Annotated in this window: 58 protein-coding genes and 1 pseudogene (1 of these 59 running past the window's edge); 16 read left to right on the top strand and 43 right to left on the bottom strand. The window is 27.0% G+C overall.

Annotated features, from left to right (window positions below; translation table 11 throughout):
- The 38 genes from B0175_RS03430 to B0175_RS03610 all read right to left on the bottom strand — a co-directional run.
- On the bottom strand, window positions 1-263 hold a 263-nt coding region (locus tag B0175_RS03430; RefSeq protein WP_146175178.1), incomplete at its 3' end, for a pyridoxal-phosphate dependent enzyme.
- 61 nt (window positions 264-324) lie between these two features.
- The gene (gene cysE, locus B0175_RS03435; RefSeq protein WP_228156058.1) at window positions 325-1,062 is read right to left on the bottom strand and encodes a serine O-acetyltransferase; all 738 of its coding nucleotides are present in this window, start codon (window positions 1,060-1,062) and stop codon (window positions 325-327) included.
- Window positions 1,049-2,299 carry an EAL domain-containing protein gene (locus B0175_RS03440; protein ID WP_108527291.1) on the bottom strand — a complete coding sequence of 417 codons (1,251 nt, stop codon included), beginning with the start codon at window positions 2,297-2,299 and terminating at the stop codon, window positions 1,049-1,051. The genes cysE and B0175_RS03440 overlap by 14 nt, the downstream gene beginning before the upstream one ends.
- An 11-nt stretch (window positions 2,300-2,310) precedes the next feature.
- The gene (locus B0175_RS03445) at window positions 2,311-3,762 is read right to left on the bottom strand and encodes a family 2A encapsulin nanocompartment cargo protein cysteine desulfurase (protein ID WP_108527292.1); all 1,452 of its coding nucleotides are present in this window, start codon (window positions 3,760-3,762) and stop codon (window positions 2,311-2,313) included.
- Window positions 3,746-4,690 carry a family 2A encapsulin nanocompartment shell protein gene (locus B0175_RS03450; RefSeq protein ID WP_108527293.1) on the bottom strand — a complete coding sequence of 315 codons (945 nt, stop codon included), beginning with the start codon at window positions 4,688-4,690 and terminating at the stop codon, window positions 3,746-3,748. Before B0175_RS03450 ends, B0175_RS03445 begins: the two co-directional genes overlap by 17 nt.
- 19 nt (window positions 4,691-4,709) lie before the next feature.
- The gene (moeB, locus tag B0175_RS03455; RefSeq protein WP_108527294.1) at window positions 4,710-5,870 is read right to left on the bottom strand and encodes a molybdopterin-synthase adenylyltransferase MoeB; all 1,161 of its coding nucleotides are present in this window, start codon (window positions 5,868-5,870) and stop codon (window positions 4,710-4,712) included.
- Window positions 5,870-6,145 carry a MoaD/ThiS family protein gene (locus B0175_RS03460; protein WP_108527295.1) on the bottom strand — a complete coding sequence of 92 codons (276 nt, stop codon included), beginning with the start codon at window positions 6,143-6,145 and terminating at the stop codon, window positions 5,870-5,872. Before B0175_RS03460 ends, moeB begins: the two co-directional genes overlap by 1 nt.
- Window positions 6,146-6,147: 2 nt before the next feature.
- Window positions 6,148-6,570: a Mov34/MPN/PAD-1 family protein gene (locus B0175_RS03465; RefSeq protein ID WP_210004259.1), complete on the bottom strand. Its 423-nt coding sequence runs from the start codon at window positions 6,568-6,570 to the stop codon at window positions 6,148-6,150.
- A complete protein-coding gene (locus tag B0175_RS03470; protein ID WP_108527297.1) occupies window positions 6,567-7,478 on the bottom strand; it encodes a PLP-dependent cysteine synthase family protein in 912 nt (303 codons plus the stop codon). Before B0175_RS03470 ends, B0175_RS03465 begins: the two co-directional genes overlap by 4 nt.
- A 21-nt stretch (window positions 7,479-7,499) precedes the next feature.
- Window positions 7,500-8,579, bottom strand: a complete 1,080-nt coding sequence (locus B0175_RS03475) for a sulfate ABC transporter substrate-binding protein (protein WP_108527298.1) — start codon at window positions 8,577-8,579, stop codon at window positions 7,500-7,502.
- Window positions 8,580-8,946: 367 nt separating this feature from the next.
- Window positions 8,947-9,687: an amino acid ABC transporter ATP-binding protein gene (locus B0175_RS11235; RefSeq protein ID WP_210004262.1), complete on the bottom strand. Its 741-nt coding sequence runs from the start codon at window positions 9,685-9,687 to the stop codon at window positions 8,947-8,949.
- A 6-nt stretch (window positions 9,688-9,693) separates the two neighbouring features.
- Window positions 9,694-10,371 (bottom strand): amino acid ABC transporter permease, encoded by a 678-nt coding sequence (locus B0175_RS11240; RefSeq protein WP_228156059.1) that lies wholly within the window; start codon window positions 10,369-10,371, stop codon window positions 9,694-9,696.
- Entirely contained in the window at window positions 10,352-11,011 is a 660-nt protein-coding gene (locus B0175_RS03485) for an amino acid ABC transporter permease (protein WP_108527299.1), read from the bottom strand. The genes B0175_RS11240 and B0175_RS03485 overlap by 20 nt, the downstream gene beginning before the upstream one ends.
- Before the next feature lie 5 nt (window positions 11,012-11,016).
- Window positions 11,017-11,853 carry a cysteine ABC transporter substrate-binding protein gene (locus B0175_RS03490; RefSeq protein ID WP_108527470.1) on the bottom strand — a complete coding sequence of 279 codons (837 nt, stop codon included), beginning with the start codon at window positions 11,851-11,853 and terminating at the stop codon, window positions 11,017-11,019.
- 190 nt (window positions 11,854-12,043) lie between these two features.
- Entirely contained in the window at window positions 12,044-13,261 is a 1,218-nt protein-coding gene (locus B0175_RS03495) for a threonine synthase (protein WP_108527300.1), read from the bottom strand.
- Window positions 13,262-13,273: 12 nt separating this feature from the next.
- Window positions 13,274-14,098, bottom strand: a complete 825-nt coding sequence (locus B0175_RS03500) for an ABC transporter permease (protein WP_108527301.1) — start codon at window positions 14,096-14,098, stop codon at window positions 13,274-13,276.
- 13 nt (window positions 14,099-14,111) lie between these two features.
- Window positions 14,112-14,873 (bottom strand): ABC transporter ATP-binding protein, encoded by a 762-nt coding sequence (locus tag B0175_RS03505; RefSeq protein WP_108527302.1) that lies wholly within the window; start codon window positions 14,871-14,873, stop codon window positions 14,112-14,114.
- The gene (locus tag B0175_RS03510; RefSeq protein ID WP_108527303.1) at window positions 14,857-15,834 is read right to left on the bottom strand and encodes an ABC transporter substrate-binding protein; all 978 of its coding nucleotides are present in this window, start codon (window positions 15,832-15,834) and stop codon (window positions 14,857-14,859) included. Before B0175_RS03510 ends, B0175_RS03505 begins: the two co-directional genes overlap by 17 nt.
- 28 nt (window positions 15,835-15,862) lie before the next feature.
- Window positions 15,863-16,969, bottom strand: a complete 1,107-nt coding sequence (gene ssuD, locus B0175_RS03515; RefSeq protein ID WP_108527304.1) for an FMNH2-dependent alkanesulfonate monooxygenase — start codon at window positions 16,967-16,969, stop codon at window positions 15,863-15,865.
- A 10-nt stretch (window positions 16,970-16,979) separates the two neighbouring features.
- Window positions 16,980-18,137, bottom strand: coding sequence for an FMNH2-dependent alkanesulfonate monooxygenase (gene ssuD, locus B0175_RS03520; RefSeq protein WP_108527305.1), 1,158 nt, complete (start codon window positions 18,135-18,137; stop codon window positions 16,980-16,982).
- Between the two features lie 2 nt (window positions 18,138-18,139).
- Window positions 18,140-19,090 carry a sulfonate ABC transporter substrate-binding protein gene (locus B0175_RS03525; protein ID WP_108527306.1) on the bottom strand — a complete coding sequence of 317 codons (951 nt, stop codon included), beginning with the start codon at window positions 19,088-19,090 and terminating at the stop codon, window positions 18,140-18,142.
- A gap of 44 nt (window positions 19,091-19,134) precedes the next feature.
- Complete coding sequence (locus tag B0175_RS03530) at window positions 19,135-19,992, bottom strand: amidohydrolase family protein (RefSeq protein ID WP_108527307.1); 858 nt, start codon at window positions 19,990-19,992, stop codon at window positions 19,135-19,137.
- A gap of 17 nt (window positions 19,993-20,009) precedes the next feature.
- Window positions 20,010-20,747, bottom strand: coding sequence for an ATP-binding cassette domain-containing protein (locus B0175_RS03535; RefSeq protein WP_108527308.1), 738 nt, complete (start codon window positions 20,745-20,747; stop codon window positions 20,010-20,012).
- A complete protein-coding gene (locus tag B0175_RS03540) occupies window positions 20,744-21,529 on the bottom strand; it encodes an ABC transporter permease subunit (protein ID WP_108527309.1) in 786 nt (261 codons plus the stop codon). Before B0175_RS03540 ends, B0175_RS03535 begins: the two co-directional genes overlap by 4 nt.
- Window positions 21,513-22,667, bottom strand: coding sequence for an FMNH2-dependent alkanesulfonate monooxygenase (gene ssuD, locus B0175_RS03545; RefSeq protein WP_108527310.1), 1,155 nt, complete (start codon window positions 22,665-22,667; stop codon window positions 21,513-21,515). The genes B0175_RS03540 and ssuD (B0175_RS03545) overlap by 17 nt, the downstream gene beginning before the upstream one ends.
- Before the next feature lie 12 nt (window positions 22,668-22,679).
- Window positions 22,680-23,624, bottom strand: a complete 945-nt coding sequence (locus tag B0175_RS03550; RefSeq protein ID WP_108527311.1) for a sulfonate ABC transporter substrate-binding protein — start codon at window positions 23,622-23,624, stop codon at window positions 22,680-22,682.
- Window positions 23,625-23,881: 257 nt separating this feature from the next.
- Window positions 23,882-24,340 carry an RrF2 family transcriptional regulator gene (locus tag B0175_RS03555; RefSeq protein ID WP_108527312.1) on the bottom strand — a complete coding sequence of 153 codons (459 nt, stop codon included), beginning with the start codon at window positions 24,338-24,340 and terminating at the stop codon, window positions 23,882-23,884.
- A gap of 91 nt (window positions 24,341-24,431) precedes the next feature.
- Complete coding sequence (locus B0175_RS03560; protein ID WP_108527313.1) at window positions 24,432-25,364, bottom strand: M14 family metallopeptidase; 933 nt, start codon at window positions 25,362-25,364, stop codon at window positions 24,432-24,434.
- The gene (locus B0175_RS03565) at window positions 25,351-26,310 is read right to left on the bottom strand and encodes a M14 family metallopeptidase (protein ID WP_108527314.1); all 960 of its coding nucleotides are present in this window, start codon (window positions 26,308-26,310) and stop codon (window positions 25,351-25,353) included. Before B0175_RS03565 ends, B0175_RS03560 begins: the two co-directional genes overlap by 14 nt.
- Entirely contained in the window at window positions 26,307-26,975 is a 669-nt protein-coding gene (locus B0175_RS03570; RefSeq protein WP_108527315.1) for an alpha-E domain-containing protein, read from the bottom strand. The genes B0175_RS03565 and B0175_RS03570 overlap by 4 nt, the downstream gene beginning before the upstream one ends.
- Window position 26,976: 1 nt before the next feature.
- Window positions 26,977-28,341: a circularly permuted type 2 ATP-grasp protein gene (locus B0175_RS03575; protein ID WP_108527316.1), complete on the bottom strand. Its 1,365-nt coding sequence runs from the start codon at window positions 28,339-28,341 to the stop codon at window positions 26,977-26,979.
- A gap of 225 nt (window positions 28,342-28,566) precedes the next feature.
- Window positions 28,567-30,381, bottom strand: a complete 1,815-nt coding sequence (gene typA / locus B0175_RS03580; RefSeq protein WP_004510009.1) for a translational GTPase TypA — start codon at window positions 30,379-30,381, stop codon at window positions 28,567-28,569.
- Window positions 30,382-30,489: 108 nt separating this feature from the next.
- Window positions 30,490-30,975 carry a hypothetical protein gene (locus tag B0175_RS03585; RefSeq protein ID WP_108527317.1) on the bottom strand — a complete coding sequence of 162 codons (486 nt, stop codon included), beginning with the start codon at window positions 30,973-30,975 and terminating at the stop codon, window positions 30,490-30,492.
- A 10-nt stretch (window positions 30,976-30,985) separates the two neighbouring features.
- Window positions 30,986-31,291, bottom strand: coding sequence for a hypothetical protein (locus tag B0175_RS03590; RefSeq protein ID WP_108527318.1), 306 nt, complete (start codon window positions 31,289-31,291; stop codon window positions 30,986-30,988).
- Window positions 31,288-32,874 (bottom strand): PepSY-associated TM helix domain-containing protein, encoded by a 1,587-nt coding sequence (locus B0175_RS03595; protein ID WP_108527319.1) that lies wholly within the window; start codon window positions 32,872-32,874, stop codon window positions 31,288-31,290. Before B0175_RS03595 ends, B0175_RS03590 begins: the two co-directional genes overlap by 4 nt.
- Window positions 32,875-32,922: 48 nt before the next feature.
- Entirely contained in the window at window positions 32,923-35,250 is a 2,328-nt protein-coding gene (locus B0175_RS03600) for a TonB-dependent siderophore receptor (RefSeq protein ID WP_108527320.1), read from the bottom strand.
- A gap of 107 nt (window positions 35,251-35,357) precedes the next feature.
- Window positions 35,358-36,305: a FecR family protein gene (locus B0175_RS03605; protein WP_108527321.1), complete on the bottom strand. Its 948-nt coding sequence runs from the start codon at window positions 36,303-36,305 to the stop codon at window positions 35,358-35,360.
- Complete coding sequence (locus tag B0175_RS03610; protein ID WP_108527322.1) at window positions 36,295-36,774, bottom strand: RNA polymerase sigma factor; 480 nt, start codon at window positions 36,772-36,774, stop codon at window positions 36,295-36,297. The genes B0175_RS03605 and B0175_RS03610 overlap by 11 nt, the downstream gene beginning before the upstream one ends.
- Before the next feature lie 165 nt (window positions 36,775-36,939).
- On the opposite strand from B0175_RS03610, the gene B0175_RS03615 reads away from it, so the two are divergent.
- From B0175_RS03615 to B0175_RS03660, 10 genes are all read left to right on the top strand, one after another.
- Window positions 36,940-40,308: a PAS domain S-box protein gene (locus B0175_RS03615; RefSeq protein ID WP_108527323.1), complete on the top strand. Its 3,369-nt coding sequence runs from the start codon at window positions 36,940-36,942 to the stop codon at window positions 40,306-40,308.
- 98 nt (window positions 40,309-40,406) lie between these two features.
- Complete coding sequence (locus tag B0175_RS03620; protein ID WP_108527324.1) at window positions 40,407-42,017, top strand: phosphoethanolamine transferase; 1,611 nt, start codon at window positions 40,407-40,409, stop codon at window positions 42,015-42,017.
- Window positions 41,995-42,708: a phosphatase PAP2 family protein gene (locus B0175_RS03625; protein WP_108527325.1), complete on the top strand. Its 714-nt coding sequence runs from the start codon at window positions 41,995-41,997 to the stop codon at window positions 42,706-42,708. Before B0175_RS03620 ends, B0175_RS03625 begins: the two co-directional genes overlap by 23 nt.
- Before the next feature lie 94 nt (window positions 42,709-42,802).
- Window positions 42,803-43,204, top strand: a complete 402-nt coding sequence (locus B0175_RS03630; RefSeq protein WP_108527326.1) for a DUF1924 domain-containing protein — start codon at window positions 42,803-42,805, stop codon at window positions 43,202-43,204.
- Window positions 43,205-43,214: 10 nt separating this feature from the next.
- Complete coding sequence (locus B0175_RS03635; RefSeq protein WP_108527327.1) at window positions 43,215-43,721, top strand: diheme cytochrome c; 507 nt, start codon at window positions 43,215-43,217, stop codon at window positions 43,719-43,721.
- 9 nt (window positions 43,722-43,730) lie between these two features.
- Window positions 43,731-44,504: a cytochrome b/b6 domain-containing protein gene (locus B0175_RS03640; protein WP_108527328.1), complete on the top strand. Its 774-nt coding sequence runs from the start codon at window positions 43,731-43,733 to the stop codon at window positions 44,502-44,504.
- A gap of 19 nt (window positions 44,505-44,523) precedes the next feature.
- Window positions 44,524-44,814 carry a cytochrome C gene (locus B0175_RS03645; RefSeq protein WP_265735062.1) on the top strand — a complete coding sequence of 97 codons (291 nt, stop codon included), beginning with the start codon at window positions 44,524-44,526 and terminating at the stop codon, window positions 44,812-44,814.
- Window positions 44,811-45,191, top strand: coding sequence for a hypothetical protein (locus B0175_RS03650; RefSeq protein WP_004510025.1), 381 nt, complete (start codon window positions 44,811-44,813; stop codon window positions 45,189-45,191). Before B0175_RS03645 ends, B0175_RS03650 begins: the two co-directional genes overlap by 4 nt.
- Entirely contained in the window at window positions 45,184-45,849 is a 666-nt protein-coding gene (locus tag B0175_RS03655) for a response regulator transcription factor (protein ID WP_020848719.1), read from the top strand. Before B0175_RS03650 ends, B0175_RS03655 begins: the two co-directional genes overlap by 8 nt.
- Before the next feature lies 1 nt (window position 45,850).
- Entirely contained in the window at window positions 45,851-47,041 is a 1,191-nt protein-coding gene (locus B0175_RS03660; protein WP_108527329.1) for an ArsS family sensor histidine kinase, read from the top strand.
- Here the strand turns inward: B0175_RS03660 and B0175_RS03665 are convergent.
- The 3 genes and pseudogenes from B0175_RS03665 to B0175_RS11310 form a co-directional block, all read right to left on the bottom strand.
- Complete coding sequence (locus B0175_RS03665; RefSeq protein WP_108527330.1) at window positions 47,036-47,785, bottom strand: class I SAM-dependent methyltransferase; 750 nt, start codon at window positions 47,783-47,785, stop codon at window positions 47,036-47,038. The genes B0175_RS03660 and B0175_RS03665 overlap by 6 nt on opposite strands.
- A 63-nt stretch (window positions 47,786-47,848) precedes the next feature.
- Window positions 47,849-48,700: a helix-turn-helix transcriptional regulator gene (locus B0175_RS03670; protein WP_108527331.1), complete on the bottom strand. Its 852-nt coding sequence runs from the start codon at window positions 48,698-48,700 to the stop codon at window positions 47,849-47,851.
- Window positions 48,701-48,711: 11 nt separating this feature from the next.
- Window positions 48,712-49,356, bottom strand: a pseudogene (locus B0175_RS11310) (HD-GYP domain-containing protein); the annotation flags it as partial.
- An 816-nt stretch (window positions 49,357-50,172) separates the two neighbouring features.
- Between B0175_RS11310 and B0175_RS03680 the strand changes: the two are divergent.
- The 3 genes from B0175_RS03680 to B0175_RS03690 are packed head-to-tail and all read left to right on the top strand — an operon-like array spanning window position 50,173 to window position 52,122.
- Window positions 50,173-50,994, top strand: a complete 822-nt coding sequence (locus B0175_RS03680; protein ID WP_046994299.1) for an FAD-dependent thymidylate synthase — start codon at window positions 50,173-50,175, stop codon at window positions 50,992-50,994.
- The gene (locus tag B0175_RS03685) at window positions 50,991-51,608 is read left to right on the top strand and encodes a trimeric intracellular cation channel family protein (RefSeq protein ID WP_108527333.1); all 618 of its coding nucleotides are present in this window, start codon (window positions 50,991-50,993) and stop codon (window positions 51,606-51,608) included. Before B0175_RS03680 ends, B0175_RS03685 begins: the two co-directional genes overlap by 4 nt.
- Before the next feature lie 58 nt (window positions 51,609-51,666).
- Window positions 51,667-52,122 carry a hypothetical protein gene (locus B0175_RS03690; protein WP_108527334.1) on the top strand — a complete coding sequence of 152 codons (456 nt, stop codon included), beginning with the start codon at window positions 51,667-51,669 and terminating at the stop codon, window positions 52,120-52,122.
- A 15-nt stretch (window positions 52,123-52,137) separates the two neighbouring features.
- On the opposite strand, the gene purN is transcribed toward B0175_RS03690, so the two are convergent.
- Both purN and ruvC read right to left on the bottom strand, forming a co-directional pair.
- Window positions 52,138-52,716 carry a phosphoribosylglycinamide formyltransferase gene (gene purN / locus B0175_RS03695; RefSeq protein WP_108527335.1) on the bottom strand — a complete coding sequence of 193 codons (579 nt, stop codon included), beginning with the start codon at window positions 52,714-52,716 and terminating at the stop codon, window positions 52,138-52,140.
- 47 nt (window positions 52,717-52,763) lie between these two features.
- Window positions 52,764-53,228 carry a crossover junction endodeoxyribonuclease RuvC gene (gene ruvC / locus B0175_RS03700; protein ID WP_004510037.1) on the bottom strand — a complete coding sequence of 155 codons (465 nt, stop codon included), beginning with the start codon at window positions 53,226-53,228 and terminating at the stop codon, window positions 52,764-52,766.
- A 229-nt stretch (window positions 53,229-53,457) separates the two neighbouring features.
- On the opposite strand from ruvC, the gene dnaA reads away from it, so the two are divergent.
- From dnaA to gyrB, 3 genes are all read left to right on the top strand, one after another.
- On the top strand, window positions 53,458-54,774 hold the full coding sequence (gene dnaA / locus B0175_RS03705; protein WP_108527336.1) for a chromosomal replication initiator protein DnaA: 1,317 nt from the start codon (window positions 53,458-53,460) through the stop codon (window positions 54,772-54,774).
- Window positions 54,775-54,931: 157 nt separating this feature from the next.
- The gene (dnaN, locus tag B0175_RS03710) at window positions 54,932-56,002 is read left to right on the top strand and encodes a DNA polymerase III subunit beta (RefSeq protein ID WP_108527337.1); all 1,071 of its coding nucleotides are present in this window, start codon (window positions 54,932-54,934) and stop codon (window positions 56,000-56,002) included.
- Window positions 56,003-56,023: 21 nt separating this feature from the next.
- Window positions 56,024-57,671: the 5' portion of a DNA topoisomerase (ATP-hydrolyzing) subunit B gene (gene gyrB, locus B0175_RS03715; protein WP_108527338.1), read on the top strand. Its footprint extends 674 nt past the window's final position; 1,648 of the gene's 2,322 nt are visible here — the first part of the coding sequence; its start codon is at window positions 56,024-56,026; its stop codon lies beyond the right edge, outside the window.

The following is a 57,671-nucleotide window of genomic DNA, read 5'->3' on the forward strand; positions in this document are numbered from 1 at the left end:
ATTCCTAATGCTGCACAAACTGAAGCTAGTGCTATTCCTGTATTTCCACTTGTTGGTTCGATTACTATTGTATCTTTATTGATTAATCCTTCTTTCAAAGCTGTATTAATCATATTTGTTCCAATTCTATCTTTTACTGAATGTGTCGGGTTTAAAAATTCACATTTACCTAATACTATTGCTCCACTCTCATTACTTGCTTGTTGTAATTGTACTAGTGGTGTATTCCCTATTAATTCTGTTATATTCTTTGCGTATCCCATCTTTTATTCCTTTTCTTTTTATTTTTGTTTTTAAATAACATTGTCTTTAACATTTAAGTTGTTAAATTCCTGCACCATCAATAAAATAGTCATCTATTAAATCAAATTTTTGATTTAAGTCATTAAGATTTTCACTACTTATAATTGCTTTATCTTCAAGTAATTTTTCTAATAATTCAATTTTTTTGTTTAAATACTTAAATGCCTCCTTATCAATATCAGGTAAATCACTATGAGTAAATTTTCCTGCATTATCATATTTTTTTATAACTTTTGCAGGAATCCCAACTGCTGTTGAATAATCAGGGACATCACTTATTACAACTGAATTTGCCCCAACTTTACTACTCACTCCAATAATAATATTTCCTAAAATTTTTGCACCACTGCCAATAACACTATTTGATTTAACTGTTGGATGTCTTTTCCCTTTAGTTAAACTTACTCCACCTAGTGTTACACCTTGATAAATTAAAACATCATCTTCAATAATAGTAGTTTCACCAATAACCACACCAATTCCATGATCAATAAAAACTCTTCTTCCAATTGTTGCAGCGGGATGAATATCAGTATTTGTTAAAAATTGGCTAATTCCACTATAAACTCTTGCTAATTTTTTAAAACCATTTACATAAAATTTATTTGCTATTCTATGATTTATTATTGCCCAAACACCTGGATAATTAAAAAAGATTTCTAATCGTGAATTTAATGCTGGGTCATTGTTTTTTGGAACATTAAAATCTTCTTTTATTTGTTCAAATAATTTTATATTTTTATTATTACTTATTTGCATTTAGGTACTCTTTACCTATTTTTAAATCTTTTACACTTTTTGGCTCATCGAACCAATAACCTTGAAAATAATCAATATTTAATTCTTTACAAGTTTCAAAAATTTCTTTTGAAGAAACAAACTCTGCAACAGTTTTAATACCAATTTTTTGTGCGAAAAACACTATTGCTTCAACAACTGCTTTGGCTGTTTTTGTTTTATTTATTTCTTGAATAATAGAACCATCAAGTTTTATAAAATCAGCTTGAAGTTTTACTAAATACGAAAAATTTGAATATCCTGTACCAAAATCATCTATTGCTATTTTCACACCTAAATTTTTTACAATTTTAATGAAAGAGATAACTTCTTCAATATTATCAATACCTTCGCTCTCTGTTATTTCAATTGTTAAAAAATAGCCTATATCAAATTCATAAATTTTTTGTATTAAAAAATCTACAACATCTTTTTCTAAAATGTCACTAATTGATAAATTTATACTAAATTCAACTTTTTTATCTTCAAAAAACTCAAAAGATTTTTGAATTACTTTTTTTGTAATTTCACTATATAAATTTATTTTTTTTGCTCTATCAATAAAAAAATATGGACTTACAACCTCATCTTTTGAGTTTTTCATACGAATTAATATTTCATATTTTTTCTCATTTTGACTATTTATTGATTGTGCAAAAATCTCAAATTTGTCTTTTTTTATAGCTTGAATTATTTGTGTTTCCCAATACAACTCTTGCTCTATTGATAAAGAAGAAGGATTACAAATGTGATGTTGTTCATTATCATATACAACTAAATTATGTTTTATCACTCTTGTTTGTTTTAAAGCATATTCTGCACAAAACAAAAGTTCTGCATAGTTTATTGCAACTCCTGCTCTTAATGGAATATAAACTTTATATCCATCTAATTCAATAGGAGAATATCCAAAATACCAAATAATAGATTTTACAGCTTGAACAAATCTATCTTTTGAAACAGTTTCATCTGAAGTAGCTGCAAAAATATCTGCTCCTAAATAGTAAATTTTTCCATTTAAAAACTTATTTTCCAACCTTAAAGATATGATTTTTAGAATCTTTTCTCCAAAATCATATCCATAATAATGATTTATATTTCCAAATCCACTTATATCAAATATTGCTACTTTATTAAACTCTTTTGCAATATTATCTTTTATAAAATCTTTTCTATTTGGAAATAATATTTCACTATCTAAATCTTCAAACTTTTCCACTTTTACTTCTTTTATAAATAACTATTTTTAAACTCTTTGATAGTTTTAACTAAAAAATCTATCTCTTCTTTTGTATTGTAAAAAGCAATAGATGGACGAACTGTTGTTTCAACTCCAAATCTTCTTAAAATTGGTTGTGCACAATGGTGTCCAAATCTTAAAGCTATTCCTTTACTTGTAAGATATTCTCCAACTTTTGTTGTATCATATCCATCAAGAACAAATGATAAAACACTTGTTTTTTCTTTTGCTGTTCCTATTAATCTAAGACCTGAAATTTCACTCATTTTAGATATTGCATACTCTAAAAGTTCATGTTCATATCTATAAATATTTTCAATTCCAATTTTAGTAACATAATCAATTGCTGCTCCAAGTCCTACTGCATCAGCAATATTTCCTGTACCTGCTTCAAATTTATTTGGTGCAGCTTGATAAATAGTTTTTTCAAAAGTAACATCAGCTATCATATTTCCACCACCTTGATATGGTTGCATAATATCTAAAAGCTCTTTTTTAGCATATATTGCACCAATTCCTGTTGGAGCAAATACTTTATGCCCTGAAAAAACATAAAAATCACAATCAAGCTCTTGAACATCAACTTTTATATGTGATATTGCTTGAGCACCATCAATTAAAACTTTTACTCCATATCTATGAGCAATTTCTACTACTTTTTTTATAGGAACAATCGTTCCTAAAGCATTTGATACATGAGCAATTGATACTATTTTTGTTTTAGGAGTTATTAATCTTTCAAACTCATTTAGTAAAATTTGTCCATCATTATCAACAGGTATAACTTTTATTTTTGCACCTATTTCTTGGCTTAATATTTGCCAAGGAACAATATTTGCATGATGTTCTAAATTTGAAACTATTATCTCATCATCTTTTTGCAAGTTAAATTTACCAAAACTATGTGCAATCAAATTTATAGCTTCTGTTGCACCTCTCACAAAAATAATATTGTTCTGACTAGGTGCATTTACAAAACTTGCTACTTTTTGTCTAGCCTCTTCATAAGCATCAGTTGCCCTTGCTGCTAATGTGTGAGCACCTCGGTGAATATTTGAATTTTCATGTTCATAAAAGTAACTTATTCTATCTATTACACTTTTTGGTTTTTGCGTTGTTGCTGCATTATCTAACCAAATAAGTGGATAATTACCACTTACTTTTTCATTTAAAACTGGAAAATCTTTTCTTATAGCTTCAACATTGAATATCTCATAAGAGTTATTTTGTGGAACTATTTGAATATTTGAAAAAGTTTCAAAATTTGACACATCTTTATCTTCATAAAAATTTGTTTGAATAACTTTTTCATAATCAAACCCATCATTAAAAGTTGTATGTGGATTTGAATTAAATTCAGGAAATGCCTGATTTGCCAAAACTTCTATTTGATTTTTAAAAAACTCTTCATCAAAATTTGGTAAATTATTGTGCGTAATCATAGTAGTTTCCTACATCAACATCTTCTAAAACTGCTATTGCATCTTTTGATAAAATTACTGCTGAACAATATAGTGATAAAAGGTATGAACCAACTCCATTATTATCTATTCCTCTAAATTTTACAGATAATCCTCGTGATTGTTCATTTGGTAAATTATTTTGGAATAATCCAACAACACCTTGTTTTTCATAACCTGTTCTAACTAATAAAATATTAGTTTTTCCAGCTTTTGATTTTGGCTCTTTTAATCCATCAACAAATAGTTTATTTGTAGGAATAATAGGAACTCCTCTCCAAGTTAAAAATGATGTTCCAAATAAAGTTATAGTTGCTGGTGGAACTCCTCTTCTTGTAGCTTCTCTTCCAAATGCAGCTATTGCTCTTGGATGTGCTAAGAAAAATGATGGTTCTTTCCAAACTTTTGTTAATAACTCATCTAAATCATCAGGTGTTGGACTTCCAGTTCTACTTTGAACTCTTTGAGATTCATCAATATTATTTAATAATCCATAATCATCATTATTAAATAATTCGCTTTCTTGTCTCTCTTTTAAACTCTCAATTGCAAGTTTTAATTGCTCTTGAATTTGTTGTGTTGGAGAGCTATATAAATCTGACACTTTTGTATTTACATTTATAATTGTTTGAATTGAGTTTAATTGATATTCTCTAGGGTTTTCTTCATAATCTACAAATCCTTCAGGAATTTTATTATGAATTTTTTGTGAACATAAAGTATCAAGAGGTGTATCTCCTTCTTTTACTTTATTTAATCTAAAAATCCCACTATCTAAAGATTTCCAATCAAGTAATCTTGTAACCCATCTTGGAGTTAACGAATCAAAAACAGGTGTTGTTTTTACAACATCTGCTAAATTATATGCAGATTTTGCACTTAAACTTACTATTTTATTTTCCTCTGCCATTTTATTTTCCTCTTTTAATTTAATATCTTGCCATTGTGTAATCTATATCATTTGCCCAAGATGTAATACCACCTTTTAGGCTATATATTTCACCTGTATAACCTGATTGTTTCAACTGTCTAATAATTTCAGCACTCATAAGACCTATTTTACAAATTATCACAGCTTTCTTAGAACTATCAAGTTCATCTTTTCTTCTTAATAATTGACCAAAAGGTATTCCCTTTGAACCTTCAATTTTTCCTATTTGTAACTCATGTGGTTGTCTAATATCTATCAATTGAACAGGTCTTTTTTCATTTATTAGATTTTTTAAATCTATTGCACTTATCTCTTCTACTTCTATTCTTTCATCAGGTTTTTTCAGACCACAAAACTCTTCATAATCAATAAGTTCTGTTATCACTGGATGTTCACTACATACTGGACATTTTTCATCTTTTTTAAGCTTCAACTCTTTAAACTGCATTTTTAGACCATCAAAAGCTAAAAGTCTTCCTTTTAAAACCTCTCCTACTCCTAAAATAAGTTTTATTGTTTCATTTGCTTGTATTGTTCCTATAATACCAGGTAAAATTCCTACTACTCCACCTTCCGCACAAGATGGAACAAGTCCAACTGGTGGTGGTTCAGGATATAAACATCTATAACAAGGACCATCATAAGCATTAAAAACACTTGCTTGTCCTTCAAATCTAAAAATTGACCCATATACAAATGGTTTTTTTAAAATAACACAAGAATCATTTACTAAATATCTTGTTTGAAAATTATCTGTTCCATCAACAACAATATCAAAATCTTTAATAATATTTATTGCATTTTGGCTTGTCAATTTATCATTATGAGCAACAACTTTAACATTAGGATTTATAGCTTTTATTCTATCAGTTGCTGAAGAAATCTTAGGACGCCCAATATCTTTTGTTGTATGTATAATTTGTCTTTGCAAATTTGATTCATCAACAATATCAAAATCAATTAATCCAATTGTTCCAACTCCAGCAGCTGCTAGATATAAAATTACAGGAGCACCTAATCCTCCTGTTCCTACAACTAAAACTTTTGCATTTTTTAGTTTTAATTGTCCTTCAAGTCCCACTTCTGGCAATATTAAATGACGACTATATCTACTTATTTCTTCTTGAGATAATTTATCATACTTATCATCTTTAGCCATTACAATCCACCTGCAATAGATGGAACTAAAAGTATTTTATCATCTTCATAAACTCTCGTTTGTAAATTATCTAATGCTCTAATATCTTCTTCATTTAGATAAATATTTACAAAACTTCTTAGTTTTCCTTCATTTGTAAATAGATGATTTTTTAAATCCTGATATTTATCAACTAAATTTGATACAACATCAGATATATTTTCTCCACCTAAAATTATCTCAAAATCTCCATTTGTAAATAATCTTAGAGCTGTAGGTATATAAACTTTTGCCATTATTAAACTCCTTTTATCTCTTCTTTTTCAAATTTTAATCTATCGTTTGATAATACTGAAACTGTATAATCAATCACTTTTGCATCATAAACTGACACAATCAAATATGTATAAACAGGAAGTGCATGATCAATATCAAACTGAGAAGGTATTGCATTATGATTTGGATGTGAATGATAAAATCCAACTATATCCAAACCATTTTTTAGAGCATATAGTTCTGTTTCCAAAATCTTTTTTGATGGAATTAGATATCTATTGTACTTATTTTCATCTTCTCTTTCATTTGATAGTTCTAAAACTTCACTTACAGTTTTTTTTTCTTTTTCAAATTTACCTAAAAGAATACCACAACACTCATTTGGATAATCTTTCTTTGCATGTTCATTTATTTGCTCCATAAGATTTTTATTTAGCTCTATCATAAATCTTCTTCCCATAAGCTATCGCTTAAATATTTAAAACCACTATCACATAAAATAGTAACTACAACACTCCCTTTTGGTAATGTTTTTGCTAACTGCAATGCTGCATAAACATTTGCCCCAGAAGATATACCAACAAATAATCCTTCTTTTCTTATTAATTCCAAAGTTGTTCTTCTTGCATCTTCAGTATCTATCTCAATAGTTTCATCAATCAATGAACTATCGTAAATCTCAGGTACTATTGTTGTTGCCATATGCTTCATTCCTTCTAATCCATGAAATGGTGAAGATGGTTGCATTGCAACTGTTTTTATATTTGGGTTTAACTCTTTTAATCTTCTTGAGGTTCCTACAAAAGTTCCAGAAGTTCCCATTCCTGCTATAAAATGAGTAACTTTTTTTTCACTTTGTTCCCAAATTTCCAAAGCTGTTGAGTTATAGTGTGCTTTCCAATTGTTTTCATTGTTATACTGATTTGTATAATAATAGATATCTGGATTTTCCTCTGCTAACTCTTTTGCTTTAATTAATGATCCATCAGAACTTAAAAGAGGATCTGTTTCAATTATAGTTGCACCAAAAGCTTTTAAAATTCTTTTTCTTTCAAAATTTGCATTTTTAGGTAAAGTTACACTAACTTTATAACCTAAATTTGCACCAAACATTGCATAAGCAATTCCTGTATTTCCACTTGTACTATCTAATAAAATCTTATCTTTTGTAAGTTTATTACTATTTATTGCTTCTAATATTATTGCTTTTGCGGCTCTGTCTTTTACTGATCCACTAGGATTTAAATATTCACATTTAGCATAAATACTTACATCATTTAAATCTTTTGTTATTTGATTTAATTTTATTAGTGGCGTATTCCCAACTAAATCTAAAATCGTCTTATTTGCCACTTCTTTTCCTTTTAATTTATGTTATTTATAAATTAAATCGAATGTTCCACCATCATCAAAGTGTACTTTTTGTGCATTTGCCCAACTTCCAAAAACATCATCAATTTTAAATAATTCAAGTTTTGGGAATATTTTTAAATCTTCTTTATTTACTAATTCAGGAAGACTTGGTCTATAGTAGTTTTTAACAGCTATTTCTTGTCCCTCTTTTGAATAAAGATGATTTAAATACTCAGTTGAAACAGTAAATGTTCCTCTTTTTTTAGCATTTACATCAACAACAGTAACAGGTGGTTCAGCTAATATTGAAATAGATGGAACAACTATTTCAAATTCATCTTTTCCAAGCTCGTTTATTGCTAAAAATGCTTCATTTTCCCAAGCTAAAAGTACATCTCCAATTTTTCTTTGTACAAATGTGTTTGTAGCTCCTCTTGCACCTGAATCAAGAACTGGAACATGTTTTAAAAGTTTTGAAACATACTCTTTTGCTTTTTCATCAGCAACTTTATATTTTTGTGAGTTAAAATCAATTTTGTCTAAACTTCCAAGTTCTTGTTTTAAACCATAAGCATAAGCTGCTAAATAGTTCCATCTAGCACCTCCTGAAGTTTTTGGATTTGGAGTTATAACTTCAATACCATCTTTAATTAAATCATTCCAATCTTTAATCCCTTTTGGATTTCCTTTTCTAACTAAAAAAACAATAGTAGAAGTATAAGGCGATGAATTGAAATCTAATTTTTTTTGCCAATCTTTAGGAATTAAATGTCCTTTTTCACCAACTGCATCAATATCATAAGCAAGTGCCAAAGTTACAACATCTGCTTTTAATCCATCAATTACTGCTCGTGCTTGTTTTCCAGAACCACCATGTGATTGTTTAATTGTTACATCTTGTCCTGTTTTTTCTTTCCAGTATTTTGAGAATGCTTTATTATATTCTTCATAAAGTTCTCTTGTTGGATCGTATGAAACATTTAAGATTTCAATTGATTTTTTTGAAGCTTCTGCTTTTTTATCGTATGCAAAATCATCTGCAAAACCTAATGTTGAAATTAGCAATGATGCTAATGCAATGTTTTTTATATTTTTTATCATTTTATTTTCTCTTTCTTAGATATTATATACACTAAATGTGTGATAATTAAAGATTTAAAAAAATCTCACCTATTTCTTCTTTTTATTTTCTATTTCTTTACACATGTCGCACATCATTTTTTATCCTTTCCCTTTAGATGATATTTTTAAATTTAATCTATCACCTACTAAATTGGTGAAATTATAATAATAAAAAAAATATTTGTCAAGAGGTTTTGAAATAATTTTACAAATTTGTGCTAAAACAACTATATAATGGTATTTATTAGATTAATAAAAATGAATATTTTATTCTTTTTCTCAAGTTTCAATAGAATTTATACTATATCTAACAATTTTTATCAAGATTATAAAGTAAGAATTTATACTAACTTTCATATTGAAAAATATTCAAAAACTCTTTGGCTCTTTGTGTTTTTGGATTAGTAAAAAATTCTTTAGGTGTTGTCTCTTCACATATTTTTCCATTTTCCAAAAATACAATTCTATTTGCAACCAATTTAGCAAATCCCATTTCATGAGTAACAATCAACATAGTCATACCTGATTTTGCTAAATTCAATATTACATCTAAAACTTCTCTAACCATTTCAGGATCTAAAGAAGCTGTAACCTCATCAAAAAGCATAACTTCGGGATTCATACATAAAGCCCTTACAATTGCAATTCTTTGTTTTTGCCCACCTGATAACTCTCGTGGATAGGAAAACTTTCTATCTTCAAGCCCAACTCTTTTTAGAAGTTCTTCTGCTTGATTCATCACCTCTTCTTTAGTTCTTTTTTGAATTTTTAATGGTGCTAATAAAATATTATCTATTACATTTAAATGAGGAAACAATTCATAATTTTGAAATACCATTCCTATTTTTTGTCTTATTTTTATCCAATCAGCATTTTTTGAATGAATATTTTTACCTTTAAATAGAATTTCTCCACTTTGAATATCTTCTAGTCCATTTATTGTTCGTAACAATGTACTTTTCCCACAACCTGAAGGTCCTAAAAGTACAACAACTTCACCTTTTTTTATAGATAAATCAATTCCATTTATAACTGTTTTATCTGCATATTTTTTTAAAAGATTTTTTATTTCTATTAAATTATTCATATTTTCCTACTTATTCCATCTATTTTCTAAATTTTTTGCAAATCTTGACATTGGATAACAAATTATAAAATATATGAAAAAGATGAATCCATATGTCCAAAAAGCAGAATCTGGCACTTTTAAAACATTACTCTCTATAATTTGTTGCCCAACTTTAATAATATCAACTACTCCTATCATTACAACCAAGGATGTTGTTTTTATCATTCTTGTTGTTAGATTTATAACTCCTGGAATTACTCTTTTAAATGATAACGGAATTAAAATATATCTATAAACTTGAATTTTGTTAAATCCTAAAGCTAATGCCACATCAATATTATGTCTTGGAATAGATTCTATTGCTCCTCTTGTAATATCACCAATTTCAGCAATTCCCCATAAAACAAATACAATAATAGCTACGAACTCTCCACTAATGTCAATATCAAAAAACTTTGGAACTACAAAATAAAAAATAAATAAAAGTACAAGAATAGGGATTATTCTAAAGATTTCTAAATAAACTCTACAAATAAATTTAATAACTCTATTTTTTGTTGAATAAATTATCCCAAATATTGAACCAAATAACAAAGCAAAAGAAATAGAACTAAAAGCAATTTGAATAGTATTTAATGTTCCTTCTAATATTCTTAATAAATTATTTCCTTCAAATATCAATTCAATTCCCATGCTCTGCATATCGCATTTTCCTTTCTATATAAGATAAAATCAATGATAATGGTAAAAGAATTATTAAATAAAATATTATTAATAAAAACATCGTTTCGTAAGTTTTATAATAAACACCAATTAAAGTTTTAGTCAAATTCATCAACTCTTTAACTGCAATTATTCCAACAACTGAAGTTTCCTTAACTAAAAAAATTGCATTTGCTGCAATCAAAGGAATAGACACAGAAATTGCTTGTGGTAAAATCACATATTTAAACAGTTCAAATTTATTCATTCCTAAACTAAGTCCTGATTCAATTTGATTTTTATGTACAGCTTCAATTCCTGCTCTTAAAGCTTCACTCATATAACTTCCACCAAGAAAACTTAAACCTATAATTGCACAAATTTGTTCATCTAGTTTTATTCCAAATTTTGGTAATCCATAATATAAAAAGAAAAGCTGTATAAGTAAAGGTGTATTTCTAGATAATTCAATATAAGCATTGACTAAAGAGTTGAAAAATAAACTCTCTTTAGCCAATAATAAATTACAAACTAATCCTATTATTATTGAGAAAAATATTCCAATAAATGCAAGTTTTATAGTCAATAATAAAGCTTTTTGGAATAAAGGTAAAACCTCTATAATAAAATTTATATCCATAATAATTAAATTTTTCCACCTTCAATTACAACTGATTCAATATTAACTGAATCACCATATATAGGTTTTAACGTTTCATCATAAGCTTTATGAATAAAATTTTCTTTTCCTAATTTTTCTAAAGTTTCATTTATCCAATTAAGTAATACTATATTCCCTTTTTTAACAGCTGGTGCAATAGTATCTTGTTCACCTAAAGAATCAATTCCTGTAACAAATCCAGGATTTTGTTTTGCCCATGCAAAAAGTAAAGTATTATCTTGAGAAAATGCCACTCCTCTTCCATCTTTTAATGCAGTAAATGATTCTGAAATATGATCAAAACTTAATAAATCAATTTCTGGATGTTTTTTTGTAAAGTAAACTTCTGCTGTTGTTCCTTTAGTAACTATTAATTTTTTATCTTTTAAATCTGCAATAGATTTTATAGGTTTTGCCTCAGGAGAGACAACACCAATAGCAACTTTCATGTAAGGATTTGCAAAATCAACTTTTTGTTTTCTTTCAGGTGTTACTGTAAAATTTGCTAAAACTATATCAACTTTATTTGTTTCTAAATATTCAACTCTATTTGCTGGTTCTAAAAGAATAAAATCAACTTTATTTTCATCACCTAAAAGTTCTTTTGTTAATTTTTTAGCAATTACAATATCAAATCCTTGATTTTTCCCATTGCTATCAAGATATCCAAATGGTGCCTTATCACTGAATACTCCTATTCTAACTTTCCCTTTTTCTTTTATTATATCAATAGAATTTTTTCCATCTGCACTAAAAGATATTGCAGGAATCAAAACTAAAGCAACTGCAAATTTTTTTAAAACTTTTACTATATTTTTCATTTTAATCTCTCTTTTTTTAAATAATTTATACATTAAATGTATAATAGTTAAAGATTTTTTCAAATCTCACCTTTATACTTAAAAATATGTAAATCCATATTTTCTTCCAATAGGAAAAGAAAAAGCTGTTTTTTCTTTCTTCCTTTTTTTCCTACTTCCAAAGATTTTAATCTTAATATAAATGAATCTTCTAAATATTTTTTTCAAGATTTATCTCCTCATCAACTTTTAAAATAATTGGATTTGAGTTAACTGTATTTGGATATTTTAGTCCACTTCCAGTATTTAATAAAACTACTTTTTCATCTTTTTTTATCCAACCATTTTTATATAACTCTTCAGTTGCAGCTAGAGTTGCAGCTCCTTCAGGACAGATAAATAATCCCTCTTCTTTTGCTATTAATTTTTGATACTTCAAAATATCTTCGTCGCTAATAGCAATTGCACAACCATCTGTTTCATAAATTGCTTCTAAAACTAAAAAATCACCTATTGCTTTTGGTACAGTTATTCCAAATGCTACTGTATTTGCATTATCCCAAAATATTGACTCTTTTTCTTTTCTTTCATAAGCTTTTACTATTGGAGCACAATTTGAAGCTTGAACAGCAACCAACCTTGGTAATTTTCCTTTTATAAAACCTATTTCTTTTAACTCTAAAAGTGCTTTATATATTCCTATTAATCCAACTCCACCACCAGTTGGATATAAAATAACATCAGGTAATTCCCAAGAAAATTGCTCTGCTATTTCAAATCCCATAGTCTTTTTACCTTCAATTCTATAAGGTTCTTTTAGTGTTGAAGCATCCATAAATTTATATTTATTTATTGCTTTTGCTACAATCTTTCCTGCATCACTAATCAATCCATCAACCAAAAATAGTTCTGCTCCAGAAACAATACACTCATTTCTTGTTATAATTGGTGCATCTTGTGGCATCACAATATAAGCTTTAATATTTGCCTTTGCAGCATAAATAGACCAAGCAGCTCCAGCATTTCCATTTGTAGGCATAGCAAATGCTTTTACATTTAACTCTTTTGCCTTTGAAATTCCAACTGCTGCACCTCTTGATTTAAAACTTCCACCAGGATTTAAACCTTCATCTTTCAAATATATATTTTCTAAACCTATCTTTTTTGATAGTTTCTCTAGTTTTATCAAAGGTGTTATAACTTCACCCAAAGAGACAATATTTTTTTCATCTTCTATTGGTAAAAGTTCTTTATATCTCCATAAATTGGAACTTCTTGAAGATAAACTCTCTTTTTTAAAATTCTCTTTTACAGCTTTTAAATCATATTTTACTAAAAGTGGAGACTGACATGAAATACAAAGTTGATTTAACTCCTTATGATTAAATTTTGTATTACATTTTGGACACTCTAAATGACTAACATACATATATTATCCTTTTCATTTTGTTTTCATACCCCATCTTATTACTGTTTTTTTCTCTATAAATTGGAAAATCAAATCTGTAATAATTCCAATGAAAATAATTGTTAATAAACCTGCAAAAACTAAATTTATATCCAATTGATTTTTTTTCTCATAAATAAACCAACCTATTCCACCACTTCCTGAACTAACTCCAAAAACTAACTCAGCTGCAATTAATGAACGCCAAGAAAATGCCCAACCAACTTTAAGTCCAGTTATAATACTAGGCAATGCAGCTGGAATTGCTATTTTAAATATATATGAGATTGTTGATAACTCATAATTTTTTGATACCATTCTTAAAGTATTACTAACACCCAAAAATCCGCTATAAATATTTATTGAAATTGGCCAAACAACTGCATGTACAATCACAAAAACAATACTTCCATAACCAAGTCCAAACCACAACAATGCTAAAGGTAACAATGCAATTGGAGGAAGTGGATTAAAAATAGCTGTTAATAGTTCTAATAAATAAGCACCAAATCTAGTAGAAATTGCAAATATTGTTAAAACTCCAGCTATAAAAATTCCTATTAAATATCCACTAACTTGAACTTTTAATGAAGATAAAATCCTATTTATCAACTCTCCATTTTGAATAACTTCAAAAAAACCTTTTATTGTTTCACTAAATGTTGGAAACATCAAAGGATTATCTAAGTTCCTTGCATAAACTTCCCAAATAACCAATAACAAAATAAAAAGAAAACTTTTTATCAAAAATGACTCTTTTTTATAATCAACATTTTTTATTTTATTTTTCAAAGGGCAATTAAATTTTTTATTTTTCATCTTTTTCTCCTTCTTAAATAAAATACTCTGGTTGATTTTTGAACATAATATTTGCAATTTCATCTTTTGAAGTAAATTCATTTACATCTATTTGTTTTAAAATTTGACTAGGATTTGTTCCAAAGATTATTATTTTAGAACCAAGTTTTATCGCTTCATCTATTGAATGAGTTACAAAAAGCATGGTGAAATTTGTATCTTCCCAAAGTTTTAGTAAATCATCTTGCATTTTTTTTCTTGTTATTGCATCTAAAGCAGCAAATGGTTCATCCATTAAAATCACTTCTGCACCTATTGCTAAACATCTAGCAATTGCAACTCTCATCTTCATTCCACCTGAAAGTTGATGAGGATAGTTGTTTTCAAATTTTTCTAAATTTACTTTTTTTAAAAAATGTTTGGCAATGTCAATAGCCTCTTTTTTTTCAATAGTTCTTGTTTCTCGTATTGCAAAAACAACATTATCTAAAGCTGTTTTCCAAGGCAATAATTGATCAAACTCTTGAAATACAAAAGCTCTATTTATTGATGGTTTTAAAATCTCTTTTCCATCTTGATTAATCTTTCCTAATGAAGGTTTTAAAAAACCTCCAATAGCTTTTAAAATAGAAGATTTTCCACAACCTGAAGGTCCTAAAAGGATTAATCTTTCATATTTCTTTGTATGAAAACTTATATTCTCAACTGCATTTACTATTTTTTTATTAACTTCATATTGAATCGTTACATCTTTAATTTCTAAATAAGATTCACCTTGATTATTTAACTGTGTCAAAAAATAACTCCTTCCAATCTGTAGGTTTTTGTTTTATTGCACCTATATCAAAAAGAAAATCTGAAAATTCTGTTATATTCTCTTTTGGTTTAGTACCATAAGAGATTGTTTTGTTATTTAATACTTTCGCGATAATCTCAGGTGATTCATTTGATTTAGTTGAAGTTAAATATAATTTTATTACCTCATCTTGATTCTCTTTTATTAATTTATTTGCCTCATCTAAAGCTTCAACTATAACTTTTGATAATTTTGGATTATTTTTATAAAAATCTTCGCTTGTCCAAACTAAATTTGAAGTATGTGAACCACCTAAAACATCATAAGAGTTAAATACTTCATGTACTTTTGGATTTTCTAATTCCAATGTTGTAAAAGGTTCTGCACCAATATGCCCATTTACTTCTGTTGTTCCAGTTGTTACAGCTAAATAAGCATCAGGATGTTTTAAAGATACTGTTAAACTATCAAATTTATCATAGTTTTTAATACCAAACTCTTTTGCTACTGCCATTTGAAGAATAGAAGATTGAATTGATACTTTTACTGAAGGAACAGCAATTTTATCTTTTGATGTTAAATCTTTAATACTTTTTACATTTGGATTATTTGACACAAATGAAATAGGAATTTCATTAAGTGCAGCTAAAGCTTTTACTTTTCCATTTGTTTTATCCCAAAGTCTAATAAATGGACTATTTCCTCCACTTACTAATTGTGCATTTCCAGATAATAAAGCATCATTTGCAACAGATCCTCCTCCAAAAGTTACCCAATTAACTTTTATATCACCTAACCCATCATTTTTTGCATATTTTTCAATCAATTTTTTCTCTTCAAGTACAGTTAATGCTAAATATGACAATCCATACTGCTTACTAATTGTTATCTCTTTTAACTCTGCAAACAAACTTGTTGATAATAACAATAGTATTGACGCTACTTTACTTACTTTTTTCATCTATTTTTCCTTTATTTTTATTTAATATTTAAAATTTTGATAATTTTTCTTTTACTCTATTTGGTAACAATGGAAATACAAGTTCTGCAAACTTATATGCCTCTTCTAAGTGTGGATAACCAGAGAATACAAAAGTATCTATTCCTAAATTGGCATACTCTTGTATTCTAGTTGCTACAATTTCTGGACTTCCTACTAAAGCTATTGCACAACCACTTCTAGCTAATCCCACTCCTGCCCATAAATTTGGACTAATTTCTAACTCTTCTCTAGTTCTTGATTTTCCACCATTTGTTAAATCTGCCATTCTTTTTTGACCAATTGAGTCTTTTTTTCCTATTATTTCATGTGCTGATTTTATGGTTTCTTCATCAAGCCTACTTATAAGTTTTTCAGCTGCTTCCCAAGCTTCTTCTTCTGTTTCCCTAACGATTACATGAAATCTAATACCAAATCTTAAAGTTCTTCCATATTTTGAAGCTCTCTTTTTAAGATCTTCAATTTTTTCTTTAACATCTTCTAACTTTTCACCCCAAGTTATATATAAATCAACTTTTTGTGCTGCTAATTCATGAGCTTCATCTGATGAACCACCAAAAAAAAGTGGAGGAGTTGGTCTTTGAACTGGAGGATAGAGAAGTTTTGCATTTGTTGTTTTATAATATTTTCCATCAAAATTTACAAGTTCTTTTTCATAACTACTTTTCAAAATATCTTTCCAAATATCAACAAATTCAGATGCAGCTTCATATCTCTCTTTAGGCTTTTGATATAAACCATCACCTTCTAATTCATCCTTATCTCCACCTACAACTAAATTTAAAGCCACTCTTCCATTTGAAAATCTATCAAAAGTAGCACTCATTCTAGCAGCCAACGCTGGTTGCATTACTCCAGGTCTAAGTGCAACTAAAAACTTTAAATTTTTAGTTGCACCTATTAAACTAGAAGCAACAACCCATGGATCTTCCCAAATTCTTCCAGTTGGAATTAAAACTCCATCAAATCCTAAATTATCAGCTGCAACTGCTATTTGTTTTGAATAATCAAAATCAACTACTCTTGAACTTTTTTTATCTCCAAGATATTTAGTATCTTCTGATGTTGGTATAAACCAAAATATATTTAAACTCATTTTTTAATTCCTAATTATTATCTCTATCTTCACTTGTTACACCACCAAATGGTCCAGATTGAACAACTCCTGATAATTTTTCTTTTGTCTTATTTGGCAATAAAGGAAATACAAGTTCGGCAAATCTAAAAGACTCTTCAAGATGTGGATAACCAGAAAATACAAAAGTATCTATTCCTAAATCTACATATTCTTGTATTCTTTGGGCTACAATTTCAGGATTTCCTACAAGTGCAGTTGCACAACCACCACGAACTAAACCAATTCCAGCCCATAAATTTGGACTGATTTCAAGTTCTTCTCTTGTTCTTGCTTTTCCACCATTAGTCAAAGCTGTCATCAATCTTTGACCTTCGGAATCTAGTTTTTGTAAAGCATTTTGAGAAGCATTGATTTTTTCATCATCAAGTTTACTTATTAATTTTTCAGCAGCACTCCAGGCTTCTTCTTCTGTATCTCTTACTATTACATGAAGTCTAATTCCAAATTTTATACTTCTTCCATATTTTAAAGCTTTCTCTTTTACATCTTCAATTTTTGCTTTAACTGCTTTTGGAGTTTCACCCCAAGTTATATATAAATCAACTTTTTGTGCAGCTAACTCATGAGCTTTTTGTGAACTTCCACCAAAAAATAGTGGTGGATGTGGTCTTTGTACTGGTGGATATAAAAGTTTTGCATTTTTTGTTTTATAATGTTTTCCATCAAAATTCACAAGCTCTTTTTCATAACTTGCTCTTAAAATCTCTTTCCATAAATCTACAAATTCAGCTGCCGTTTCATATCTCTCATCTGAATCTTGAAATAATCCATCACCTTCAAGTTCATCTTTATCACCACCTGCAACAAGATTAAAAGCAACTCTTCCATTTGAAAATCTATCTAATGTTGAAGCTATTCTTGCAGCTAAAGCTGGTTGTAAAAGTCCTGGTCTAAGTGCAACTAAAAATTTTAATTTTGAAGTTACTCCTATTAAGCTTGAAGCCACTACAAAAGGGTCTTCACAAGATCTTCCTGTAGGAATTAAAACTCCATCATATCCCAAAGTATCAGCTGCAACTGCAACTTGTTTTACATAATCAAAGTCAGATACTCTTGATTGATCTTTTGAACCTAAGTATCTGTTATCTCCAAATGTTGGTATAAACCAAAATATATCTAAAGCCATTTTTATTTTCCTTTTTTAGTTTCAGGAATCCAAACAACACTTTTTATATCTAGTTTTTTTGGAATTAATTTTAAATCATAAAATGTATCTGCAATTTTTTGTTGCTCTTTGATAACTTCATCATTTAGATAATTTATTCCATAACCACCTCTATCTAATGCTTTTTCTAGTGTAAGTAGATCTAATCCCGTAAGTGGAGATAAAGCTGCTGCTACTTCAGTTGGTTTTGAAATTGCCCAATCATTTACTTTTTTTAATTCATCAAAAATAATTGCAACAACATCTGGTCTTCTTGCTGCATAACTCTCTTCTGCTAGATAAAATTGATGATTATTTACTGTATTTGTTCCATCTTGTACAAGTTTTGCATCTAAAGTTGTTTGAGCTGCTGCATAAAATGGATCCCAAATTACCCAAGCATCAACACTTCCTTTTTCAAAGGCTGCTCTTGCATCTGCAGGGGCAAGAAATACTGTTTGTATATCACTATATTTTAATCCTGCATTTTCCAAAGCTCTAACTAATAAATAGTGAACATTTGAGCCTTTATTTAAAACAACTTTTTTACCTTTTAAATCTGTGACTGTATTGATAGCTGAATTTTTTGGCACAATAATAGCTTCACCTTTTGGAGCTGGAGGTTCATATCCTATATATTTGATTTTTGCATTTGCTGCTTGTGCAAAAATTGGAGGTGTTTCACCAACTGTTCCAAAATCAATACTTCCAACATTCAATCCCTCAAGTAATTGAGGCCCTGCTGCAAACTCATTCCAAGTTACTTTTACACCAAGTGGTTCTAATCTTTTTTCTAAATTACCACTTGCTTTTAATAAAATCAAAGTTCCATACTTTTGAAAGCCAATTCTTAAAACATCTTCTTTATTTGCAGAAAATCCTAAAATAGGAATAATTGCTAATAAAACTAAAATTTTTCTAACTAAATTTTTCATTATTTTTTCCTTGAATAATAAAATATACACTAAATGTATGAATATTAAATACTTAAAACTCGTTTGGCATTTTTATAAAATAAATTGTCCAAAATTTCATCTTTAAAACCTAATTTTATAAAATCTTCAATTGTCTGTTTCATCGGTCTAAAAGGATATGATGTCCCAAATAAAAGTTGATCTTTAAAAAAACCATTTGCTGCTTCTACAAAAAGCTTACTTCCTGCTTGAAATATGTACATATCAGGTACTACAAAAACATTTTCATATCTAAATGCAACACCTATCATCTCATTTACATAAGGATAACATCCATGACAAACTACTATTTTCAAGTTTGGAAATTCTCTTGCAATTCTTCCAATTGCTGCAGGATTTGTATGTTCCAAATTTGGTGTTGTTGGTCCGGTCATTATAAATAATGGAATTTTTAAGCTCTGACATAAATCATATACTGGCAAAAAATCCTTATCATCAAAAGAAACTGCTGGTTTTCCAAATGTTGGTTCTACATTTATTCCTTTTAAACCTAAAGTTTCGGTTGCTCTATATATCTCTTCAAACGTTTGAGCTATTCCTTTAGTTTGAGGATCAACTGATGCAATTCCTATAAGTTCCTTATATGGAGCTGTTATATCTTTGATTACATCATTTGAGATTGATAAATCTGGTGTATCCCTACCAATTACAACAGCATTTGTTATACCACTATCTCTAATTTCTTTTACGTAACCATCTAAAGTAAAAGATTTAGTAAAATGTTCATCATCTTTTGAACCAACTCTTCTATTTAACCATTTGGCAGTTTCATACCCTTTTGTCCCTGGTGTTGAACCATAAAATTCACCCAACAATGCAGGCCTACTTCTAAAGTCTATAATTTTTCCATTATACTGACTCAACTTTTCCCTCCTTATTTTTAGATATAGTACATATTTCCAAGAACTCTTGATAATATATTTGCTTCTAATTTAGCAAACTCTTGAGTTCCACGTTCTCTTTGTCTTGGTAAATTTATTTTTAAATCAAGTGTGATTTTTCCACATTCGATTAAAACAACTCTATCACCTAAAATAACTGCTTCACTAACATCGTGAGTTACTAGTAAAACTGTAAATTTATGCTCTTGCCAAATTTTTTCAATTAGCGTTTGCATTTCAATTCTTGTTAGTGCATCAAGTGCCCCTAAAGGTTCATCAAGAAGCAATAATTTTGGTTTATGTACCAATGCTCTTGCTAATGCAACTCTTTGTTTTTGACCACCTGATAGATTTGCTGGCCACTCATTTGCTCTTGCACTAAGTCCTACTTCTCTTAAAGCTTCTAGTGCTAAATCATAAGATTCTTTTGGTAAACCTAAAGCTACATTTTCTATTACAGTTTTCCAAGGAAGTAATCTTGAATCTTGAAACATTATTCTTGTATTTGGATTTACTCCTAAGGCTTCATCATCATCTAAAAATAGTTTTCCTGAACTTAATTTTTCAAGTCCACCAACTAATCTTAAAAAAGTACTTTTTCCACAACCACTTCTTCCTACAATTGATATAAATTCACCAGAATCAACTTTTAAATTAAAATCACTCAATACAACTCTATCACCAAAACTTTTCGTTAAGTTATTTGTTTTTATTTCTATTCCACTTAAATTACTCATTTTTGATAACCTTTATGCCATTTTAAATATCTTTTTTCTAACACTGAAGCAAGAATATCTGAGATTTTTCCTAAGACTGCATATAATAAAATTCCTAAAACCATTATGTCAGTTTGTAAAAATTCTCTTGCATTCATTGTCATATAACCTATTCCTTCACTTGAAGCTATTGTTTCTGCTACTATTAAATAAAGCCACATAAAACCTAAAGACATTCTAAGTCCAACTAAAATCGATGGCATTGCTCCTGGTAAAATAATATTTTTAAACAATCCATAAGAACTTAATCCATACACTTTTCCCATTTCAATCAAATCCTTATCAACACTTCTTAATCCATGAAAAGTGTTTAAATAAATTGGAAAAAATACTGCTAAAGCTAATAAAAAAATCTTACTAAACTCTCCAATACCAAACCAAAGAATAACTAATGGAACTAAAGCTAATAAGGGAATTGTTCTAATCATTTGTATAGTTGAATCAAGTAAATTTTCTGCCAATTTTGATAAACCAGTAATAAATCCTAAAATAAATCCAATACTTCCTCCAATAATTAATCCTAATAATGCTCTTTGTAAACTAACCAAAAAGTGATGAATTAACTCTCCATTTGCTGTAAGAGTGACTCCTGCACTTATCACATCAAGAGGTGCTGGCATAACTCTTGAAGAAACTAATCCACTTTGAACTACAATTTGCCAAACAACTAAAACTAAAACTGGAATTAACCAAACAATAAAATGGTCAATTAAATTTACTTTTATTTTATTTATGAGTTTCATCGTTTAAAACCCCACCAAATGTTTCACCTTCTGTAATCCCTGATAATTTGTTTTTTACTCTATTAGGTAACAAAGGGAATACTAATTCTGCAAATTTATATGCTTCTTCAAGATGAGGATAACCAGAAAATACAAATGTATCAACTCCCATATCTGCGTATTCAGTTATTCTTTCAACTACAATTTGTGGACTTCCAACAAGTGCAGTTGCACAACCTTCTCTTGCAAGTCCTATTCCTGCCCATAAGTTTGGACTAATTTCAAGTTCTTCTCTTGATCTAGCTTTTCCACCATTTGTTAAAGCTGTCATTCTTTTCTGTCCAATAGATTCTCTTTTTTCTAAAACTTTATGATGTTGTTGTATTGTTTCATCATCAAGTTTACTTATTAATTTTTCAGCTACACTCCAAGCTTCTTCTTCAGTTTCTCTTACAATAACATGAAGTCTTACTCCAAATCTTAGTATTCTTCCATATTTTGAAGCCCTTTTTTTAAGATCTTCAATTTTTTCTTTAACATCTTGTGGACGTTCACCCCAAGTTATATATAAATCAACTTTTTGTGCAGCTAATTCTCTTGCTTCATTTGATGAACCACCAAAAAACAAAGGAGGAGTTGTTTTTTGAACTGGTGGATATAGAAGTTTTGCATTTGTTGTTTTATAAAACTTTCCATCAAAATTTACAAGTTCTTTTTTATAACTTGATTTCAAAATATCTCTCCAAACATCTACAAACTCTGCTGCAGCTTCATATCTTTCTTCTGGGTTTTGATATAAACCATCACCTTCAAGTTCCGTTTTATCTCCTCCTGCAACTAAATTAATAGCAACTCTTCCATTTGAAAATCTATCAAGAGTTGCTGTCATTCTAGCTGCTAGTGAAGGTTGTAAAAGTCCTGGTCTAAGTGCTACTAAAAACTTTAAGTTTTGTGTAGCTCCTATTAAACTTGAAGCAACAACCCAAGGGTCTTCACATAATCTTCCTGTTGGAATCAAAACACCATCAAATCCCAAATTATCAGCTGCAACTGCAATTTGTTTTGAGTAATTAAAATCAATTATTCTTGAACCACTTTTTTCACCTAAATATTGACTATCTCCAAAAGTAGGTATAAACCAAAATATATTTAAAGCCATTTATTACCTTTCTTATTTACTATTTTCAGGTATCCAAACAACACTTTTTATATCTAGTTTTTTTGGAATTAATTTTAAATCATAAAATGTATCAGCTATTTCTTGTTGATCTTGTATGATTTTAGGTGTCAAATATTGAGTTGTAAATACAGCTCTTTTATGTGCAAGTTCTAATGCTTCTACATCTAAACCATTTATAGTTGAAAGTGTTTTTGCTGTTCCAATTGGATCTTTTGTAAGTAATTCATCAACTTTTTTTATTTCATCAAAAACTATATCAATAACCTCTTTGTTTTTAATATAACTCTCTTCCACTAAATAAAACTGATAGTTATTTACTAGATTTACACCATCTCTTAAATTCTTAGCACCAATTTTTAACTCCGCTGCTGCAAAAAATGGATCCCAAATTACCCAAGCATCAACACTTCCTTTTTCAAAAGCTGCTCTTGCATCTGCTGGAGGTAAAAATGTAGGTTGAATATCACTATATTTTAAACCAGCTTCTTCTAAAGCTTTTACTAATAAATAATGAACATTTGAACCTTTATTTAAAGCAACTTTTTTACCTTTTAAATCAGCAACCGTTTTGATAGGAGAATCTTTTGGAACTATGATTGCTTCAGCTTTTGGAAAAGCCGATTTATATCCTATATATTTAATTTTTGCATTCACTGCTTGTGCAAAAATAGGTGGTGTTTCTCCAACTGTTCCTAAATCAACACTTCCAACATTCAATCCTTCAAGTAATTGAGGACCAGCAGGAAATTCTATCCAAGTTACTTTAACACCAATTGTTTTTAATCTTTTTTCTAATGCACCAGAATCTTTTAATAATATAAATCCTGGGTCTGATTTTTGATACCCAATTCTTAGTTCTTCAGTTTTTGAAGCTCCAAAACCTAATACTGGAATAATTGCTAATATCGCAAATATTTTTTTAACTATTTTTTTCATAAATTTTTCCTAAAATATAATATACACTAAATGTATGATAATTAAAGACTTAAAAAAATCTCACCTTATTGCTTATTAAATTAATTCTACATTTTTAGAATATCTACACATATCGCACATCATTTTTTATCCTTTCTTTTAAGGTGATTTATATCATAAAATCTATCACCTACTTAATTGGTGAATTTATATCACAAATTATATTTAAATGTCAAGAACTTTACAATTAATAATAAAAAAGGCATTTAAAATACTCTTTAAATACCCAATCCACCGATAAATTCTTCTTTATAAACATCTTCTTTCGTAACAGGAGCTTGTCCTAAACAAGAAGCTATTGTTGTTTTATCAAGAATTTGTGCTGTTAAATTTCTAATATTTAAAAATACTCTTCTAAAATAACACTTTCCTTCTTGGCTACATGGTTCATAATTTGATACCGAAACACAAGATATCATAGCAATCATACCTTCAAAATATCTTATTACTTCACCTAAAGTTATTTCATCAGAACCTTTTGCTAAAACATAACCACCATAACGACCAGGAATACTCTTTACCCAACCTGCTCTATTCATTTCAAGCATAATATTTTCTAAAAATCTTCTTGGAACATCAACTGATTCCGATAGTTCTCTTATAGAAATTAAATTGTCAGCTTCTGCTATTGCAAACAAAGCTCTTAACGCATAATCTGTCTTTTTTGAAACTTTCATATTTATCACCTACTTAATTGGTAGAACTATATTTTAATTTCGAAATATTGTCAATAGTTTTTTTTGGAATTAGAAAAAATCAACTAAAATTTTAGCCAATTTTTGCAATTCTAAACGCAACTGCATTTTCAAAAATCAAAGAATTTGAGTAATAACAAGTAATCATTCCATTACATGGTGCTAAAAATTGATGAATAACATTGCCTTCTAAAGAGTGTACAACTTCACCAATTATTTGATTTTTCGATACATAATTCCCAGGTACTTCTGTTGGAATAAATATACCACTTTTAGGTGCTTTAACTACATTTATTATTTTTCTATCCATTACTGTTGATTCATATCCATTAAATATATGATAATTCAAAATCTTTGTTTTATCCATAAATCTAATAATTGCTTGATTTATTTGATTTGCAGTTTTTTTATCTACTTGATTAATACTTGGACAAATAATAGAAAAAGCTTTTGTTCCCCAAAGTTGCCAATTATATTGCAAAGTAACACTATCAATTGATTTCATAACTCTATGGTGAATTAATTTAAAACCAAATTTTTTAGCTGCTTCCAAATCTTCATATCCACTTTTATATAATTTTATATAAGGTAAACAAACTGCTGTATCATGTCGTCTTTCTAAGATAATTCCATAATCATAACCATTAAGAGCATCAAAAACTTTTTTTGCAATTCTTTGTGTTGTTTCTCCCTCTTCATATCCTGGAAACATCATATTTATATCTGTATTATCTAAAGGCCAATATCTTTTCCCAATATTTAAAGCATAATGATTTATAGAAGGTATGATAAATATATCTCCTTTTATTTTCTCTTTTTTTACTTTATTATTAAAAAAATCAACTAAAGTTGAAGCACAATATAAAGGAAGAATTGAATCTCCTCCCATTGCCCCAATTATTGCAATTTTTGGTGCTTTTGGATTTGTACCTTTAAATAAATACCCTTCTACAACTAAAGGTTCTCTACTTAATGATTCTATTCTTAGGATTTCAATTTTTTCCACTATTAACTCCAAATATTCTAGCTATTAAAGATCCTTCATAAACAACAGGATATTCTCTTAATGTAAATAATATTCCATTATTTGGTGCAGTTAATGTCGCAAGTACAGTTCCAGTCAAAGGATCAACAATATCACCTATTTTAATACCTTTTTGAATAATTGCACAATGATCAAGAGCAGGTACAAACAAACCACTTTTAGGAGCATTTAAATAAAATACTCCTCCCACTTCAGAACTAAATGGTTTTCTTACATCAAAATCTTCATCACACTCTATGATTTTTTCTTTTTTCATAAGATTCAAAATTCCTATTAAAAGTTGTTCACCATACTCTTTTGTAAGTCTCATACCAACGCCCATTTCAACAACAAGCGTTTTTGTTCCCATTGAATTCATAGTGTGAGAAAAAGTAGCTTCTAAAACAGTAACAGCATCATGAATCCAAATAAAATCACAATTAAGTTCTTTTGCAAGAGGTAATGTATCTTTTGAAAACTCTTTATTTATTCTAATTTGAGGTATTTCTCTTAAAAAAATATTACTTGAATGAATATCAATAGCTATATCACTTCCTTTTACATCTTGTGCTAAGGCATATACAACTTGTCCTGGAAGAAAGTCATTTACATCTCCAGGAAAAGTTCTATTTAAATCAACATCATATAAAGGAAATCCTCTTGTAATAGTATCAACTCCAAGGGAATTAACAGCAGGATAAATATCTACTATTCCTCTTAATTTATCACTATTATTATTTAACCATTGAGCTAAAAGAAAAATAACAAACTGCCCTTCTAGTTCATCTCCATGAATTCCACTAACAATAGAAATTCTTTTAAGTTTTTCACCATTTTTATAACTACCTTCTGGTTCAAATCTACTTCTTTTTATAGATAGTTTTTCTCCAACTGGTAAATTTGATTTAAAAATTTCTTTTGTAATCATTCTTCTCCAACTATTATTTTATTTATTTTTGAATTAACTGAATTTAAAATTGCCTCATAAGTATCATTTTCATCATAAGTTTTAAACTTTGCATTTGGGGCAAGTATAGTAGCAATTTTATCTATTTCTTCTATTACAACTAAAGAAAATTCTTTATCATTTCCAACTCTTAGATGAAAATCTACTTTTTCAACAAACTTCCCTAATCTAATAAAATAATCACTAGTATCTCTTTTTTCTCTTCTTGTAAGTTCTCCCCAAATTTGGCTAATTAAAGATAAGATATATTCGATAAATCTACAATCAATACTAAACTTTGTATGACTTGAATGTTTTAATAATTCTGCTAGTTCAATAACAGAACCAAAGGCTTCTGTATCAATATTTGAACGACTTATAATTGCATTTTCTTTTGCATAAGATATCAATTTATAGATATTTGCATCGTGTTCTCCAAAAATAGAAACTTTTAAAAAATCTTTTGCATCTTCATATTCTATGTCAATTCCCAATTTTTTATAAAAATCTTTTCCAGAATTTTTATCTATATCTATTATTTTATCAAAATGAAAAATTGTCTCTATCAAAGTAGCTTCAACTCTTTCTAAATATCTTCCAAACCAATAAAGATTATTTGCAACATTTGTTGTAAGCAATTGTTCCATATTAAGCCTCCATTACCCAAGTATCTTTAAATCCACCACCTTGAGATGAATTTACCAAATAATTTCCAGCTTCCATTGCATATCTTGTTAAGCCACATTGCCAAACTTTTGGTTCATCAGCCATCACAACATAAGCTCTAAAATCTGCTTTTCTTGCAACTATTTCATCATTGATATAACACTCTTCATCATAGAACTCTATTAACTCTTGTGCAATAAATCTTCTTGGATTTGAAGCTATGATTGTTTTTAAATCATTTATTTGAATATCTGTCATTGTATGTCCAAACATTACTCCATAACCACCAGCTTCTGCAACATCTTTAATAACAAGTTTATGAATATTTTCAAAAATATATTTTTTATCTTTTTCAAAATATGGTAAATATGTTGGAGCATTATTTAAAATAGGTTCTTCTCCCAAATAATATTTAATCATTTTTGGAACAAAATAATAGATTCCTTTATCATCAGCAACTCCATTTCCAGGAGCATTCATAATTGCTACATTTCCAGCTAAATATGCCTCCATGATGCCAGATACACCAATTAAACTCTCAGAATTGAAAAATTTTGGATCTAAAAACTCATCATCCAATCTTCTATAAACAGCTCCTACTTTTACTAAATTTCCATCATAGTTTTTAAAGTATAAAACTTTATTTTTTACAATTAATTCATCATTTCTTACAAGTTGGGCACCTATTTTTTTTGCCAAATAAGCGTGTTCATAATATGCTGAATTAAATCTTCCTGGAGTTAAAACTACATTTATTCCTCCACAACTTACATAATTCATAGCATTTTCTAGAATTTGAGGGTACCCTTTTATTGGTTTTATTTTTAATTCTTCAAAAAAATCTGAATAAATTTTTCTATATGTATCTCTAATAGATAAAGGATAACTAGCACCACTTGGAACTCTTAAATTATCTTCTAAGATAACCCAATCATTTGTAATTGTATCTTTTACTAAATCTATACCATTTATGTGTGTTCTGATTTTTTTATTGGGAGAGAATCCATTAAGTTCTTTCAAATAACCTTTGGCTTGAAAAATAAACTCTTCTGGAATTACTTTGTCTTTGATAATTTTTTTTTCAGTATATAAATCTTCTAAAAAAAGATTTAAAGCTTTTATTCTTTGAGATAAACCTTTGTCTATTTTATCAAACTCTTTTGAGTCAATAATTCGAGGAATAACATCAAAAGGAAGAGACCTCTCTATAAAATTTCCATCTTTATAAAGATTGAAATTTACAGCAAACTTATCCATATATTTTTGGAACTCGTCTATTAGTAATCTATTTTGTTTAAAAAATATTTTCCAAAATAGTTCTTTTTTTGCATTTTCTATTTCTAGCATCCCACACCTCCTACATAGTATAAATTTTAGTGCGATTTGTAAAAAATATTTACACTTTATTGTACACTAAATATACAACTTAGTAGGAGATAGACATAAAAAAAGGTAAGAAGATATAAATCTCCTTACCTTTCTAAACAAAAATGATAATTTTTTGTATTAATAATCTTTTTCTTTCTTTTTCAACATTTTACTTTTGTAAAAATTTTGCTTAAAAGAGAAGAATTAAGCATTCTTTTCTTTTTTTGCTGTTCTTTTTCTTACTGTTGGATCAAGTTCTCTTTTTCTAACTCTTACAGAAAGAGGTGTAACTTCAACTAGTTCATCATCTTCAATCCACTCTAAAGCATTTTCTAAAGACATAAGTCTTGGTGGAATTAATTTAATTGCTTCATCTGCACCACTAGATCTTACGTTTGATTGTTGTTTCCCTTTTATAGGATTTACATCTAAATCATTATCTTTTGCATGTTGTCCAATTACCATTCCGATATATACTTTATCTTGAGGTTTTACGAACATTACTCCCCTATCTTGTAAGTTAAAGATTGAGTATGCAAGTGCTTCACCATTTTCCATAGAAACTAAAGCTCCATATTTTCTTGATTCAACTGTTCCAGAATATGGTCTAAACTCTAAGAATGAGTGATTCATAACACCCTCACCTTTTGTTTCTGTTAAAAATTCTGTTCTAATACCAATTAATCCTCTTGCAGGAATTTCAAACTCTAATCTTGTATATCCTTGCCCCATTGGTACCATATTTGTCATATTAGCTTTTCTTTTTCCAAGTTTTTCAATAATAGCACCTGAAAATTCATCTGGAGTATCAATAACTAAGTGCTCAAATGGTTCCATTTTTACACCATTTTCTTCTCTAATGATAACTTCAGGTCTTCCTATACAAAACTCAAAACCTTCTCTTCTCATATTCTCAGCTAAAATAGTAATTTGAAGCTCACCTCTTCCGTTTACTTTAAATTTACCTTCACCAATTTGCTCATAATTCATCGCAATATTAGTGTTCATTTCAGCTTTTAATCTTTCATCAATTTTATTTGAAGTTACAAATTTACCTTCAGTTCCTGCAAGTGGAGAATCATTTACAGCAAAAGTAACAGAAAGTGTTGGTTCTTCGATGTGCATTGGGTCAAGTGGCATAGGATTTGTTGGATCACATAATGAATCACCAACATCAATTGTTTCAAATCCAGCAACTGCAACGATATCTCCTGCTCCTGCTGTTTTAATTTCAACTCTTTCTAAACCTTTAAATCCAATAAGTTTAGATACTCTTCCTTTTACTTTTTCACCATCTGCTTTACAAAGTAAAACTGTTTCACCTTGAGAAATTGTTCCATTAAAAATTCTAGCAATACCAATTTTCCCAATGAAATTATCATAATCAAGTGTAAATACTTGAAGTTGTAAACCATTTTCATCAGCACCAATTGGTTTTGGAACTTCTTTTAAAATTGTTTCAAATAGTGGTTTTAAATCCATATTCCCATCATTTGCATCAAATCTTGCATATCCATCTCTTGCAGCTGCATAAATAACTGGGAATTCTAATTGTTCTTCTGTTGCATCCATTTGAGCAAAAAGGTCAAATACCTCATCAACAACTCTATCAGGCTCTGCTGCTGGTTTATCAATTTTATTTACAACAACGATTGGTCTATGTCCTAAAGATAGTGCTTTTTTAACAACGAATTTTGTTTGTGGCATTACTCCTTCTTGTGCATCAACAAGAAGTAAAACTGAATCAACCATTTTTAAAACCCTCTCAACTTCTCCACCAAAATCGGCGTGTCCTGGAGTGTCAATGATGTTAATTCTTACACCTTCATAATCAACTGCTGTATTTTTTGAAAGAATTGTAATCCCTCTTTCTTTTTCGATAGCATTACTATCCATTACTCTTTCTTCTACATTTTGGTGAGATGAAAAAGTACCCGATTGTTTTAATAATTCATCAACTAATGTTGTTTTACCGTGGTCAACGTGTGCGATTACGGCTATATTTCTAATGTCTCTCATTTTTCTTCTTTTATATAAAATTTTCGCGGATTTTATCCAAAAAAAACTTAAGTCCTTATAATTGCTTAAAATATGGTTAAACGAATTTTTAAAACTTAAAAGAGAGTTTTAATTCTCTTTTAATTGTTGTAAGATTTTGTTTGTATTTTTATTACTAAAATAAATTGCCATTGCAAACAATATTAAACACATTATAAAAAATAGTATTGATATGATATTCCATTCACCTATAATTTCTTGTGATTTTGAAAGTTTTTTTGTATCAATTTTTGCTTTTAACTCTTCATTAAATCCTTCTAATGGAGCAATACCTTCTTTTATTATTGTATGTCCTGGTCCTCCATCGAGTACTACTTGATAAGGCTCTTTTGGAATAGCAATAACTAATTCACTCGATTGTGGTAGTCTCTCTTTAAAAAGTATTTCTTCTGAAACTAATGACTCAATTTTTATTAATGCACCGGCTGCATCTTCTCCTGTGCTAAACTCACCTACTACTGTTATAGTATTATCTTTGTTATCATATAAATTCATTACTAAACTATGAGCAAATAAATTGATACTCAAAAATATAAAAATAAATATTTTTTTCATCTTTTTCCTTTTAAAAGTTATAAAGTATTATTAATGCTATTGCAAAAATTATACTTGGAATAACACTTCTCAAAAGTGCTATATATCTACTAGAACTCAAACTAATCCATAAAGAAAGAAATGCCCACAATAATGCACTCATTATTATAGAAAATAGTGCTAAATCATTTAATCTTAAAGGTATTATCATAGTAAAAATTGCCATCACCGAATAAGAGATAAATAGTCCACCAAATATTGAGCAAATTGTTCTAAATAAACCTATTTTTTTTCCACTAATTTCTGGTGTTTTTAATTTTTGAATTAACTCTTTCATTTAACACCTCTTGACGTCCAAAATTTTTGAATTTTTTCTCTTTGTGTTGGTAGTTTATAAGCTATTACTAATAAAATTAATCCAAAAATAAATAAACCAACATCAACTGCAAAAACAGTATAAAGCTCTTCTTTCCAAAGTTTAACTAAACTAAATCCACTATTTATAAAGTGGCTTATTGGACTTAAAGCGAATAAAATTCCACCAAGATATAAAAACTCTTTAGCAGTTTGATAAGAGTTTAATTTATAAAATGAATAGGTAAATGTTGATACCCAAAGAGTTGCAAAAAATCCTTGTTGAATCAAACTTCTATTTTCCATATCAAAAGGAAGTAACCATTGTAAAAAGAATAATAATCCAGTTGCAGGAATTGCTCCAATCATAACAGCAAGTGAGAGTTTCCCTAAACCTTGATAAGCAGGAATATTTAAAGGAAATTTTCTAGCTCTTTTTTCTAAATACAGTAAATTTCCAAAACCTATAGCCAAAAGTGTTACTATCATAAGAAATGCTATAAAAAGTCTTGTAAAATCATCTGCAATAAAAAGAAGATGAATATATACCATACTGTCATAAAATATTGAACCCCAATTTTTTTCTAAAACTTTTTGTTCATATATTAAACTACCATCAACTCCACTTAAAATTACATTTGGCTTATTTGAATAACCATTTAAAAATGGCATATAAGGATTATATCCCTCAAGCTTTGCCATAGCAGCTGAATCACCCCAATTAGTAAGTTTTATTCTATGAAAATCAATATTTGGGGCTATATTTTGAGCAATTTTAAGTAATTCATTCATAGAAAGCATTTGTACACTATCATTTTGTTTCTTTTTTCTTGGTTCAGGTATATTATAAACTGGTCCAATCAATTTATAAGGTTCATAAATTTCACCTTTTGTAACTACATAAGCCATTGCTGGAGCAAATTTTTTACCAAGATTAAAAAAAGCCCCTGTTATTGTGATAATAAAAAATGGTAACACTGTCCAAAGTAAAATTTTCCTATGCCATTTTGAAAATGTTCCTGTTTGACTTGTTGTACTATTTTTATATTTTAAAATTAGGATTTGATAAAGTCCTCCTATCATTAGAACAATACAGGCAACAGCCATAAATCCAAAAACATACCAACCAAATTCTCCAAATGGTTTTCCATAATGCATATAATTTAAAAATTTTGCAAGTTCAAAAACTTTTGTTTCTTCTTTTATCTCTAAAGAAGTATTTGGATCAAAAACTTTTGGTGCAACAAACTGTGTTGATATTTTTAAAGTTGGATCTTTCATATATCCTGGAAGAGTTATAGTTATTGGTTTAGCTTTTGGAAAATCAGAGTCATTTAAAACTCTATCTACCATTTTTGTATAATCAATAGTTGAAATATCAGTAATTTTTATATGTTTTGAAGAGTTTTCCCAATTTTGTATATATGGAAGCATTATTGCAAATATTCCAAAAAATAGTGCAATATACATAATAAAAGAAAAACTAATTCCAAGTGCAATATGCACTCTTTGAAGTCTTTGATTAAATAGTTTTTTTTCTTCTTGTTTTGTTAATTGTTTTATCATTTTCTTTCCTATAAAAAAGGATTAAAAAATCCTTTTTTATTTTATTTTTTAGAATTTATAGTTTAAAGATAAAGTATAATTTCTTTCAGCACCCCATGCTCCATTTGAAGTATTAAGTACGTATTCTTCATCAAAAATATTATTAGCATTTAAAGTAACACTAAAATCTTTTTTAATATCATATTTTGCCATAGCATTAACTACTGCATAAGCTTTTTGAGTACTTAAATCTTTTGCTAAACCTGTTGAAGAAGAATTATAAATTTTACTTTGCCAATTTACTCCTGCACCTAAAGTTAATTTATTTATTTGATAAGTGTTAAATATTTTAAATGTATGTTTTGGAATATCTGTATTTAAAGGATTATTATCCTGATCTTTAGCGTTTGTATAAGTATACCCACCTGTAATATCCCAATTTGGTAAAATTTCTCCACCAATAGTTAAATCCCAACCTTTAATTTTTGCTCCATCAACACTTTTATAAGCTTGAGAACCTTCTGGTGTTAAATTTGAACCATCAGTAACAGCTAAATTATCTTGTTTTGTTATAAAGTAAGCAATACTGCTATTTAGCTTTCCATCATAAAACTCCGATTTTAATCCAAATTCAACAGTATTTCCCTCTTCTGGATCAAGGTAATTACCACTTATATCTTTATTTGTAGATGTTGGATTAAATATAGATGTGTAACTTGCATAAGTAGCAAAATTTTCATTTATATCATAAACTAAACCTAAATAAGGGATAACTTCAGCATTATATTTTTGTTCTTGCTCTGTCGAAGTTCCTTTATTATTTATTCTTTCAAAGTTAGTTATTCTACTTCCAACTATAAGATGTAAAGGATCAGATAATTCTAAATTTAAAGCAGCAAAAGCTCCAATTTCTTTTATATCTACAACCGTTTTTCCATTTTTTACTATTGGAGATGGATTATTTACATGTCCATTCCAACCACTAATTGATACATTATCAAATACTCTTTTATAAGAGGGGTCATCAGACTTTGTTTGATAACCATTTACACCAAAAGATAATTTATGTTCCTTTTCAAATGCTTTGATATTACCTGTTGTATATAAATCTATAGCATGAGTTTCTGGTGTGCTTTCAAATCTTCCAGAAGTTACCCTCATTAAACCAGTGTTATACCAAATTCCACCTGAACCAGCAACTCCATAAACTCTATCATTTTTAGCTTTTGTATATGAATAATTTACCACCGATTTCCAATCATCATTAAAATAATGTTCTAAGCCTGCCGATAAATTTAATTTCTCAGTATCACTATATGTATAATCTGCAGCAGGATTATCATATCTATCAAATGTTGTTTGTTTTTTACCATCCGTTGTTATAAAAGGAAATCCATGTGGTGTTGCATTATCAATATTTGTTTTTTGATAAGTTAAAGCGGTTGTTAAAAGAGTATTATCAGATAAATCAAAATCTAATGCACCATAAATTAAGCTATTTTCTTTATTATATCTATCTTGTTGATTTTCTCCATCACTATAAGTAGCTACAAATCTTCCTCTTATACTATCATCTTCATTTAATCCACCAGAAACATCTAACTGTCCTTTATATGTATCCCAACTTCCATAAGATATTTTTGCATCTCCCTGAAAATCTCTTGTTGGTTTTTTTCTTACATAATTTATACTTGCACTTGGATTTCCAGTTCCATTTGTAAGTCCTGTAGAGCCTCTTATTACTTCTACTTTTTCATAAATAGCTGAATCTTCTAAACCTACAAAATCACCAAATCCTGTAGTGGGAATACCATCTCTTTGATAATTGCTTACTTTAAATCCTCTTGAATAATATGAAGTATATCCTGCTCCTGTTTGTCCATATTGAATTGTTGTTACACCTGGTGTTTGAAGTAAAATATCATTTATATCTTTTAAATTTTGGTCCTCGATTTGTTTTTGTGTAATTATCGAAATAGATTGTGGCGTTTCTTTTAGAGATAAATCAAGTTTTGTTGCACTACTTGTTTCTTTTACTGTATAAGAATTTGTGCTACCTAAATAACCTTCATTGACTGAAATAGCATCTAATATAGTACCTTTTCCTTCAATTTTCTTGATAACAATTGTATTATCTTTGATTACTGCTTCAAGATTTGTACCTTTTAATACCTCTTTTAAAGCATTTTCAACACCTTCAATATTTTCTATTTTAGGAACTTTTTTCCCATCTAAAATTCGAGCATCAACCATATATGTCATATTTGATGTTTTTGAGATAGATTTTATAGCATTTTCAAGTGTTCCATTTTCTATATTAAACTCTGTTGCAAAAAGCGAAGAACTTAATAATAGAGATAAAGAAGTAGAAATTGCAATTTTTTTAGAAAATTTCATATTTTCATCCTTATGTAGTTATTAATTATGAGAATTAATCTCTATAAAGGAAGTCTTCAAAAACTAAAATAACTGACAAAATTTTTTAATAAATTTAATTATTTGGTTTAATTTTTTAAAATTACCCTATTTTGTTCTATTTGTTCAACTTTTATGGGATAAATATAAGGTAATAATTTTACAAATTTATCAAATTCATATATATTAAACTCTCCAGTTATCAAATATCTATCTATTTTTTTAAGATTTATTTCTATATTTTTATTAGTATATTTTGAAAATTCATTTATTACTTCAAACAAAGGTGTTTGATGAAAAATCAATTTTTCATTTTCCCAAGAAGCCATTTTCTCAATAGAAGCTTTGCCCATCTTTTCAATTTTTCCATCATTTGTTATCTCTAAAGTATCACCTTTTTTTAACTGTGTTACTTTCAAATCATTATGATTTATATCCACAATACCCTCTAATACAGAAATATTTACTCTATCTTGTTTTTTATTTACTTCAAATTTTGTTCCTACAACTTTTACTACAATGTCATTACTTTTTACAAAAAATGGTTTTTGTTTATTTGAACTTATTTCAAACAAAACTTTTCCTTTTTCTAAAAAAACTTCTCGTTTATTATTAGAATATGTAACTTTTATATTTGTTTTTGCATCTAGAGTTATTTTTGAATTATCTGGCATCAAAATATTTTGTATTATTTTATTTTGGCTACATATATTTTGAGTATATTTATCTTTAAAATGAAAAATATAAACAAATATAACTATCATAAAACAGGCTGCAAATGGAGTTATTATTTTAATTTTATTTAAAAATCTTTCTCTTTTTAACTCTTCTTTTACTTGATTTGATAGTTTTTCTTTATCTTCTTTTGGAAGATTTAAAAACATTTGTCTAAATAATTTTTCTTCTTCAAATATTTTTTTATGTTCTTCATTTTTTATCCAAGACAAAAACTCTTCATTTAAATAAATATTTTTCCCTTCTTGAGCACAGCTTAACCAATTTTGTGCTTCTTTTAAAATACAATTTTTATCTAACATTTTTATCTTCTTTAATCAAATTTTCTTTTATTTGATTGCTTGCTCTACTTATGTGCTGTTCAACAGCATTTAAAGATATTCCCATAATATCTGCTACTTCTTCTCTAGTATATCCATCAACTATATGTAAAGTAAATGCTTGTCTTCTTTTTTTAGGTAAATTATCTAAACTTTTCATTAATAAAGTTGTCTCTTCATCTTTTATTATTATTTCTTCAGTTGCATTACTATTATCTATATATTCTTCTTCATTAAAACTTATTCTATCAATCTTATTTTTTTCCTTGTATAAATCAAACATTACATTTTTAGCAATTCTATACAATAAAGCTCTTTCATTTTCTATCTCATTTGAATCAGCATTTTTTATTGCTCGGGCAAAAGTTTCTTGAGTCACATCATGAGCTAAATCTTTATCAAAAATATTTTTTTTAATATATTGAAGAATTTCTTTATAATAATCTGTCATTTTTAGTTATTTCCTATTTTAATAGCAATTATTATAATTATAAAAGCTTAAATTATCTTAAATCTATAATAAATAATTATTAAGATATAATCTTTGGCTTTTTAACAAAAAATATCCGTAATATGCGATATTTTCAAATCATACTTGAAATTAGGAATTTATAAGTTGAAAAAAGAGATTAATACAAAAAATTTTACATATAACTGGTTTATACTTTCAATATTTATTATTTTAACTATTATTTTATTGCAAGGATACATTGAATACAAAAGATCTGTTGAAAACGCAATAGTAAAAACAAATAATCTTACAATACTACTTACAAAAAAACTTGAAAATGACTTTGAGCAAATGGATAATATATTAAATTTTGCCCAAGATATTATACTTACACTCCCAAAAGAAAATAAACTATTTTTAGATGGAAATGAAAAAGTTAAAAGACAAATAGTTTCTCAAAAGTTTAACTCTTTAGTAAAAAATTTCAAAGATATTAGTGTTATGAATTTTGTTGATAAAAATGGAAATATTATCTACTCTTCTAACCCTTTAAATTATAATATAAATATATCTGATAGAGCTCATTTTCAAATTTTTGTAGATAATAAAGATTTAAAAAAGAGTTTTTCTAATGTTATAATTTCTCGTACAACAGGCAAAAATTCACTCTCTCAGGCTCTTGCTATAAGAGATGAAAATAAAGAGTTAATAGGTGTTCTTACTGCTCTTATAGATATAGATACAATAAATAATACTCTATCTTCAATAAACACAAATAAAGGTGGTGTTGCTTTATTACGAAATTCTGAAAATACGGAATTAATAGCAAGATATCCTATGCATGATGAAACCGATATAAATAAACCTTTACCTTTAGATAATCCTATATCATTAAGAATAAAAGCTGGTGAAAAAGCTGGAAGTCTTGAATATGTAGCTTCAACAGATAATGAAAAAAGAGTTGGAAGTTTTGTTTTAATGGATAAATATCCATTTTATGTACAAGTTGCTCTATCAGAACAAGAGTATTTAGCTCAATGGAAAAAGAATTTAACAATAGTTACAATTTTACTAATATTATTTATTGTAATTTCTATTTTTATATTTTTACTTCTTAAAAGAAGTTATGAAAAAGAGCAAATTGCAATTAATGAATTGAAAAAGAATAGAGATTTATTTTCATCTGGTCCAGTTATAACCATCGAATGGTTATTTGAAAATAATTGGCCAATGAAATACATTTCACACAATTGTGAAAATATTTTGGGGTATAAAAGAGCAGAAATTTTATCACCTAACTTTAATTATATAGATTTAATACATCCTGATGACATAAATAGAGTTCAAAATGAAGTTTATGGTTTCATAGAGAATGGAATAACTACTTACGAACAATCTTACAGAATTCGATTAAAAGATGGCACATACAAATATTTTTACGACTATACAAATTTAATAAGAGATAGTGAAAATAATGTTGTTAGAATAGTAGGTTATATATTTGATCAAACTAACTTAAAAGAAAAAGAAGAATCTCTAAGAAAAGAGAGAAATAGATTAGCGAATATTATAACAGGAACAAATGCAGGTACATGGGAATGGAATGTCCAAACAAATGAAGTAATATTAAATGAAAAATGGGCAAAAATGATTGGTTATACTTTAGATGAGATTTCGCCTACAACTATAAATACTTGGATGAGATTTGTACAACCAGATGATTTAGAAAAAAGTAAACAGCTTTTACGAAAACACTTCAATAAAGAACTTGATTATTATGACTGTGAAATGAGAATGAAGCATAAAAATGGTTCTTGGATTTGGATAGAAGCTAGAGGAAAAGTAATATCTTGGAATGAAAAAAATGAACCTATAATAATGATGGGAACTCATATTGATATAACTAAAGAAAAAATATTAATTGAAGAGATGGAAATCGTAAAAAATAGATTTGAAAATATGTTTAAAACTCACTCTTCAGTAATGCTTTTAATAAATCCTAATAATCAAAAAATAATTGATGCAAATGAAAGTGCAGTTAGGTTTTATGGTTATTCTATCGATGAATTAAAAGGAATGGATATCTCTAAAATAAATATTTTAGCTCATCAAAATATAGAAGAAAAACAACTAGAAGCAAAAAGTCATATAAAAAATTCTTTTATATTTTTTCATAGATTAAAAAGTGGAAGTATTAAAATGGTTGAAGTTCACTCTTCACCTATAGAAACAGAAGATGGAACTATTCTTTTTTCAATAATAAAAGATATTACAAAAGAACAAGAATTAAAAAATGAAATTTTAAAAGAAAAAATAAAATTTGAAACATTTATCAACTTATCTTCAGATGCTATTTTTGTAATTGATATAAATACTGGTAAACTTTTAGAATATAGTAAACAAGCACAAAAATATCTAGGTTATTCAAATGAAGAGATGGAAAATCTTACTGTTTTAGATTTAGATAGAGATTTAAAAACAATTGAACAATATCAAGAGATTGTTTCTACTATAAAATATGATACAACTTTTTTAGAAAGAGTTCATAAAAGAAAAGATGGTTCATTTTATGATGCAGCTATAAGTCTTGTAAAAATAAAACTTGATGGACAAGAATTTATATACTTTTCAGCAAGAGATGTTACAAATGAAAGAATCGTACAAAAGAAATTAGAAGAGTCTTATAAAAATCTTGAAAGACTAATTGAATCTCAACAAAATATAGTAATACTAACTGATGGCGAATATATAAAATTTGCAAATCAAAAGTTTTTTGATTTTTTAGGTTTTGAAAACCTTGAAAATTTTAGAAAATATCATAAATGTATATGTGAATTCTTTTTAGAAAAAGATAAATTCTTTTATAAAAAAGATAATAGTTGGTTAAAAGAGATTAAAACTGTTGAAGAATCAAAAAGAATTGTTTCAATGATTGGTCAAGATTTTAAAGAACATGCATTTTCTGTTTCAGTAAATAGTTTTGATGATGAAACAATGATAGTTAGTTTTACTGATATTTCTCAAACTATTTTGAAAAATATATCATTGGAAGAAAAAATCATCAGAGATAAACTAACAAATGCTTACAATAGAGAATTTTTTGATAAAAACTACAAAAGATTAATTCATGACTATAATACAAATCATTCTAAACTTGCTGTTGCAATGTTAGATATTGATCATTTTAAATTAGTAAATGATACTTATGGTCATGATGTTGGAGATGAAGTTTTAGTTCAATTCGTAGAAGTAATAAATAACTCATCTAGAAAAAATGATATTCTTATTCGTTGGGGAGGAGAAGAATTTATTTTAATTTTACAATTAAATTCAGAAAATGCTCTTCCTAAAATACTTGAAAATCTAAGAAAAGCAATTGAACAATATAATTTTCCAAAAATTGGTAAAAAAACTTGTTCTATTGGAGGAACAATATATGAAGAGAATGAAGATATTCTTAAAACTATAAAAAGAGCAGATGAAGCTGTTTATGATGCAAAAGCTGCTGGAAGAAATAAAGTAATAATAGTTTAAAATTTGTTAATTAAATTCAGAAATTTATTTATTATTTATTAATTATTTATTAATTATTAAAACTTAAAATTCGTAAATATTAAACGCAAAGGCAATTTTTGAAGCATTTATCTCAACAAAAACTAATATTATTTAGTTCTATCTTTTTTACTCTTTTTTATAATTTTTCGTTTTTCAAGAATACTATAAATACTTATGGTTTTCATGGACTAAATATAATTTATATTTTATCAACAGCAATTTTATTGGTAAGTTTGTTAACTCTTATTTTTACAATTTTTAGTTCAAAATATACAACTAAACCTATTTTGATTACTCTATTTGTAATCTCGGCATTTACTGCTTATTTTATGGATAGTTATGGTGTTGTTATTGATACAGAAATGATTCGAAATAGTTTACAAACAAATCTAAATGAATCTAAAGATTTATTTAGTTTCAAACTTGTTTTATATGTAATCTTTTTAGCAATCCTTCCAGCATATTTTATATATAAAACAGAAATCAAATATAAGTCTTTTAAAGGTGAACTATTTTCAAAACTAAAAACTATACTTTTATCTTTAGTTTTAATTTTAGTAATAATCTTTAGTTTTAGTAAATTTTATACTTCATTTTTTAGAGAACATAAACCTCTAAGATATAATATAAATCCAATATTTTGGATGTATAGTATAGGAAATTATATAAATAAGTCTATGGATGTAGCTCCAACAACTCTTGAAGAGATTGGAAAAGATTCAAAAATAGTAGAACCAATAGAAGAACAAAAAGAACTAATTATTTTAGTAGTTGGAGAAACAGCAAGAGCCGATAGATTTTCTATGAATGGTTATGAAAAAGAGACAAATCCTCTTTTAAAACAAGAAAAGATTATAAATTTTCCAAATATGTACTCTTGTGGAACTTCAACTGCACATTCAATTCCTTGTATGTTCTCAATTTTTGGAAAAGATAATTATAGTTATAAAAAAGGTATTTCAACTGAAAATGTTTTAGATGTTTTAAATGATACAAAAGATATTGCGGTATTATGGAGAGATAATAATTCAGATTCAAAAGGTGTTGCTTTAAGAGTTGATTATGAAGATTTTAAAACACCTACTACGAATACAATCTGTAATGAAGAAGAGTGTAGAGATGAAGGTATGCTTGTTGGACTTGAAAATTATATTGAAAAAAATAAAGATAGAGATATTTTAATAGTACTTCATCAAATGGGAAATCATGGACCAGCTTACTATAAAAGATATCCAAAAGAGTTTGAAAAATTCACTCCCGTTTGTAAAACAAATCAACTAGAAGAATGTACTCAAGAAGAGATAGGAAATGCTTATGATAATGCTGTTTTATATACAGATTATTTTTTATCAAAAGCAATAAACTTTTTAAAACCTTATTCTAAAACAAAAAAAACTGCACTTGTTTACATAAGTGATCATGGTGAAAGTTTAGGAGAAAATGGTATATATTTACATGGTATGCCTTATGCAATAGCTCCAAAAGAGCAAATAAATGTAGCATCATTTATTTGGTTAGGTGATGGAGAAATGTCTAAAGATTATGATATAAATAAATTAATTTCATATAAAGATAAAAATTTCTCTCAAGATAATCTATTTCATACTCTTTTAGGGCTATTTGAAGTTGAAACAAAAATTTATAAAAAAGATATGGATATTTTAAATGACGCAAGAAAACCTCAATAAACAAATAATAATCACAGCTATTTTATTAATAGCTGTGATTTTACTTTTTGATTTTTCAAATATTGATATGTTTGTTCAAAATCATTTTTATAATTTTGAAAATAAACTTTGGCTAGTATCAGGAGATGACAAAGTTTTAAAATTTATTTTTTATGATGGCTTTAAAAAATTATTTAAGATTTTTTCTGTTTTAGTTCTGATTCTAACTATTTTATCTTTTTTCAAAAGATTTAATATATTACATACTTATAAAAAAGGTTTACTTATTCTTTTATTATCTATGATGTTTGTTCCATCTTTAGCTGGGTTAAAAAGTGTTACAAATATGCCTTGTCCTTTTAATGTCATTGATTATGGTGGTAAATATCCTGAAGTTAAACTTTTTAGTTCATATCCAAAAGATAATACTCCACCTAAAATATTAAAATGTTATCCTGCTGGTCATGCTACAATAGGATTTTCTTTAATGGCTATATATTTTTTATTTAAAGCAAAAAGAAATAGAAATATTGCCTTAAGTATTGGAGTAAGTATTGGTGTTCTAACTGGTGGTTATAAAATGTTAATTGGTCACCATTTTTTAAGCCATACTTTAGTAACTATGATTTCAGCTTGGCTCATTATTTTACTCATCGTAAAATTCATTTCATTTTTAGACAAAACAAAATTTAAAAAATCAACCACAATCTAAATATATATTGTCAAGAAATTGTCAAGTAAATTCAGAATAAAACTTTAAACTATTATTCTAAACTTCTAAATATAAAAATATTTAGGAGTATTTTATGAAAATTCTAATTTTTGCTGCTTTACTGATAAGCTTTAGTTTTAGTTCGACTATTGATGAATATTTGAACTCTTTAAAACAAGAAGCTTTAAAAGAAGATCCAAACTTTAAAAATTTTGATGCAAAAAGAGGTGAAGAAATTTTCACTTCAAAACATATAGGAAAAAAAGGTAAAGAGATTTCATGTACATCATGTCACGGTACCGATTTGACGAAATCACATGAAAATTTCTTTACAGGTAAAACTATAGAACCACTTTCACCAAAAACAAATCAAAAAAGATTAACCGATATCAATGAAATTGAAAAATGGTTAAAAAGAAATTTCAATGATGTTTATAACAAAGAAGGAACAGCTATTCAAAAAGGTGATGTTATAACATATATCATAAATAAATAAAGAGGAAAATATGAAAAAGTTAATTTTTTTAAGTATCATTAGTTGTTGTTTATACGCTGAAAATTTGAAAATAAGCGTAGCACCTGTAAATAATGAAGTTTACAAAAAAGAGTGTGGAAGTTGCCATTTTGCATATCCAGCTGGGCTTTTACCAAGTAACGCATGGAATAAAATGATGGAAAATCTAAGTAATCATTTTGGTGATGATGCTTCAGTTGATGAAGAAACTTTCAGGACTTTATCAAAATATTTAAATGATAATAGTGCTGAAAAAAATATGAATTTCAAAAGAAGTAAAAAAATAGTTGAGAGTTTAGCACCAAATGAAATTCCAGATGCTATTTCAACTATGCCTTATATAAAAAGAAAACATAAAGAAATCAGAAAAGATTTAATCTCACAAAAAGAAGTAAAAGGATTATTTAACTGTACTGCTTGTCATAAAAATGCACAAAAAGGTGTTTTTAGTGATGAAGATGTAGATATCCCAAATTATGGGAAATGGGATAAAAAGTAGGAGGAAATTGTGGAGAAATCATATATCTGGTCATTGCCAACAAGAGTTTTCCACTCTTTGTTTGCAGTTTTTATACTATTAGCATTTTTAACTGATGATGATAAATTATTAAATTATCATGCGGTTGCTGGTTATGCTATATTAATTCTTTTAGCTTTTAGATTGTTTTGGGGATTTTTTGGACCTAAATATTCAAAATTTAAAGACTTTCCAAGAGGCAAAAAGAATATAAAAGAGTTTTTAAATAATATTTTTGAAGAAAACCAAAAATATATTGGTCATAATCCTTTAGCATCTTATGTAATGATAGCTATGTTAATAGTAACTTTTTTAGTAATTGTTACTGGTATTTTAGCTTTTGGGATACAAGAAGGAAAAGGTATTTTAGCTTTTTTAAATGACTCTTATTTCAAAAATATGAAACTATTCAAAGAGATTCACGAAATTTTAGCAAATATTCTTATAGCACTGATTGTTGCTCATATAAGTGGTGTAATATTAGATAGATTTTTACATAAAAAACATCAAACTTTAAACTCAATTGTTACAGGTTATAAAATGACAAATGAGAGTGAAAATATAAAATTAAATATTTTCCAAAAGATATTTGCTCTTTTTATGTTTATACTTTTTATTGGATTTTTGGTATTTAATTTAATAGAACCAAAAAATATATTTATTGCTTCAAAATTTGAACCAATAGATTACAAAGTACAAAATGAAGTTTTTGTAACCGAGTGTGGAAGTTGCCATACTCTTTATCCCACCAAATCTTTTACCTAAAAAATCATGGGAACTAATTATGGCAGATTTAGAGAATCATTTTGGAGATGATGCTTCTCTTGATGTGCAAACAAATAAAAATATTTTAGATTTTTTGATAAAAAATAGTGCAGAAAACTCTTCTTATAAAGCAAGTTGGAATTTTTTGAATTCAATTAATAATCAAGATATAATAGCTCTAAGCCAAACGAGTTACTGGAAGAAAAAACATAAAAAGATTCCAGAAAAAGTTTTTGAAAATCCACAAGTTAAAAGTAAAGCAAACTGTAAAGCTTGTCATAGTGATATTGAAAAAGGATTAATAATATGAAAATATTAAAGATATTTCTACTTTTAATTAGTTTTGTTTTAATTTTAAATGCAGATAATAAGCATAAGTATTCATACAAAGATTTAGACTATTTAGATTTAAATGAAGATCAAGTAAAGGTTATAAAAAAAGCTTTACTTGATTTAAAAAAAGATTATAAAGAGTTTTATGAATATAAAGATGAACAAGAAGATATTTTAGAAGATATAATTGAATCTGATAATTTTAATGAAGAGTTATATTATAAAATAGTTATGGATTTAAAAACTAAAGCTACAAAACTTGAAGTAAAACGAATAAAAAAAATACATGAAGTTTTAAATAAAAAACAAAGAGAAGAGTTTGCAGATTATTTAGAGGAATGGGAAATTGAATAAAAGAGTTTTATTAATTGAAGATGATAAAGATATGCAAAAACTAATAGTTGAATATCTAAAAGAATACGACTTTGATTGTGTTGCATTTGACCAACCAAAAGATGTATTAGAACATTTTAAAATAGATAATAACTACTCTATAATCATTCTTGATTTGATGCTTCCTGAAATGGATGGATTTGATTTATTTAAGAAATTAAAACAGATAAAAGATATTCCTATTGTTATCTCAAGTGCACGAGGAGATATTGGAAATAAAATCCATGGATTTGAACTTGGAGCAGATGATTATTTAGCAAAACCTTATGAACCAAGAGAGCTAGTTTTACGAATAGAACATATTTTAAAAAAAGATTTTAATAAAACAATAAATATTGGTAATTTTATCATTGATAAAGAAAATCGTACAGTTTTAGTAGATAATTATCCAGTAGATTTAACAAAAATTGAGTTTGAGATTTTTCTATTTTTAGTTGAAAATCAAAATAAAATCTCTTCAAGAGAGCAAATTCTAAATGCAAGCTCTTTAGATATAAATACAAAAAATAGAACTATTGATATGCATATATCAAATATTAGATTTAAAATTGGTGATGATTCTAAAAACCCTAAATATATAAAATCCGTTTGGGGTATTGGTTATAAGTTTGTAGGTTAAAATGTCAATTTTTAAAAAAATTTCTTTTTTATTCATAATAAGTCTAATTCTAATGACAATCATTGGTTTATGGGTTGATAATATAAATTCTAAAAGAATGGACAATCTAATAAAAGACAAATATTTAAAAGTAATAGAAGAAGTTTTTAGAAATATTGAAAATAAAAACCATATAAATTACCTATTTCATAAAAACAATCTAAAAATAATGAAAGATTTTAAAATTTCCGATGCAAAGATTATTTATGAACAAAATTATACTTTTGGAAATATTACTATTTTGAAAAAACATTTTGAAGATGAATTTATTATAAAAATAAACTATTTAGATGAAGAATATATCTTAAAAACACCAGATGAACAAAACCTCAACGATAAAATAATTTTAAATTTCCTTGTATTTTTAGATATTTTTGCACTTTTTCTAATTTTTTTATATCTTTTAAAACTCCTTTCTCCTTTAAAAACAATAACAAAAGAGATAAAAAATTTTGCAAATGGTGATTTATCAACAAGAATAAATATAAACTCAAAAGATGAAATAGGAACTTTAGCAAAAACTTTTAATAGTATGGCAAGTTCACTTGAAAACTCTATAAAAACAAGAGAAGAACTTTTAAGAGATATAGGACATGAACTACGAACTCCAATAGCAAAAGGAAAATTTGCGATTGAAAAAATAGATGATTTTTCACAAAAAGAGTTACTAAAAAAGATTTTTTCAGATTTAGAAAGTTTAACAAATGAACTAATAGAACTTGAAAAACTAAATCTTGCAAAATTAAATATATCAACATTTAGTGCAGAAACTTTAGTTTTAGAATCTTTAGGAAAACTCTATTTAGAAGATGAATCAAAAATCCAAATAGATATAAATGAAGATTTTAAAATAAATGCCGATTTATATTATCTTTCAATAGCTTTCAAAAATTTGATTGATAACGCTTTAAAATATGCTATTTCATTTCCAATAATCATAAAAGTAGATAAAAATCAAATCTCTATTTCAAATAAAGGGAAACAACTCTCAAAAGAGTTTGAATACTATCTAAAACCTTTTACACAAGAACTATCTCAAAGAGATGGCTTTGGATTAGGACTTAGTATCGTAAAAAAAATCCTTGATAGACACAATTTTCAGCTACTTTACTCTTATGAAAATGACTATAATATTTTTAAAATTGTTTTATAATTTATTTGCAACAACTCTTAATCTTACATAATCAGCAAGCCAACCAAACTCTTCTGAGTAGATTTTATTTTTTAAAATCTTTTCAACCTCTTCTTTAAAAATCTCTTTTTGTTTTGTTGTTAAATCTTTAGTGATTCCATTTGCAAAAATATCCAACCAAACTTTTATATCTTCAATTTTTGTTGGTCTATCTATCAACTCTATTGATTCAACTTCAAAAGCATTTTTTTCTAATATTTTTTTATATTCGATATCACTTATAAAATTCCAAGGATTATTAAACTCTCCAAAATCTTTATGCGTTAAAAAAACTTCATCCATCGCTTCGCATAAAAATTTTATATTTCCATAACCACCAAATTCAGCTACAAACTTTCCATCTTTTTTCAAAACTCTAGCTATTTCTTTTGCACTTTTATCCAAATCTTTAACCCAATGTAATACAGCATTTGAAAAAACTTTATCAAAACTCACATCTTCAAATTTTAAATCCGTAACACTCATAACAAAAGTTTCTATACCTTTTTCTTTTGCTTTTAAAACCATCTCTTCGCTTAAATCAATTCCAATTACATTTGCACCTTGATTTTGTATTTTTATTGCTAAAGTTCCCTCACCACAACCTAAGTCCAAAATCTTTTCATCTTTTTTCACATCTAAAATATTAACTAAAGAAAAAGCCAAATTTGAAACAAAACTTGCTTTTTGTGAATAATCATCTGCATTCCAACTATTTTCATTCATATAAAATTCCTTTTTATTTTAGAAGATTTTATATTTTTTAAAAAATTAAAAGTATAAGAAAAGTTATATTTTATATCTGTAATCTTTTGGTGTTAAGTTATATCTTTTTTTAAACTCTAAAATAAACCAAGATACACTTGAATATCCACATGAAGTTGCAATTTGAGAGATTGTTTCATCTGTTGTTTTCAATAACAAAGTTGCTTTTTCCAATCTTTTTTCATTTATCCAAAGTTTTGGCGTTGTGTTAAATTCATCTTTAAAATATTTTCTAATTTTTGAAGGAGTTTGTCTAGTCAAAAAACAGATATCTTCAAAACTATTTACAAAATCAAGATTTGATTCTAAAATATATCTGATTCTATCTTTTGTAGTATTTAAAATTTTATTGAAAAACTGTATCAAACTCTTTTCATCTTTTTGTAAAACTAAAAGAAATAACTCTTCTATTTTTAGTTTTAAAAGCTCTTTAGAAAAATCCTTTTCCAAATAGTTTTCAAAAGATTTTATAGCTATTTTTAACTCTTCAAACTTTGAATAATCAAAATTAAAAAGTTCTATTTCAGATTTTTTATCAATCTTTATTTTATATTTTTTTATAAAATCCAATACAAACTTATCACTAAAAAACAAAACTATTGATTTGTATTTTAGATTTTCATTTACTCTTTTACTTAAAAAATAGTTGTTTTGATACAAAAAACAGATATTTGAAGAGTTAATATCTAATTTTTCTTCCTTTGTAGTTATAACTTTTTGACCAATTAAAGGAATCATAACTGCGTGCATTGTATTTCTAATGGATAAAAAATCTTCTCGATATTTTGTAATATAATTTACGCAATAAATCTCTTCTAAATCAATAATTCTACTATCATTTTTTTCTATAAAATAGTTTGGAACAATATAAGTCATAATAAATCTTTTTAAAACTTATCTTTAAAAGTTTCTCTAATTTTTAAAAACTCATCTAAATGTTCAAAGAAAATATCCACAAGTTTTGGATCAAAATGTTTTCCTCTCTCTTCTTTGAAAAGATTAAAAATTTTTCCATCATCCCAAGCTTGTTTATAAACTCTATGGCTTCCTAAAGCATCGAAAACATCAGCAAGTGCAGTTATTCTTCCATAAATATGAATATTTTCACCTTTTAACCCTTTTGGATATCCACTTCCATCCCATTTTTCATGGTGTTCATTTGCTACAATTGCAGCCATTTTTAGTAAAGGTCTATTTGAATGTTTTAACATTTCATAACCTAAAGCTGCATGAGTATTCATAATTTCTCTCTCATCTTCATCAAAACGACCAGGTTTATTTAAAATTGCATCAGGAATTGCAACTTTTCCTATATCGTGCATCGGACTTGCTTGTTTTAGCATCTCTGCTTCTTTTTCATTTAAACCATAATAAAGTGCTAAAAGCTTTGAATATTCTGCAACTCTTTTTACGTGATTTCCTGTCTCTTTACTTCTACTTTCTCCAATTGCACCCATAGTAAAAACTACTTCTTTTTGAGTATTTTCTATTTCATGATTTAGATTTCTTATCTCTTCTAAACCTTCTTGTACTTTTGTCTCAATTTCATCAACAGATAAACCTATATTTTTGTAAACTTTATAACCTAAAATTATTATAAAAGAACCAATTATTAAAAGTAAAAATAAAATACTAAAATATGTATAATTAATAAAATCAGCGGATAATTGTGCTATCTTTTTTTCAATATCAGAACTATAAACTTTATTTTGATTAATTACATTATAAATTTTATTTTTCAATTCTTCAATTTTTATATCGAGTTCTTTTATAATTTGGTTTTCAATATTTTCTTTTAAATCTAACTTTTTATTTTCTAAATCATAAATAATATAAAAGGCATCTTCTATTTCTTTTTCATTTTCATATAAGAAATTCAATTTTGTTGAAATAAGTTCATTTTTATGAATATCTGAGATAAAAATATCCACAAAATCATTTTCATCTTTTGCTTCAAAATTTTTTTCAATTGCTTCGAATTCAAGTTCATATTTTAAAAACTTTTCTTTTTTTAGTTCTAATTCTTTTAATGAATTTATATTAGTCACATCTTTTAGTAATTCATTCATATTTTCTTGCATTGATACTAAGTTAGCAATCAATTCTTTTGTAGAATCATTCTCTCTAATTTGATAAATAATTATTGTATTTATAAATCCTATTATAAAAACTATAAATAACATCATTGCAAAACTAATTTTCAGGATTCTTTTTATACTCATTTTTGTACCAACTCAATGATAAAATAATTTTAATATAATATCAAAACTAATATTTATAACTTCATACTTAATGAATTCAAATAGTTTTTTTTGTATAATTCACGCAATTAAGAAAAAGGGTATAAAATGATTCAATTGATAAATAAAAAAGAGAATATTTTTGGAGATAATATTGCATTTGTGGAAAATTGGGATTTTTCAAAAGCAAACTTAAATGAAGAAAATAGAATCTTAGCTATTACTCAAGTTGCTTCAATTTGTTATCAAAATCCAAATGCTTTAGGAAGTGAATCATTATACAATAGACTTGCAGCTGAAAGTAAAGGACTTCCAAGTTCAAGTTTTGAGTTTGTACCAGTATTACTTGACCCAACAAATGAAAAACATAAAGAGATATTAGCTTTAGAATACTCAAATGTAAAAAAATTTGGTGAACTTATTTGTGATGGAAAATATCTTCTTACAAATTATAGAGCTTTGGTTTATGATTTTGAAAACAATGAAAATGCCTATAGTTTTGATATTAGAACTATCTACAATACAGAAATTGAGTGTGAAATTATAAAACAATACTTCAAAGTATTTTTATATAAAGTTGATTTTCCAACACGAAGTCAAATGGTAAGACATAGAGTAAACTGGCAAGAATTAAGTAGAAGATATGTAAGTGGAAAAAGAGTTCCTTTTGAGTTTTATATTAGTGAAAAACTACAAAATAATCCAAAAGTTGAAGCTTTGATAAAACAAAGTGAAGAGTTATATTTTGAACTACTAGAAAATGGTGTTAAACCTCAAGAAGCTAGAAGAATAATCCCACAAGCTGGTTATTCACAAATTTGGGGAGCTTTTCAACCAACTCAACTTGCAAACTATTTTAGATTAAGAGATGATTCACACGCACAATGGGAGATTAGACAAACTGCACTTGCTATGAAAGAACTTTTATGAGTGCATTTGAGATTGCAGATATTATAGGAATTATTTGCTTTGCTCTTAGTGGATTTCTAATGGGAGTCTATAATAAACTTGATATTTTGGGAGTTTTTATTGCTGCTTTTTTAACTGCTTTTGGTGGTGGTATGATAAGAGATGTTCTTGCAGATAGAACACCTTATGTTTTTACTTCAAATCTTCCTTTAATTTTAGTTATTTCGACAGTTTTAATAGCTATGTTATTCAAACTTCATAAAATCGATGACTTAGAAGGAAAATGGGCATTTGTTATTTCTGATGCTATTGGTTTGGTATCTTTTTCTATTGCTGGAGCAATTATTGCAATAAATAGTGGTTTTAATTTTTTAAGTGTATTAATTCTTGCTTTTATAACTGCTGTTGGTGGTGGAACGATAAGAGACATTTTAATCAATAAAGTTCCATTTATATTAGTTTCAGAATTTTATGCAAGTGTAGCATTGATTGTAGGTATTGCTGTTTATATTTTAGAACTTTTAGAAATAAGAAACTTATTTACTTTATCAATAGTTTTTATTTTGGGTGTAGCGTTGAGAATTGTTGCTTATTATAGAAAATGGCATCTTCCAACTTTATCAAAAGAAAATTAACTTTTCATTTACTTTTTATAGATAAACTTTTGATATTTTTAATTAAAGGAAAAAATTTATGATTAAAAAATTGCTACTTACAATTTTTTTAGGTGTTGTTGCATTTGCTAACCCTTTGACTGTTAATAACTCTGTTCCAGAACTAAAAATCAAAGATCAATTTGAAAAAGAACATACTCTTGACTCAAATGTAAAAACTATCATTTTTAGTGCAACAAAAGATGAAAGTAATACTATTAAAGAATTTTTAAATTCTAAAGGAAATGATTTTTTAACAACTAATCATATAGTTTATGTTGCAGATATTACTGGTATGCCTAGTTTAATTACAAAATTTATTGCATTACCAAAAATGAAAAATTATTCTTTTCCAATTTTATTGATTGATGAAGAAAATAAAGTTTTATTTCCTGTAGAAAAAGACAAAATTACTATTATTACTTTAGATAATTCAAAAATTACTGATGTAAAATATATCAAAACAACTGAAGATTTAGCTGCTACTTTTAAATAAAAAAACTATTAGCTTTTAAGCTAATAGTTTTTCAAATGCTTCTACAATTGCCTCTTTTTCTAAGTTTTTTATTTTTTCTTCAAGAGTGTCAACTGTTTCATTTTCTTCTAATTTTAGTTTTTTTACTAAAATCTTTTCACCTTCATCATAAACCTCATTTACAAAATGTATTGTAACTCCAGATTCTTTTTCACCATTTTTAATAACTGCTTCATGAACAAATCTTCCATACATTCCAACTCCTCCATAAATTGAAGGTAAAATTGCGGGATGAGTATTTATTATCTTGTTAGGATATGCTTTTAAAAGTTTTGATTCTATTTTTTTCATATATCCTGATAAAAATATATAATCACAACCAAACTCTAAAAGTAATCTTGTGATTTTGTCATCAATATCTTGTTCAGGATATCTTTTATCATTTATTATAAAATATGGAATATTGTAAGATTCTGCTTTTTCTAAAACTCCTGCATTTGTATTATTTGTAATAACAACTACAACTTTTGCATCAAGTATTTTATTTTCAATAGCCTTTTGAATAGTCTCAAATCCACTACCATTATATGAAGCTAATATTCCTATTTTTGTCATTAAAATCATCCTAATTTTTTAAAGTTTTGATTATATCTAAAGTTTAATTACAATCTTTGAGCGTGAGTTAATGCAATTGCGATTGCATCAGTAATATCAAGTGGCTTTATCTCTTTTTTCACATTTAAAAGTCTTTTTACCATAAAAGCAACTTGTTCTTTTGTTGCTTTTCCATTTCCTGTAACTGCTTGTTTTACTTGAAGTGGAGTATATTCACTAAAATTTCCAAACTCTTGTAAAATCTTCAAACTAATTGCTCCTCTAAATTGAGCTAGTTTTATAACCGTTTTTGGATTAAAAGCATAAAACATATCTTCTATAGAAACTTGATCTATTTTATGGTTTTTAAAAAGTAAATCTAAGCCTTCTGTCATCTCTACAATTTGCTCTTGTAAAATTTTTGTTTTTATTTTGATTAGACCTGCTTCAATAAGTTTTAAATCTCTTCCATTTTTTTCAACAATCGCATATCCACAATTTCTAGTTCCTGGGTCTATTCCTAATATTTTCAACTTTTCACTCTTTATTAATAATTTTTATTCACATAATTTAAAATTCGATTATATCGTATTTGTATAAAAATATTTTATCTAAAAGAAAAAAATTATTCACAGTTTATTCACTACGTGTACAACTCTTAGATTTAGATAAATTTTACTATTTGTATTTCATTGAAGTTCTTTTATAAAAAATTTCGATATAATATCTACAATTACGATTAAATAAAGAGTTTACAAATAAATGACAACTAAAGAGTTTTTAACAATTATTCAAAAAGAAGCAAATCAAATCGATTACGAAAGATACTTAAAACAATTAGTTTATAAAAAAGTATCATCAGATAATAAAATTGCCATTTTCGAAGTAAATAATAAATATATAGCTTCTTGGATAAAAAGTAAATTTACAAACTTAATACAGCATTGTTTCGAAATTTACGATGGTTCAAAGCCAACTATTGAAATAAAACTATCAAATGAAAAAAAATCTAAAAAAGAGATTTTAAAAGAACAAATACAAAATGAATCAACAGAAAGTACAATACTAAATCCATCTTATACATTCGATTCATTCGTTGTAGGACCATCAAACCAAATGGCTTATAATGCCTCACTTGCCGTAGCAAATAAACCAGGTGTTCAATACAATCCTTTATTTATTTATGGTGGAACGGGACTTGGAAAAACTCACCTTTTACAAGCTGTTGGAAATCATGCTATTGAAAAAGGAAATACTGTTATTTATGTAACTATTGAACAGTTTATGAATGATTTTACTTTTTCAATTAAAAATAAAAATATGGAACATTTTAGAAATAAATATAGAAAATGTGATGTTTTACTAATAGATGATATTCAATTTTTAAGTGGAAAAGAACAAACTCAAGAAGAATTTTTTCACACTTTCAACGAACTTCATAATGCAAAAAAACAAATTGTAATGACAAGTGATAGACTGCCATCACAAATAGCTGGACTTGTTGATAGATTAAAATCAAGATTTGAATGGGGATTAACAGCTGATGTACAAATTCCTGGACTTGAGACAAAAATAGCTATTATTGAAAAAAAATCAGAATTAAATGGTATTTGTTTAAGTAGAGAAATAATCAATTTTATTGCTACAAACCTTGATAATTCAATTAGAGAGATTGAAGGTGTTTTGATCAGAATTAATGCAAGTGCATCTTTATTAAATCAAGAAATTACTCTTCCAATGGTTCAAGGTTTATTAAAAGAACAGATTAAAGAAACAAAAGAGAATGTAAAACTTCCAGATATCATAAATATTGTTGCAAATCAGCTAAATATCAAACCAAGTGATATTAAGTCTAAAAAAAGAACAGCAACAGTTGCAAATGCAAGAAGAATTGTAATTTATCTAGTAAGAGAGTTAACTCACAACTCTATGCCTGATATTGCAAAGTTTTTAGGTATGAAAGATCATAGTGCAATTTCGCACAATATTAAAAAAGCAAATGAGTTAATTGAAAAAGATGAAAATTTCAAATTAATCATTGAAAATTTAAAAAATAAAATCATCAATAGTAGGGAGTAGTAAAAAAGTTTTAATGCTTTGTGTGAAAAGATGTGAATATAAAAGAGTTTTTAATCACTTGGTTAAATACCCATTTTATAGACTCTAAGAATGTATTTTCATCTTTTCACATAGACTACTGCTTTTACTAATTTAAATATAAAATATAGGAGAAAAAATGAAGTTTGTAATCACAAAAAATATTCTTGAAAATGTAATAGCATCAATGCAACCTTTTTTAGAAAAAAAAGATTCTAGTGCAATTACATCACATATATATTTAGAAATTAATAACTCTAACTTAATTATAAAAGCTACTGATTATGAAATAGGATTAGAATCTTTTATAGATAATCTTACAAATACAGTAGATGGGAAAACAACAGTAAATGGTTCTAATTTATTAGGAATAATCAAAAGATTAAAAAATGAAGATATTATTTTAGAAGCTATAAATAACAACTTAGTTATTAAACAAAATAAATCAACATTTAAATTACCAACTTATGATGCAAATGAATTTCCTGTATTAAATAAATCTGAAAATCTAAAAGAGTTATCAATATCTACAATAAACTTTATAAATTCTATTAGAAAAATTACTCCAGCTATTGATAACAATAATCCAAAGTTTGAATTAAATGGTGCATTACTTGATATAAAAAGTCAAAAAATAAATTTTGTTTCAACTGATACAAGAAGATTAGCTTTATCTTTTTTAGAAAATATAAATAATGACGAAGCACAATTAATTATTCCTAAAAAAGCAATTATTGAAATTCAAAAACTTTTTTTAGATGAAGCAAAAATTTCTTTTGATAATACAAATTTAGTTATTTCAAATCAACATACTAAATTTTTTACAAAATTAATAAATGGTAAATTTCCAGATTATGAAAGAATCATTCCTTCAAATTTAAAACATAATTTCTTTTTGCCAAAAAATGTTTTAGTTGAATCAATCAAACTTGTAACTTCGCTTTTCTCAAATATAAAAATTACATTTAACTCAAAATCTATAATTTTTGAATCACTTGATGAAGATAGTGAAGCAAAAACTCAAATTGATATAGATTTAAATATCCCAAGTGAATTTTTCTTAGCTGTAAATGCTAAATATTTATTAGACTTTTTAAGTATGACAAATAATGAAAAAGTAAAAATTGGATTTAATGAATCAAATTTACCATTTTATTTAGAAGATGATAAATTCATTACAATAGTAATGCCAATAGTTTTAGAAAAATAATATAAATTAAGGAAGTAAATTATGTCACAACAAGAATATGGTGCTAGTAATATTAAAGTTTTAAAAGGTCTTGAAGCTGTTAGAAAAAGACCAGGTATGTATATTGGTGATACTAATATAAATGGTTTACATCACTTAGTTTATGAAGTAGTAGATAACTCTATTGATGAAGCAATGGCAGGATTTTGTAGAAATATTAAAGTTACAATGACAAAAGATGGTTGGATAAAAGTTGAAGATGATGGAAGAGGTATTCCAACTGCAATTCACCCAACAGAAGGAATAAGTGCAGCAACTGTTGTTTTAACAGTACTTCATGCTGGTGGAAAATTTGATAAAGATACATATAAAGTTTCTGGTGGACTTCATGGTGTTGGGGTTTCAGTTGTAAATGCTTTATCAAAACACTTAAAAGTAACTATTTATAGAGAAGGAAAAATTCATTATCAAGAATTTAAAGAAGGAATACCTCAAGGTGTTTTAGAAGTAATTGGAGAAAGTCCAAGAAAAACTGGAACAACTGTTGAATTTTTAGCTGATGACACTATTTTTGAAGTTACTAAATATGAATTTGCAATTCTTGCAAAAAGATTTAGAGAAGTTGCATATTTAAATCCATTTATTTCTATTACACTTGAAGATGAACATACAAAAACAAAAGAAATTTATCATTTTGAAGGTGGGATTAAACAATTTGTTGAAGATTTAAATAAAGAAACAGCAGTTTGTGAAGCAATATATTTTAGTGATAAAATTGAAGATGTTGAAGTTGATATTGCTTTAATGTATAATGATACTTATATAGAAAAAACTTTATCTTTTGTAAACAATATTAGAACAATTGATGGTGGAACTCATGAAGCTGGATTTAAAGCAGGACTTACAAGAAGTATTGTTAAATATTTAAATGAAAACGCTGCTGCAAGAGAAAAAGATACAAAAATAACTGGTGATGATGTAAGAGAAGGTTTGATTGCAGTTGTTTCTGTAAGAGTTCCAGAACCTCAATTTGAAGGTCAAACAAAAGGAAAACTTGGAAGTTCTTATGTAAAACCAATTACTCAAAAATTAACTGGTGATGCTTTAGATAAATATTTTGAAGAAAATCCAACAGCTGCAAAAGCTATTATGGAAAAAGCTTTAATGGCTGCACGTGGAAGAGAAGCTGCTAAAAAAGCAAGAGATTTAACTAGAAAAAAAGATGCAATGACAGTTGGAACACTTCCAGGTAAACTTGCTGAATGTCAAAGTAAAGATCCATCAATTAGAGAATTATATCTGGTTGAGGGAGATTCTGCTGGAGGTTCAGCAAAACAAGGAAGAGATAGAGTTTTCCAAGCAATTTTACCGTTAAAAGGTAAGATTTTAAATGTTGAAAAATCTAGACTTGATAAAATTTTAAAATCTGATGAAATTAGAAATATGATTACTGCACTTGGTTGTGGTATTGGTGAAGATTTTGATGAAGAAAAAATCAGATATCATAAAATCATTATTATGACGGATGCCGATGTTGATGGTAGCCATATTCAAACATTACTTTTAACTTTCTTCTTTAGATTTTTAAGACCAGTTATTGAAAAAGGTTATTTATATATTGCTCAACCACCTTTATATAGATATAAAAAAGGTAAAAATGAAATTTATTTAAAAGATAATAATGCATTAT

This window comes from Arcobacter lacus (assembly GCF_003063295.1).
In the GTDB taxonomy this organism is placed as follows: domain Bacteria; phylum Campylobacterota; class Campylobacteria; order Campylobacterales; family Arcobacteraceae; genus Aliarcobacter; species Aliarcobacter lacus.

What these genes read in the sequence shown, in the direction of transcription:
- cysE (WP_228156058.1), bottom strand. Translation starts at nt 1,062, where the DNA reads ATGCAAATAAGTAATAATAAAAATATAAAATTATTTGAACAAATAAAA.
- B0175_RS03445 (WP_108527292.1), bottom strand. Translation starts at nt 3,762, where the DNA reads ATGATTACGCACAATAATTTACCAAATTTTGATGAAGAGTTTTTTAAA.
- B0175_RS03450 (WP_108527293.1), bottom strand. Translation starts at nt 4,690, where the DNA reads ATGGCAGAGGAAAATAAAATAGTAAGTTTAAGTGCAAAATCTGCATAT.
- moeB (WP_108527294.1), bottom strand. Translation starts at nt 5,870, where the DNA reads ATGGCTAAAGATGATAAGTATGATAAATTATCTCAAGAAGAAATAAGT.
- B0175_RS03460 (WP_108527295.1), bottom strand. Translation starts at nt 6,145, where the DNA reads ATGGCAAAAGTTTATATACCTACAGCTCTAAGATTATTTACAAATGGA.
- B0175_RS03465 (WP_210004259.1), bottom strand. Translation starts at nt 6,570, where the DNA reads ATGATAGAGCTAAATAAAAATCTTATGGAGCAAATAAATGAACATGCA.
- B0175_RS03475 (WP_108527298.1), bottom strand. Translation starts at nt 8,579, where the DNA reads ATGATAAAAAATATAAAAAACATTGCATTAGCATCATTGCTAATTTCA.
- B0175_RS11235 (WP_210004262.1), bottom strand. Translation starts at nt 9,687, where the DNA reads ATGAATAATTTAATAGAAATAAAAAATCTTTTAAAAAAATATGCAGAT.
- B0175_RS11240 (WP_228156059.1), bottom strand. Translation starts at nt 10,371, where the DNA reads ATGCAGAGCATGGGAATTGAATTGATATTTGAAGGAAATAATTTATTA.
- B0175_RS03485 (WP_108527299.1), bottom strand. Translation starts at nt 11,011, where the DNA reads ATGGATATAAATTTTATTATAGAGGTTTTACCTTTATTCCAAAAAGCT.
- B0175_RS03490 (WP_108527470.1), bottom strand. Translation starts at nt 11,853, where the DNA reads ATGAAAAATATAGTAAAAGTTTTAAAAAAATTTGCAGTTGCTTTAGTT.
- B0175_RS03495 (WP_108527300.1), bottom strand. Translation starts at nt 13,261, where the DNA reads ATGTATGTTAGTCATTTAGAGTGTCCAAAATGTAATACAAAATTTAAT.
- B0175_RS03500 (WP_108527301.1), bottom strand. Translation starts at nt 14,098, where the DNA reads ATGAAAAATAAAAAATTTAATTGCCCTTTGAAAAATAAAATAAAAAAT.
- B0175_RS03510 (WP_108527303.1), bottom strand. Translation starts at nt 15,834, where the DNA reads ATGAAAAAAGTAAGTAAAGTAGCGTCAATACTATTGTTATTATCAACA.
- ssuD (WP_108527304.1), bottom strand. Translation starts at nt 16,969, where the DNA reads ATGAGTTTAAATATATTTTGGTTTATACCAACATCAGAAGATACTAAA.
- ssuD (WP_108527305.1), bottom strand. Translation starts at nt 18,137, where the DNA reads ATGGCTTTAGATATATTTTGGTTTATACCAACATTTGGAGATAACAGA.
- B0175_RS03525 (WP_108527306.1), bottom strand. Translation starts at nt 19,090, where the DNA reads ATGAAAAATTTAGTTAGAAAAATTTTAGTTTTATTAGCAATTATTCCT.
- B0175_RS03535 (WP_108527308.1), bottom strand. Translation starts at nt 20,747, where the DNA reads ATGAGTAATTTAAGTGGAATAGAAATAAAAACAAATAACTTAACGAAA.
- B0175_RS03540 (WP_108527309.1), bottom strand. Translation starts at nt 21,529, where the DNA reads ATGAAACTCATAAATAAAATAAAAGTAAATTTAATTGACCATTTTATT.
- ssuD (WP_108527310.1), bottom strand. Translation starts at nt 22,667, where the DNA reads ATGGCTTTAAATATATTTTGGTTTATACCTACTTTTGGAGATAGTCAA.
- B0175_RS03550 (WP_108527311.1), bottom strand. Translation starts at nt 23,624, where the DNA reads ATGAAAAAAATAGTTAAAAAAATATTTGCGATATTAGCAATTATTCCA.
- B0175_RS03555 (WP_108527312.1), bottom strand. Translation starts at nt 24,340, where the DNA reads ATGAAAGTTTCAAAAAAGACAGATTATGCGTTAAGAGCTTTGTTTGCA.
- B0175_RS03565 (WP_108527314.1), bottom strand. Translation starts at nt 26,310, where the DNA reads ATGATTACAAAAGAAATTTTTAAATCAAATTTACCAGTTGGAGAAAAA.
- B0175_RS03570 (WP_108527315.1), bottom strand. Translation starts at nt 26,975, where the DNA reads ATGGAACAATTGCTTACAACAAATGTTGCAAATAATCTTTATTGGTTT.
- B0175_RS03575 (WP_108527316.1), bottom strand. Translation starts at nt 28,341, where the DNA reads ATGCTAGAAATAGAAAATGCAAAAAAAGAACTATTTTGGAAAATATTT.
- typA (WP_004510009.1), bottom strand. Translation starts at nt 30,381, where the DNA reads ATGAGAGACATTAGAAATATAGCCGTAATCGCACACGTTGACCACGGT.
- B0175_RS03585 (WP_108527317.1), bottom strand. Translation starts at nt 30,975, where the DNA reads ATGAAAAAAATATTTATTTTTATATTTTTGAGTATCAATTTATTTGCT.
- B0175_RS03590 (WP_108527318.1), bottom strand. Translation starts at nt 31,291, where the DNA reads ATGAAAGAGTTAATTCAAAAATTAAAAACACCAGAAATTAGTGGAAAA.
- B0175_RS03595 (WP_108527319.1), bottom strand. Translation starts at nt 32,874, where the DNA reads ATGATAAAACAATTAACAAAACAAGAAGAAAAAAAACTATTTAATCAA.
- B0175_RS03600 (WP_108527320.1), bottom strand. Translation starts at nt 35,250, where the DNA reads ATGAAATTTTCTAAAAAAATTGCAATTTCTACTTCTTTATCTCTATTA.
- B0175_RS03605 (WP_108527321.1), bottom strand. Translation starts at nt 36,305, where the DNA reads ATGTTAGATAAAAATTGTATTTTAAAAGAAGCACAAAATTGGTTAAGC.
- B0175_RS03610 (WP_108527322.1), bottom strand. Translation starts at nt 36,774, where the DNA reads ATGACAGATTATTATAAAGAAATTCTTCAATATATTAAAAAAAATATT.
- B0175_RS03625 (WP_108527325.1), top strand. Translation starts at nt 41,995, where the DNA reads ATGACGCAAGAAAACCTCAATAAACAAATAATAATCACAGCTATTTTA.
- B0175_RS03630 (WP_108527326.1), top strand. Translation starts at nt 42,803, where the DNA reads ATGAAAATTCTAATTTTTGCTGCTTTACTGATAAGCTTTAGTTTTAGT.
- B0175_RS03635 (WP_108527327.1), top strand. Translation starts at nt 43,215, where the DNA reads ATGAAAAAGTTAATTTTTTTAAGTATCATTAGTTGTTGTTTATACGCT.
- B0175_RS03645 (WP_265735062.1), top strand. Translation starts at nt 44,524, where the DNA reads ATGGCAGATTTAGAGAATCATTTTGGAGATGATGCTTCTCTTGATGTG.
- B0175_RS03650 (WP_004510025.1), top strand. Translation starts at nt 44,811, where the DNA reads ATGAAAATATTAAAGATATTTCTACTTTTAATTAGTTTTGTTTTAATT.
- B0175_RS03660 (WP_108527329.1), top strand. Translation starts at nt 45,851, where the DNA reads ATGTCAATTTTTAAAAAAATTTCTTTTTTATTCATAATAAGTCTAATT.
- B0175_RS03665 (WP_108527330.1), bottom strand. Translation starts at nt 47,785, where the DNA reads ATGAATGAAAATAGTTGGAATGCAGATGATTATTCACAAAAAGCAAGT.
- B0175_RS03670 (WP_108527331.1), bottom strand. Translation starts at nt 48,700, where the DNA reads ATGACTTATATTGTTCCAAACTATTTTATAGAAAAAAATGATAGTAGA.
- B0175_RS03680 (WP_046994299.1), top strand. Translation starts at nt 50,173, where the DNA reads ATGATTCAATTGATAAATAAAAAAGAGAATATTTTTGGAGATAATATT.
- B0175_RS03685 (WP_108527333.1), top strand. Translation starts at nt 50,991, where the DNA reads ATGAGTGCATTTGAGATTGCAGATATTATAGGAATTATTTGCTTTGCT.
- B0175_RS03690 (WP_108527334.1), top strand. Translation starts at nt 51,667, where the DNA reads ATGATTAAAAAATTGCTACTTACAATTTTTTTAGGTGTTGTTGCATTT.
- purN (WP_108527335.1), bottom strand. Translation starts at nt 52,716, where the DNA reads ATGACAAAAATAGGAATATTAGCTTCATATAATGGTAGTGGATTTGAG.
- dnaA (WP_108527336.1), top strand. Translation starts at nt 53,458, where the DNA reads ATGACAACTAAAGAGTTTTTAACAATTATTCAAAAAGAAGCAAATCAA.
- dnaN (WP_108527337.1), top strand. Translation starts at nt 54,932, where the DNA reads ATGAAGTTTGTAATCACAAAAAATATTCTTGAAAATGTAATAGCATCA.